The 57,671-nt window shown below is 43.2% G+C and carries 43 protein-coding genes, 1 tRNA gene and 1 CRISPR repeat array (1 of these 45 running past the window's edge); of the genes, 22 read left to right on the top strand and 22 right to left on the bottom strand.

Translation table 11 applies throughout. The features are described 5' to 3' along the window. From LGZ99_RS06905 to fucP, 5 genes are all read right to left on the bottom strand, one after another. Nucleotides 1–815: filamentous hemagglutinin N-terminal domain-containing protein (locus tag LGZ99_RS06905; protein WP_262978976.1), on the bottom strand; the 815-nt coding region annotated here is incomplete at its 3' end. 434 nt (nucleotides 816–1,249) lie between these two features. Next, the gene (gene fucR, locus LGZ99_RS06910; RefSeq protein WP_036840695.1) at nucleotides 1,250–1,951 is read right to left on the bottom strand and encodes an L-fucose operon activator; all 702 of its coding nucleotides are present in this window, start codon (nucleotides 1,949–1,951) and stop codon (nucleotides 1,250–1,252) included. A gap of 214 nt (nucleotides 1,952–2,165) precedes the next feature. Then, nucleotides 2,166–3,611 carry an L-fuculokinase gene (fucK, locus tag LGZ99_RS06915; protein WP_128575538.1) on the bottom strand — a complete coding sequence of 482 codons (1,446 nt, stop codon included), beginning with the start codon at nucleotides 3,609–3,611 and terminating at the stop codon, nucleotides 2,166–2,168. A gap of 52 nt (nucleotides 3,612–3,663) precedes the next feature. After that, nucleotides 3,664–5,442: an L-fucose isomerase gene (fucI, locus tag LGZ99_RS06920; protein WP_036840698.1), complete on the bottom strand. Its 1,779-nt coding sequence runs from the start codon at nucleotides 5,440–5,442 to the stop codon at nucleotides 3,664–3,666. A gap of 38 nt (nucleotides 5,443–5,480) precedes the next feature. Continuing rightward, the gene (gene fucP, locus LGZ99_RS06925; RefSeq protein ID WP_262978977.1) at nucleotides 5,481–6,791 is read right to left on the bottom strand and encodes an L-fucose:H+ symporter permease; all 1,311 of its coding nucleotides are present in this window, start codon (nucleotides 6,789–6,791) and stop codon (nucleotides 5,481–5,483) included. 464 nt (nucleotides 6,792–7,255) lie between these two features. Here fucP and fucA point away from each other — a divergent pair, with 464 nt between their 5' ends. The 4 genes from fucA (at nucleotide 7,256) to LGZ99_RS06945 (ending at nucleotide 11,519) form a co-directional block, all read left to right on the top strand. Then, nucleotides 7,256–7,903, top strand: a complete 648-nt coding sequence (fucA, locus tag LGZ99_RS06930; RefSeq protein WP_036840704.1) for an L-fuculose-phosphate aldolase — start codon at nucleotides 7,256–7,258, stop codon at nucleotides 7,901–7,903. Between the two features lie 602 nt (nucleotides 7,904–8,505). Continuing rightward, nucleotides 8,506–10,200 (top strand): L,D-transpeptidase, encoded by a 1,695-nt coding sequence (gene ldtD / locus LGZ99_RS06935; protein ID WP_262978978.1) that lies wholly within the window; start codon nucleotides 8,506–8,508, stop codon nucleotides 10,198–10,200. Between the two features lie 78 nt (nucleotides 10,201–10,278). Continuing rightward, nucleotides 10,279–10,827: a peptidoglycan L,D-endopeptidase MepK gene (locus LGZ99_RS06940; RefSeq protein ID WP_021324930.1), complete on the top strand. Its 549-nt coding sequence runs from the start codon at nucleotides 10,279–10,281 to the stop codon at nucleotides 10,825–10,827. Between the two features lie 44 nt (nucleotides 10,828–10,871). Continuing rightward, nucleotides 10,872–11,519 (top strand): MBL fold metallo-hydrolase, encoded by a 648-nt coding sequence (locus LGZ99_RS06945; protein ID WP_262978979.1) that lies wholly within the window; start codon nucleotides 10,872–10,874, stop codon nucleotides 11,517–11,519. Nucleotides 11,520–11,639: 120 nt separating this feature from the next. On the opposite strand, the gene LGZ99_RS06950 is transcribed toward LGZ99_RS06945, so the two are convergent. From LGZ99_RS06950 to pncB, 5 genes are all read right to left on the bottom strand, one after another. Beyond that, nucleotides 11,640–12,830, bottom strand: a complete 1,191-nt coding sequence (locus LGZ99_RS06950) for an amino acid aminotransferase (RefSeq protein ID WP_036840710.1) — start codon at nucleotides 12,828–12,830, stop codon at nucleotides 11,640–11,642. A 232-nt stretch (nucleotides 12,831–13,062) separates the two neighbouring features. After that, nucleotides 13,063–14,238: a porin OmpC gene (gene ompC / locus LGZ99_RS06955; protein WP_021324928.1), complete on the bottom strand. Its 1,176-nt coding sequence runs from the start codon at nucleotides 14,236–14,238 to the stop codon at nucleotides 13,063–13,065. Nucleotides 14,239–14,732: 494 nt separating this feature from the next. Beyond that, on the bottom strand, nucleotides 14,733–15,878 hold the full coding sequence (locus LGZ99_RS06960) for a porin (protein ID WP_036840713.1): 1,146 nt from the start codon (nucleotides 15,876–15,878) through the stop codon (nucleotides 14,733–14,735). Between the two features lie 335 nt (nucleotides 15,879–16,213). Continuing rightward, a complete protein-coding gene (gene asnS, locus LGZ99_RS06965) occupies nucleotides 16,214–17,614 on the bottom strand; it encodes an asparagine--tRNA ligase (protein ID WP_021324927.1) in 1,401 nt (466 codons plus the stop codon). Nucleotides 17,615–17,818: 204 nt separating this feature from the next. Beyond that, nucleotides 17,819–19,033 (bottom strand): nicotinate phosphoribosyltransferase, encoded by a 1,215-nt coding sequence (gene pncB, locus LGZ99_RS06970; protein ID WP_036840716.1) that lies wholly within the window; start codon nucleotides 19,031–19,033, stop codon nucleotides 17,819–17,821. 349 nt (nucleotides 19,034–19,382) lie between these two features. On the opposite strand from pncB, the gene pepN reads away from it, so the two are divergent. The 3 genes from pepN to LGZ99_RS06985 all read left to right on the top strand — a co-directional run bounded on the left by pepN (nucleotide 19,383) and on the right by LGZ99_RS06985 (nucleotide 23,924). Continuing rightward, nucleotides 19,383–21,995, top strand: a complete 2,613-nt coding sequence (gene pepN, locus LGZ99_RS06975) for an aminopeptidase N (RefSeq protein WP_021324925.1) — start codon at nucleotides 19,383–19,385, stop codon at nucleotides 21,993–21,995. A gap of 169 nt (nucleotides 21,996–22,164) precedes the next feature. Beyond that, on the top strand, nucleotides 22,165–23,175 hold the full coding sequence (pyrD, locus tag LGZ99_RS06980) for a quinone-dependent dihydroorotate dehydrogenase (RefSeq protein ID WP_021324924.1): 1,011 nt from the start codon (nucleotides 22,165–22,167) through the stop codon (nucleotides 23,173–23,175). A gap of 203 nt (nucleotides 23,176–23,378) precedes the next feature. Beyond that, nucleotides 23,379–23,924, top strand: coding sequence for a cell division protein ZapC (locus LGZ99_RS06985; protein ID WP_036840718.1), 546 nt, complete (start codon nucleotides 23,379–23,381; stop codon nucleotides 23,922–23,924). Nucleotides 23,925–24,388: 464 nt separating this feature from the next. Here the strand turns inward: LGZ99_RS06985 and LGZ99_RS06990 are convergent, their stop codons facing one another. From LGZ99_RS06990 to LGZ99_RS07010, 5 genes are all read right to left on the bottom strand, one after another. Next, nucleotides 24,389–25,351: a nucleotidyl transferase AbiEii/AbiGii toxin family protein gene (locus tag LGZ99_RS06990; RefSeq protein WP_036840721.1), complete on the bottom strand. Its 963-nt coding sequence runs from the start codon at nucleotides 25,349–25,351 to the stop codon at nucleotides 24,389–24,391. Further along, nucleotides 25,344–25,739, bottom strand: a complete 396-nt coding sequence (locus LGZ99_RS06995) for a DUF6088 family protein (RefSeq protein WP_021324919.1) — start codon at nucleotides 25,737–25,739, stop codon at nucleotides 25,344–25,346. The genes LGZ99_RS06990 and LGZ99_RS06995 overlap by 8 nt, the downstream gene beginning before the upstream one ends. A 244-nt stretch (nucleotides 25,740–25,983) precedes the next feature. Continuing rightward, entirely contained in the window at nucleotides 25,984–27,270 is a 1,287-nt protein-coding gene (locus LGZ99_RS07000) for a glycosyltransferase (RefSeq protein WP_023044621.1), read from the bottom strand. A 239-nt stretch (nucleotides 27,271–27,509) separates the two neighbouring features. Then, nucleotides 27,510–28,793, bottom strand: a complete 1,284-nt coding sequence (locus LGZ99_RS07005) for a glycosyltransferase (RefSeq protein WP_081858344.1) — start codon at nucleotides 28,791–28,793, stop codon at nucleotides 27,510–27,512. Between the two features lie 232 nt (nucleotides 28,794–29,025). Next, nucleotides 29,026–30,144, bottom strand: coding sequence for a YcbX family protein (locus LGZ99_RS07010; RefSeq protein WP_036840723.1), 1,119 nt, complete (start codon nucleotides 30,142–30,144; stop codon nucleotides 29,026–29,028). A gap of 99 nt (nucleotides 30,145–30,243) precedes the next feature. On the opposite strand from LGZ99_RS07010, the gene rlmKL reads away from it, so the two are divergent. The 6 genes from rlmKL to rmf all read left to right on the top strand — a co-directional run bounded on the left by rlmKL (nucleotide 30,244) and on the right by rmf (nucleotide 38,261). Further along, the gene (gene rlmKL, locus LGZ99_RS07015; protein ID WP_036840724.1) at nucleotides 30,244–32,361 is read left to right on the top strand and encodes a bifunctional 23S rRNA (guanine(2069)-N(7))-methyltransferase RlmK/23S rRNA (guanine(2445)-N(2))-methyltransferase RlmL; all 2,118 of its coding nucleotides are present in this window, start codon (nucleotides 30,244–30,246) and stop codon (nucleotides 32,359–32,361) included. 5 nt (nucleotides 32,362–32,366) lie between these two features. Further along, the gene (locus LGZ99_RS07020; RefSeq protein WP_023044623.1) at nucleotides 32,367–34,277 is read left to right on the top strand and encodes an ABC transporter ATP-binding protein; all 1,911 of its coding nucleotides are present in this window, start codon (nucleotides 32,367–32,369) and stop codon (nucleotides 34,275–34,277) included. Nucleotides 34,278–34,365: 88 nt separating this feature from the next. Further along, a complete protein-coding gene (pqiA, locus tag LGZ99_RS07025; protein ID WP_036840725.1) occupies nucleotides 34,366–35,613 on the top strand; it encodes a membrane integrity-associated transporter subunit PqiA in 1,248 nt (415 codons plus the stop codon). A 20-nt stretch (nucleotides 35,614–35,633) separates the two neighbouring features. Next, nucleotides 35,634–37,283, top strand: coding sequence for an intermembrane transport protein PqiB (gene pqiB / locus LGZ99_RS07030; RefSeq protein WP_021324915.1), 1,650 nt, complete (start codon nucleotides 35,634–35,636; stop codon nucleotides 37,281–37,283). Then, nucleotides 37,280–37,843, top strand: a complete 564-nt coding sequence (pqiC, locus tag LGZ99_RS07035) for a membrane integrity-associated transporter subunit PqiC (protein WP_023044627.1) — start codon at nucleotides 37,280–37,282, stop codon at nucleotides 37,841–37,843. Before pqiB ends, pqiC begins: the two co-directional genes overlap by 4 nt. 250 nt (nucleotides 37,844–38,093) lie before the next feature. After that, nucleotides 38,094–38,261: a ribosome modulation factor gene (gene rmf, locus LGZ99_RS07040; RefSeq protein WP_021324913.1), complete on the top strand. Its 168-nt coding sequence runs from the start codon at nucleotides 38,094–38,096 to the stop codon at nucleotides 38,259–38,261. Between the two features lie 1,265 nt (nucleotides 38,262–39,526). Here the strand turns inward: rmf and fabA are convergent. Together fabA and LGZ99_RS07050 are read right to left on the bottom strand one after the other, a co-directional pair. Beyond that, entirely contained in the window at nucleotides 39,527–40,045 is a 519-nt protein-coding gene (fabA, locus tag LGZ99_RS07045) for a bifunctional 3-hydroxydecanoyl-ACP dehydratase/trans-2-decenoyl-ACP isomerase (protein ID WP_021324911.1), read from the bottom strand. 83 nt (nucleotides 40,046–40,128) lie between these two features. Next, a complete protein-coding gene (locus tag LGZ99_RS07050; protein WP_036840734.1) occupies nucleotides 40,129–41,859 on the bottom strand; it encodes an AAA family ATPase in 1,731 nt (576 codons plus the stop codon). 208 nt (nucleotides 41,860–42,067) lie between these two features. On the opposite strand from LGZ99_RS07050, the gene matP reads away from it, so the two are divergent. Then, the gene (gene matP / locus LGZ99_RS07055) at nucleotides 42,068–42,523 is read left to right on the top strand and encodes a macrodomain Ter protein MatP (protein WP_023044629.1); all 456 of its coding nucleotides are present in this window, start codon (nucleotides 42,068–42,070) and stop codon (nucleotides 42,521–42,523) included. Between the two features lie 196 nt (nucleotides 42,524–42,719). Beyond that, nucleotides 42,720–43,889, top strand: a complete 1,170-nt coding sequence (locus LGZ99_RS07060; RefSeq protein ID WP_262978980.1) for an RNA-guided endonuclease InsQ/TnpB family protein — start codon at nucleotides 42,720–42,722, stop codon at nucleotides 43,887–43,889. A 141-nt stretch (nucleotides 43,890–44,030) separates the two neighbouring features. On the opposite strand, the gene ompA is transcribed toward LGZ99_RS07060, so the two are convergent. Together ompA and sulA are read right to left on the bottom strand one after the other, a co-directional pair. Then, nucleotides 44,031–45,134 carry a porin OmpA gene (ompA, locus tag LGZ99_RS07065; RefSeq protein ID WP_021326132.1) on the bottom strand — a complete coding sequence of 368 codons (1,104 nt, stop codon included), beginning with the start codon at nucleotides 45,132–45,134 and terminating at the stop codon, nucleotides 44,031–44,033. Between the two features lie 554 nt (nucleotides 45,135–45,688). Further along, nucleotides 45,689–46,213 carry an SOS-induced cell division inhibitor SulA gene (sulA, locus tag LGZ99_RS07070; protein WP_021326133.1) on the bottom strand — a complete coding sequence of 175 codons (525 nt, stop codon included), beginning with the start codon at nucleotides 46,211–46,213 and terminating at the stop codon, nucleotides 45,689–45,691. A 247-nt stretch (nucleotides 46,214–46,460) separates the two neighbouring features. Between sulA and LGZ99_RS07075 the strand changes: the two genes are divergently transcribed. Continuing rightward, nucleotides 46,461–47,063 (top strand): TfoX/Sxy family DNA transformation protein, encoded by a 603-nt coding sequence (locus LGZ99_RS07075; protein WP_023045547.1) that lies wholly within the window; start codon nucleotides 46,461–46,463, stop codon nucleotides 47,061–47,063. 60 nt (nucleotides 47,064–47,123) lie between these two features. Here the strand turns inward: LGZ99_RS07075 and yccS are convergent, their stop codons facing one another. Continuing rightward, complete coding sequence (gene yccS / locus LGZ99_RS07080) at nucleotides 47,124–49,262, bottom strand: YccS family putative transporter (RefSeq protein ID WP_262978981.1); 2,139 nt, start codon at nucleotides 49,260–49,262, stop codon at nucleotides 47,124–47,126. 119 nt (nucleotides 49,263–49,381) lie between these two features. Between yccS and helD the strand changes: the two genes are divergently transcribed. Then, a complete protein-coding gene (gene helD, locus LGZ99_RS07085; protein ID WP_036840425.1) occupies nucleotides 49,382–51,436 on the top strand; it encodes a DNA helicase IV in 2,055 nt (684 codons plus the stop codon). A gap of 59 nt (nucleotides 51,437–51,495) precedes the next feature. Next, complete coding sequence (locus LGZ99_RS07090) at nucleotides 51,496–51,909, top strand: CoA-binding protein (RefSeq protein WP_021326137.1); 414 nt, start codon at nucleotides 51,496–51,498, stop codon at nucleotides 51,907–51,909. A 287-nt stretch (nucleotides 51,910–52,196) separates the two neighbouring features. Further along, nucleotides 52,197–52,644: a CRISPR direct-repeat array (repeat unit 28 nt; unit sequence GTGCACTGCCGTACAGGCAGCTTAGAAA). A gap of 34 nt (nucleotides 52,645–52,678) precedes the next feature. Here LGZ99_RS07090 and hspQ read toward each other — a convergent pair. Next, nucleotides 52,679–52,999, bottom strand: coding sequence for a heat shock protein HspQ (gene hspQ, locus LGZ99_RS07095; RefSeq protein ID WP_021326539.1), 321 nt, complete (start codon nucleotides 52,997–52,999; stop codon nucleotides 52,679–52,681). A gap of 225 nt (nucleotides 53,000–53,224) precedes the next feature. Here hspQ and yccX point away from each other — a divergent pair, with 225 nt between their 5' ends. Next, nucleotides 53,225–53,503, top strand: a complete 279-nt coding sequence (yccX, locus tag LGZ99_RS07100) for an acylphosphatase (protein ID WP_262978982.1) — start codon at nucleotides 53,225–53,227, stop codon at nucleotides 53,501–53,503. 12 nt (nucleotides 53,504–53,515) lie between these two features. Here yccX and tusE read toward each other — a convergent pair whose 3' ends face one another. Beyond that, entirely contained in the window at nucleotides 53,516–53,845 is a 330-nt protein-coding gene (gene tusE, locus LGZ99_RS07105; RefSeq protein ID WP_021326537.1) for a sulfurtransferase TusE, read from the bottom strand. A 182-nt stretch (nucleotides 53,846–54,027) separates the two neighbouring features. Between tusE and LGZ99_RS07110 the strand changes: the two genes are divergently transcribed. The 3 genes from LGZ99_RS07110 to cas3f form a co-directional block, all read left to right on the top strand. Continuing rightward, a tRNA-Ser gene (locus tag LGZ99_RS07110) sits at nucleotides 54,028–54,115 on the top strand. 583 nt (nucleotides 54,116–54,698) lie between these two features. Continuing rightward, nucleotides 54,699–55,679 carry a type I-F CRISPR-associated endonuclease Cas1f gene (cas1f, locus tag LGZ99_RS07115; protein ID WP_021326535.1) on the top strand — a complete coding sequence of 327 codons (981 nt, stop codon included), beginning with the start codon at nucleotides 54,699–54,701 and terminating at the stop codon, nucleotides 55,677–55,679. Beyond that, a protein-coding gene (cas3f, locus tag LGZ99_RS07120; RefSeq protein WP_262978983.1) for a type I-F CRISPR-associated helicase Cas3f crosses the window boundary here: on the top strand, nucleotides 55,676–57,671 show its 5' portion. The gene runs 773 nt beyond the window's last position; the window shows 1,996 of its 2,769 coding nt (coding positions 1–1,996); its start codon is at nucleotides 55,676–55,678; its stop codon lies off the right edge, out of view. Before cas1f ends, cas3f begins: the two co-directional genes overlap by 4 nt.

Raw genomic sequence — 57,671 nt, forward strand, 5'->3', positions numbered from 1 at the left:
CTGGTTAACTCTTTCAAATTAACCCCAACGCCATCCTCAGTGGCAACCAGCCGGATTTTATTGGCATACATGCCGCCCAGCGCTTTGGTATCAATGGCTAGTTGTGGTTTAGCACCTTCTCCGGCGAGAGAGTTGACTGTGCCGTCTTTTAAGCTGATGCGGTTGGTTCCCTGCGTCAAAGAGAGATTGTTGGCCTGAATCTTGCCATTTAATTCCGTCGCCCGGCTGATGATATCGACATAATCTGTTGCCTTGCCATCCAGCCCTTTGCCGCCAATGGTGATCTGGCCTTGTTTAACTTCTAACGCTTCCAGCGCACCCTGTTTGTCAAACTGGGGTTTACCGGTGGTCAGGGTGGCACCGGCAGTATTGATAAAACCACAACCATCACAGGTAATGCCGTTGGGGTTGGCGATCATTACGTTGGCTTTATTGCCGATAATTTCCAACTGACCTTGCAGCTCAGAGCGCCCGTTGCCGGTGACTTCATTGATAATCAGTTCCGCTGCTTTGCCCTTTAAGTTAGGATTCGCGTTAAGTTGCCCGGCCAGCTGTGATTGGGCCGTCTGAGTGGCGTTATTGAGTACGGCACCTTGAGTGGCAACGTTAAACTCTTGGTAGGTGTTATGGGATACCCCGGCGTCATTCGATGTGGCGATATTGACAACCGGGACATTGCCCTGATTTTGTACCTGTGTTTGGCTATTATCCGGTGTTATCCCAGCCGCAATAGCCGGATGAAGGGGATAGACGGCGGTCAGGTAAATTAAAAGATAACTCGTGGCCCTAACCATCGAGTTGTTGCGTTGATCCATCGTACTCTCTCTTTTCTTAAGTTAATCTGGTTTTGGTGGTAAAACGGGAATCTTTCCATAGAAAATATTGATAATTTGATAGTGTCATAATTAAACTATTCTAATGCGGGATTATTTATCTGTCTGAATGGGTAGTATAAAATGTGATCAAGATCGAGTTATTTAATTCTGATAATGGGGAATGCGATGTATTAAATGCTGAAAAGCGGCGATAAGGCTGGAGATGTTAAATGCTTAACCGACGGTGATTTCCAGTGCCAATGGCGTGCCGCGAGTCAATATCCAGACCCCCAGTGCGGCTCTGTCTCTTAATCAGATCTCCTGATTAAGAGATTGAATAGGGTGATAACTATCAACCCTGTCCTGAAATTAAAACTCATTTTCCCTGTAGTTTATTTATATTTAAATATATTCATCGATATTAACAATTACACTTAATAATTCGATATTATATCAGTGATATTACTACGATTTCCTATTTTAATTTCACTTTTCCGGTTAACTTTACTCTTATCAATTAACAAAATTGATTGTAATGCCCGCTTGATAAGAATATCTTTGAATTGTGCATTGTCAATATTCGAATCCCATAAATCACCATCTGCATCAATACCATCACAGGAAAAAATAAATAGATCGACCTCTAAATTTTTTAATTGTGCAATAAGTGATGAACTAATATAACAAGCATACTTACGATGAAGTATTCCCCCTGAACTGATTAACTGAATATTTTTTTTCTTTGATAATTGATGACAAATACGAATGCTATTGGTAAAAATAGTGATATTAATATCAGGAAGTTGCTTTGCCAGATACCAACATGTTGAACTTGCATCAAGTGCGATTGTCATTCCTTCGCTTATCCAAGTTACAGCTCGTTGAGCGATAAGCGATTTACTCGAAAAATGTCTTTTAACCCGCATGTTAAAAGAGTCACCATTATCCTGTGTTTCCTTGTGTAAGCTTTTTGTTCTTCCATGTAAACGAAGAAGATGACCATATTCCTGAAGAAATCGCAGATCTCGGCGTATTGTTTCTTTACTGACTTGTAAAACTAAGGAAAGTTCAGTGGTTGTTAATGATTCATGGTGATGAAGAAGATCCATGATTTTTTGATGGCGTTCATTTCTCATAAAGGGATCCCTTTTATATTGTGACAGAATGGAATTATTCCGCCCAATATCAGAATTAAAAAATCATGCCTTCTTTGGCAATATCTTTTCACATTTCGTCGTTTTCTCTGTGACGATGATAGCAAAAGCGTTACCATTTCCTATTTTAGCCAGCATGTTTAAAAGGGATGGAGAGAAGAAATGAATAGGAAAATTATTCTCAACAGAAGATTATCTATTCCTGTATAAAATCTTGAGCTAATGAATTATAAGCTTCTTGGTGCTCACCAGGTGTATAAAGTTCATAGTGATAAGAAAACTGTTCACGCGCTTTTTCAGACGACTCATAGCAACCCACACCAAACCAGGCAAAGAAAGAAGCGCCTAATACAGTCGTCTCCGCTTCATTAAGTACTTTTATTGGCAGGTTTAAAATGTCTGCTTTTATTTGATTCCAGAGATAATTTCGGCTACCTCCTCCCACTAACACCAATTCTTTAGCATGAAATCCACTTATTTTTCCTAAAAGAGATAAGTTTTGTTTTAATTGATACCCCAACGCTTCTAATGCAGCACGATAGAAATGGCGTCGTTCAGTATTCAACGTTATTCCACACCATCCTGCTTCGGAGGTTAACAAACGACAATTCATTCTTAAATTATTAGCACCAGGAGGAACAGATAAAGCTTCATGAATCATTTGGATATAGGCCTCCGAAGGGGGAATATCTCGCCAGAAAAGCCGTCGGATCCATTCAAGTACTCCAGAAGCCAGCCATTGTAATCCCGGGTTAAAGATCCCTTTTCTTGCGTCCAATTCACATGTAGAACCCGCATAATGAGGTAAAATATGGGTATTCACATGAGGGGTGCGCACCATCAGAATTTCCCAGGTGCCGGAAGATAAGACGGGTTGATTCAGACCTGCGCCTGAGCCAAATAAAGCAAATTGTGTATCATGTCCAGACGAAATAACGGGAATTCCTGAAGGCAAGTTCAATTTTTTAGCTACCTCCGGGGTTAATATACCAATTTGTTCGCCAGCAGAAACGAGTTCAGGAAATAAATTCTCTGAAATAGAAATAGCATCTAATATTGCTTCACTAAACTGTTCATTATGAATATTGAGTAACTGACTGGTTCCAGCCATCGTTCTGTCAGTTGACATGACTCCTGTTAATCGATAATTGATTAAAGAAGAAATAAACAACCATACATGGGCTTTATCGAAAAGCGCAGGATGATTTTCTTTTAACCAGATTAATTTATAAAGCGTATTAAAATTAAATTTCCCAACACCGGATATCGTTTGTAATTTCTCAGCCGAGAAGTAACGCTCAATATTTTCAACAATAGGGATTGTTCGTGAACATTTCCAACTAATAATTGGATAAAGTAGGTCACCCTTTGCATCGACCAATGTTCCGTCAACACCAAAAGTCGTCACCGTTATTGCGCATATCTTATAACCTGATAATTTGGGGATAATCCCACGACAACAGCCCGCCAACCGTTCTAAAATGGCGTCCAGTGACCATATATGCCAGTGAGGATTGGCTTTATCAGGATCACTGGTATTCGGGGTTGACTCTTTTGCAATCACATTACCCTGAGAGTCAACTGCAATAGCCCGCAGATTCGTGGCCCCACAATCCAAAACTAAAACGACATTTTGCATTATATGCTCTCCTGTTATGGAATAGAGGCGGCACAATTTGTACCGCCGGCAGCCACTATTGCTTATAGAGAGGACCATAGTTTTGGCAGGCTCGGTAATCTGAACCTTCTAGATCCATGCCGTGTGCACGCCATGCAGAAGGACGATAAATGGCTTTCTCATCCACATTATGCATACAAACTGGGATCCTGAGCATAGAAGCTAACGTAATGAAATCGGCGCCAACATGACCAATAGAAAGCACACCATGATTAGCTCCCCAATTCGCCATAACCGAGTACACATCCTTAAAGACACCTTTACCGGTTAAACGTGGAACAAACCAAGTTGTTGGCCAGGTTTCATTGGTCCGTTTATCCAAAACGTCATGGATATCTTTAGGCAATTCTGCACTCCAGCCCTCAGCGATTTGCAGGACGGGACCCAGGCCCTTAATAATATTGACACGACTCATGGTGAAAGGAACGCCGCCTTTGGTTAAGAATTTGCAGGAGAAGCCGCCACCTCTGAAATATTCATGGAGCGCCGGGCGCCATTGCGTTGCAGCCAGGCAAGCATCCACTTCCTCTTCGGTAATTTCCCAGTGAGGCTTCATTGTAGGATGACCTTGAGCGTCTTTTTGGCAACAGGTACCATCCAGCGTTGCGGAGCCTGAATTAATCAGATGGATCACCCCATTTTCAGCTTGCCCCGTGAGTTTTTGGCCCGTGGCGCGCTCGACAGATTCTGGAGACCAGAAAGTTCGAACATCAGCAAAAATCTGTGCTGTCCCTGTCAGCATATGACCAAATAACATCGCAACGCCATTTAGACTGTCATTCTCTGTTGCAACCGTAAATGGCTGACGGATACCGTTCCAATCGAATGAGCTATTCAAAATCGCTTCCGCAGTATCGCCATTGGGGTATTGGTCTGTCCAATGACGTTGCCCCTGGAAACCCGCGACAATAGCGTTGTAGCCGAGAGCTTCTTCGCCATACCCTTTCTTTTTCAGTTTTGGATTGCCCTGCATCATGTCACGAATGCAAATAGCCATGAGTAAACTTTCGCGAAGAATTTGGCGACGACTTTCTGGTGAACGGTGATAGGGTTTAATATTCGGATCTTCACCATATTGGAAATACTTATCTGCCCAAGATAAGGCGAGCTCAAGTTCCTCTTCATCGTATATTTGCTTATCAATACGACGGCGTAATTCCGTCATATCAACAGACTGAATTTTCATACCAAGCCAGGATTCAAAAAAATGATGATCAACAATTGAACCGGCTATGCCCATTGATACGCCGCCAACAGAGAGGTAAGTTTTTCCTTTCATATTGGCAACCGCTAATCCAGCCCGGGCAAATCGTAGCAATTTTTCTTTAACATCATCAGGAATGCGAGTGTCATCACCATCTTGAACTTCATGTCCATATATAGAAAAAGCGGGGATACCTTTTTGCGAATGAGCGGCTAAAGCTGCCGCAAGGTAGACTGCGCCTGGACGTTCAGTCCCATTAAACCCCCAGATAGCTTTAGGTCTCGTTGGATCCATATCTAATGTCTCACCGCCATAACACCAACACGGCGTGACGGTAATTGTCAGGCCAATATTTAATGCACTGAATTTTTCATCACAAGCCGCAGACTCAGCAAGACCAGCAATACAGGTGTCTGCAATAATGCATTCAACAGGGGTACCACAGGCATGGTAAATATGCCCAGTCAATAAATTAGCTGTCGCTTTTGCCATATTCATGGTTTGCTCTTCGAGTGATTCACGTACTCCCATACGACGGCCATCAATAACTGGGCGAATACCAATCTTGGGTAAGTTCATATTCTTTTTCATGCGATTTCCTCATACAAATAAAGTTGTTATTTGCTTTTTTAATTAAACAGATTACTGGGTAACGCATTCGCACGGAATTTTGCGAAAATAAAGATCACAGCAAAACAGAAAGCAGGCACGAGCTCAGCAGTTGGAACGTGACCCACCGCATCACTAACAAATCCCATAATAGGCGTCACGATACCACCCCCAACAATCGTCATGACAATAAGTGAAGAACCATATTTGGTATCCTGACCTAATCCTTTAATGCCTAATGAAAAGATGGTTGGGTATTGAATAGACATAAACATGCTACAAAGGGTCAATGCAATTAAGCCGACATATCCCCCCACGAACGCGGAAATAATGCAAAGGCTCATGGATATCAAGGCATAACAAGCTAATACTTTTTCCGGAGCAAATCGCTTAACTAACCAAGTCCCGCTTGATCGACCAATAAAGAAAAATACCATTGTTGCTGTCAGATAATTAGCGGCATATCCCGGCGTCATACTCGGAATTTCATCAATGGCATAACGGATCAGGTAGCTCCAGCAAGCGGTTTGCGCACCGACATAGCAAAATTGTGCTAACACCGCCCAGCGCCAGTGCGTGATTTTAATAAGGCGTCTTAAAGACTTAAAGAATGAGAGGTTATTGTCGTGTGCATCACTTTGCATGACTGGAAATTTGGTCAATAAAATCAAGAATGTAATCACTAAAACCGCAGCAACGATAATCATATAAGGGGACTGTACCACTAGAACGAGGCTGTGGTTATAGGCATCAAGCTGCTCAACAGTCATTTTATCAAGTGTTTCTTGAGGTAAATGAGGAACATTAGATAAAATTAAACTTTGCCCAAAAATAACGGCGATAATTGCCCCAAATGAGTTAAATGTTTGTGCCAGATTAATGCGAAAATGCCCCGTTTTTTCAGGCCCTAATACTGTGACGAAAGGGTTAGCCGCTGTTTCTAAGCAACCTAATCCGGCAGCGATAATAAAAAGCCCCACAAGGAATAGTGTATAATTCATTGTTTCTGCGGCAGGCCAAAAAAGAGCAGCACCAACAACATAAAATAATAATCCAGTAATTATTCCTGCTTTATAATTTAACTTGTTCATCAATATGCCAGCAGGGATAGGAATAATAAAATAACCAAAATAAAATGCCGACTGAATTAATCCCGCTTGAAAATTTGTTAAGGAGAAAGCTTTTTGAAATTGAGGCAGCAATATGTCATTTAAATTATTTGCCACAGCCCACAAAAAAAAGAGAGAACACAAAAGAGTAAAAGGTATTAAATAATCTCTGTTTTTTTTACTATCCCGCGCTATATTTGATTGCATCGATACATTATCCATAGCACCCTCTCTATCGCAGCTAATACTGTAAGTTTTCCAGAGTCAGTCTTATTTTTAGTCATCTATAAGATAAGAAAATGATCTCAATCACATTTATCTATTCATGCCGATAAATTGTGAACTTAATCACTGAAATAAACCTGTCACACATGCCCGTTTGTATTTTTTTTATTTAATTCGGTCATAAAAATGACCGTATAATATTTTTTATGAAAAAACGGTCAATAAAACCCATAAATGACCGTTTGAGTTAGAAATGAAAAATACGGAATAAAAAAATAAATACAGGTGCTGATAAAACCCAAAAAGTGGTAAAAACATTTGAGCTTAATCACAAAAATCAACTTAAATATTTATTTAAAAACAATAAGGTACTACAACAAAAATAAAGATCAGGCTTCATTTTTTTATTTTTCATTGACTAGCATAAAAGCATAATTCGAATTTAAACAAGGTAAATAATCATGAAAAGAAATACATTGTCTCGTGAAATTATTCATACATGCTTAGAAATGACCCGACTAGGATTAAATCAAGGCACTGCGGGTAATGTCAGTGTCCGTTATAACAATGGAATGTTAATTACGCCGACAGGAATCCCTTATGAACAATTGACTGAAACCCATATTGTTTATGTAGATGAAATGGGTCAACCTGAGGATAATAAGATCCCCTCTAGTGAATGGCGCTTTCATCAGGCGGTCTATCATGCCAGACCTGATGCAAATGCAGTCGTCCATAATCATGCAATTCATTGCACAGCAGTTTCTATTTTAAATCAATCAATCCCAGCCATTCATTACATGATCGCAGCAGCGGGAGGAGATTCAATTCCTTGTGTACCTTACGCAACATTTGGTACCAAACAACTCTCTGACTATGTATTTAATGGTTTTAAAAACAGAAAAGCCATTCTATTACAGCATCATGGGATGATTGTTTGTGAGGTTAATCTACAAAAAGCACTATGGCTCGCGCATGAAGTTGAAGTGCTCGCTCATCTATATTTACAGACCCTAGCGATCCAAAATCCAGTTCCTATCCTGAGTCCAGAAGAAATAGCAATTGTGCTTGAGAAATTTAAGACATATGGTTTAAAAATTGAAGAATAAGATCACTTTGTCAGGTGGTCATTATGGCTCATTGCATGGTTATTAATGAAACAAGTTGGTTTGCGCCAGGTGCAATTAATGGTGATGGGTTTCCCTATGGTAAATCTCCGCGCAGCCAGACCATTGAATAATCCGAGCGGTTTACCAACCCCAGAGGAGAAATCTCAGAGAATTGTGATCGCAGTTTGGTCGTTTATCGCTGTATTATAATATCTCTTCAACAATAGTTGCGCCATAATGGAAGCTATTGGGAGGAATTGAATAAGGACCTGCCTGTTATCCGGGTAGGGAGCTTCTATACCGTCGAATAAAGACAAGAGATCATGCGTAAAGTCACTTTAACTCTGGCCGCAGTAAAACCAAGACTGAAAATGTCACGCATTATTTGTAGGAGGGGTTGAATATTCGGGGTATCCGTATCCTGCGTGCTGCAAATTTAATACCGGCATTGATCATGTTGGTTGAGTCAGGAATAAGGTTTAAATCTGTTGAAAAGGACGTTTTGGCGTCTTTCGGTTCTTATTGCTTTCCTTTTATTAGACGCTGGATCTGCCATAGTTATAATTAATTTATGAGAATGTTCTGAAGGTGGGTATGTTGATATGGTAAAAAAAGCGATAAAGCCGCTGTGTATTTCGGTTATTTGCAGTACATTAATGGTAGCTGGTTATGCTTTAGCCAATCAGCAGAGCAGGCTGATGGAAAGTGATATGCAGACTGAAAAGGTATCTGAGACAGCAATACCTAAACAAGTACAAATTCAAACTTATGCGGCTGCACAGGAAGAGAATCGCAGAGTGCTTCAAAGCTGGTTACCGAAGCAGGTTAAGCCCATTTTCTTTGACCGATTGGTCAGTCTGTATTCATCTAACCAGATGCAACCTTTATGGCAGGACAAAACTGCCGTTCAGCGTTTTGAACAACAACTTTTAGAACTGGCATTGGCTGGATTTCAACCGCAATTCGGCCAATGGCTGATTGAACTCAATGATCCTCAATTGAGCGATATGGGGCGCGATCTCATTTTATCTGATGCTATGCTGGGTTATTTGCAATTTGTCTCCGATGTCAGTCATCAGGGCGAAAACTGGCTCTATCGCACGACGCCATACAAAATTGTTTTACCTTCATCTGCGATCATCGACCGGTGGCAGCAAGCTATCACAGATCGCAATGTGGCCGCTTATGTTGCAGCATGGGTGCCGCAGCATCCTCAATATGAAAATATGCATAAGGAGATGATGAAGCTATTGGCTGAGAGTAAACCGTGGCCACAGGTTTCTGATAAAAGCGCATTAAAACCGGGGCAGAGTAGTCCTGATATCACGGCTTTAAGAGAAATACTTATCCGTACCGGTATGCTGAATGATGCGACAACTGAATCAGGTAATATCTATGACCCTGAATTGGTTGCTGCGGTGAAAAATTTCCAGCAATGGCAGGGATTGGCGCCCGATGGCGTGATTGGTAAACGTACCAGAGATTGGTTGAATACGTCACCTCAAATCAGAGCTGGATTAATGGCGCTTAATATTCAGCGTTTGCGGATTGTCCCAGGGCATGTTTCCAGCGGAATTATGGTCAATATTCCTGATTATTCGTTGCATTATTATCTTAATGATCAGGAAGTGCTGAACTCGAAGGTGATCGTTGGTCGTCCAAGCCGTAAAACGCCAATTATGAGTAATGTGTTGAATAATGTCGTGATTAATCCCCCCTGGAGTGTGCCAACCAGTCTGGCAAGAAAAGATATTGCGCCGCGGGCGGTGAATGATCCCGGATATTTCCAGCGCCGGGGGTATATTATCTTTTCAAACTGGCGTGCTGATGCCAGCGTGATCGATCCTTACACTATTGATTGGAATGTGATTACGCCGGCTAATTTTCCTTATCGGGTATGGCAGGCTCCAGGGCCGGCTAATTCATTAGGCCGCTATAAATTCAATATGCCAAATTCTGATGCCATCTATTTGCACGATACGCCGAATCATAATCTGTTTAACAAAGATATCAGGGCGATCAGTTCTGGTTGTGTCAGGGTTAATAAGGCGTCAGAATTGGCAAGTATGTTACTGGGAGAGGCTGGCTGGACCCAAAGTAAGGTGGATAATACCCTGAAACAGGGCAATACCGCTTATGTCAATATCCCACAGCGTGTTCCGGTTTATTTGTATTATTTGACTGCTTGGGTAGATGAGCAGGGTGTGCCTCAGTATCGCACTGATATTTATGACTATGATAACAGTGCGAGACAAGGTTCCCAGTTTTTGTCAAAGTTGTTGCATTTACAAAACTAAAAATGCAACTAATTTTCATTATTAGTTGTTATAGTGACCAGTGACTTATTTTTTCATAATCTGGGTAGATGTTTCTCCATGGATATAATCGATCATAATCGCCGCAAGTGGCTTGGTGTGGGGGCTGCCGCTTTAGGCTTGTGTTTGTTGCCGGGACACGCTTTTGCGACTCTGGCGACTCCCCGCCCACGAATTTTACGTGTTGACAACTTACATACGGGTGAAACTATTAAAGCCGAATTCTTCGATGGCCGTCGTTACAACAAAGATGAGCTGGCTCGTCTGAATCATCTGTTTCGGGATTACCGGCAAAATAAAGTTAAAACTATCGATCCTCAATTATTTGATCAGATCTATTTGCTGCAAATGATGATGGGCATTAATAAGCCTGTACAACTTATTTCTGGTTACCGCTCACTGGTGACCAACAATCAGTTGCGCAAGAAAAGTAAAGGCGTGGCTAAACAGAGTTACCATACTCGCGGGCGGGCGATGGATTTCCATATTGAAGGTATTGATCTTAAACATATCTGTAAAGCCGCTCTGAAAATGAAGGCGGGCGGTGTGGGATATTATCCACACAGTAATTTCGTTCATATTGATACAGGTCCCGTCAGGACGTGGTAATCGGTGAGTAACTATTTTGTTTTGATGATGGAGTAAATGAAATAATGAAATACCAAATTATTCCTGTGACTGCTTTTATGCAAAATTGCACCCTTATTTGGAATGAAGAGAGTAAGGAAGCGGCAATTGTTGATCCAGGTGGTGAAGCGGCAAAGCTGATCGCTGAAATCGAAGGCCGTGGTTTGAAATTGACCCAGATTTTATTGACTCATGGTCATTTTGACCATGTTGGTGCAACAGCAGAAGTCGCTGAACATTTTAATGTGCCGATTTACGGACCACAGCAGGAAGATGCTTTTTGGATCGAAGGTTTGCCGGCTCAGAGCCGGATGTTTGGCATTGAGGAGTGTGCATCATTTGAACCTGACCGCTGGCTGAATGAAGGTGATGAGTTACATGTTGGCGGGGTCGATTTGTCGGTGTTGCACTGTCCGGGCCATACACCGGGGCATGTCGTATTTGTGAATCATACAGATAAATTGATCTATATGGGGGATGTACTGTTTAAAGGGGGAGTTGGGCGTAGCGACTTTCCGCGTGGTAATCACCAGCAGTTAATTAATTCAATTAAAGATAAACTTCTGCCACTTGGTGATGATTATACATTTATTCCAGGGCACGGGCCAATGTCTACACTGGGTTATGAACGGCAAACTAATCCATTTTTACAGGATGAAGTTCCAAGTTGGTGATGTGGAATTGAATAAGAGCCGGTTTGGGTTCTGGGGATAATAGTTGTCCGATTGGCAACTATATCAGACGATAAAAGCCGCTGAAATTGAGCGGCTTTTCGTAATAAGGTGAATGTTGACTTAGAGTACCGCAACAATGGCTTCACACAGTGGGGCCATATTTTCCAGCGTCAGGCCAGCGACATTAATACGACCGGAACTGACAGCGTATATACCAAATTCCACACGCAGGCGCTCAACTTGTTCTTTTGTCAGGCCACTGAATGAAAACATACCATTCTGGTTAATAATGAAGCTGAAATCTTGTTTTGCACCTTTTTCTTGTAAGGTGTTTACAAACAGTTGACGCATACGCTGGATACGTTCGCGCATGGTGGTCAGCTCTTGTTCCCAGGCGGTTTTTAGTTCTTCATTTGACAAAATAGTGGCGACAACAGATGCGCCATGAGAGGGTGGGTTGGAATAGTTGGCTCGGATAATGGCTTTAGCCTGGCTGAATGCTTTTTCTGCTGTATCGCTGTCACCGGCAACAATAGTACAGGCACCCACGCGTTCATTGTACAAGCCAAAGTTTTTGGAATAAGAGCTGGCGACGATCAGTTCATTATGATTTTTCGCAAAAATACGCAGGCCTTCCGCGTCTTCGTTCAGACCTTTGGCAAATCCTTGGTAAGCGAAGTCAAAAATGGGCAGCCAGCCTTTTTCCGCAGACATTTCTGCCAGTTTGGCCCACTGGGCTGGGGTTGGATCGATACCCGTCGGATTGTGGCAGCAGCCGTGGAACAGAACAACATCACCCGCTTGAGCGTCAGACAGGCTTGCCAGCATGTCTTCGAAATTCAGGGCGTGTTTTTCAGCGTCATAGTATTTATATTCGCGGACTTCCAGGCCAGCGGCAGAAAAGACGTTTTTATGATTTGGCCAGGTTGGATTGCTGATCCAGACTTGTTTAGCGTTAGTCTGTTTAGTAATAAAATCCGCAGCAATACGTAAAGCACCTGTACCACCTGGGCTTTGCGCTGTACGGGCGCGTTTGTCTGTTACCACAGGGTGATCTTTACCAAACAGCAATTCTTGCGTCACATTGCCAAATTCAACCAGGCCGCTAATCGGCAGGTAATTCTTTGTTGTTTCGTTTTCCAGCAGATATTGTTCCGCTTTTTTGACACTAGTGAGAACAGGGGTTTTTCCTGTTTCATCTTTATAGACACCGATGCCAAGGTTGATTTTATTTGTACGAGGATCAGAACGGAAAGTATCGGCTAAGCCAAGAATAGGGTCGGCAGGCGCTGCTATGATTTTCTCAAACATGTTTGTGATTCCAAAGCTCAGGGTTAAGTCTAAAAAGGTAGTCAGGTTAACGCCGCAGAAACAGTTTGCCAACTATTTGTAGCAAAAAGAATATAATCTTGTGAGGCAGTTTGCGGAGTGAGAAAAAGTTTAGATAACAGCAAGAAAAGATAGAATAAAAAAGCAGCGCCTGAGCGCTGCTTTCGTTTAAATATGCTTAACTTATTCAGCTAAATATATTTATCAATGGTAATTAGAACTGGTAAACCATACCTACACCAACAACATTGTCAGTGCTGATGCCAAATGCTTTGGTGAATTCGTTCTCATCCAGCAGGTTGATTTTGTAATCAATATAGGTGGTCATGTTTTTGTTGAGGCTATAGAAAGTACCAACAGAGACATATTTAACTAGATCGTGGTTGCCAGATTCTTTCTCTTCCCCTTTAATGTCACCGAACAGGCTTTTACCTTTAGACTGTACGTATGCCAGAGATGGACGCAGGCCGAAATCGAACTGATATTGAGCTGTTAATTCGATGTTCTGGGTTTTGTTGGCGGTATTTTGCCAGTTTACACCATCAACTTTTCCACCGAAGCGAGTCATATTACGGGTTTCACCGTACATTGCCGCCAGGTAGATGTTGTTGGCATCGTATTTAGCACCGATGTTCCAAGCTTCAGCGCGGTCACCTAGAGCAGCAGAACCATAAGGTTTGTCTTTTTCACCTTCTTTTTCAACAACGCCAAAAGCGGTTTTTTGTGCAGAAGTACGGGCAGAGTTAGAGTATGAGCCACCGACGCTGATACCGTAACCTGCGTCATAAATCGCAGCGAAACCGTAACCATCACCGTTGTCTTTACGGTTGGCACGACCATTTGAGGTGTTGTTACTGTTCTCACCCTGATATTGCAGGGCAAAGTTCAGACCATCAACCAGGCCGAAGAAATCGCTATTACGGTAAGTTAACAGACCTGTAGAACGGCCAGTCATGAAGTTGTCAGTTTGAGCCATGGAGTCACCACCAAATACTGGCAACACGTCGGTCCAGGAGTTGACATCATAAACAACACCGTAGTTACGACCATAGTTCAGTGAACCGTAGTCGGAAAGTTTCAGGCCAGCGAAAGCCAGACGAGTTTTGGTTTCTTCGTCAACGGCTTCTGCACGGTTGCCTTTGATGTTGTATTCCCAACGACCAAAACCGGTCAGTTGGTCATTGACTTGAGTTTCGCCTTTGAAACCCAGACGGGCGAAAGTTTCATCACCATCTTCGCCGCTGCTGTTGTTAGCGAATTGGTGACGTGCTTCAACTTTACCATACAGGTCCAGTTTGTGACCGTCTTTGTTATAAACTTCAGCTGCATTTGCTGCGCCAGCAGCCAACAGAGCTGGGATTACCACTGCAAGAACATTGCACTTCGTCATTATTATTACCCTCATTGGTGTTATATCGGACACCTGCCACTGCCAAAAATAATTCTTTAAAAATCTATGGAACTATTTGTGAGAGTTTAGTGTCGTCTGTTTCTCTGTCAAGTGTTTCATTGGTTGTTATTTTTATCCACTCACAAAGTGCTATAAAAAAGAAAATTTAGTAAGAATTTGCAACAAAGTGTTTCAAAATGTAAATGAAAGATTGTTTTTTGAACTCTGGTCAGTCCAGTTGGTCAAAAAAGTGGAAATGAATTGCTGTCAGTGAAGAGGAGGAATTATCTATTGAACTTAGTAAAAAGAGTAAAATACGGTGTTCGTTTTATCATCAGATTTTTTATAGGTAACTTGCTGATGTTATTGTCTGTATGTCATATACTATTTTTCAACAGACGACTGATGATTATTCTTCTTGAAAAAAGAATAGCGCTCGCTTAAGTGAGCGCTATCACATATTAATTGAGTCTTTTATATTTATTTCAGCTAAATTAGAACTGATATACCAGACCTACACCAACCGCGTTCTTGGTGTTAACTTCAAAATATTGGGTAAATATGTTGTCTTTTACCAAATTGATTTTGTAATCAACATAGGCAGATAAATTTTTGTTGAAGTTATAATAAGAGCCAATGGCGATATATTTTACCCAGTCCTGTTTGGAGAAAAAATTTGTCCCTTTGGATTGAACATATGCCAGCGATGGGCGCAGGCCAGAATCGAACTGATATTGAGCCGTTAATTCGAGATTTTGGGTTTTTGCCGAGACAACATCTTGGTAGCCGAAGGACGTCATATTGTGAGTTTCACCGTACATTGCTGCCAGATAGACGTTGTTTGCATCGTATTTAGCACCAATATTCCATGCTTCAGCTCTTTCACCGCGAGCGACAGAGGTAACGAGTCTTTCGTGAATAATAGGACGGTCAGCGTTGGAGTAGGCTCCTCCCACGCTGATACCGTACCCAATATCATAGGTAGCAGAGATGCCAAAACCATCACCATTACTGCCACCATTCGGTTTGATGATGTCGCCTCGCTTACGAAGTGAATTACGACCATTTTTGTTGCTGTCGTCGTTCTTACCTTGGTATTGCAGGGCAAAGTTCAGGCCATCAACCAGGCCGAAGAAATCAGTGTTACGGTAAGTCAGGACTCCTGTGGCGCGGCCTGTCATGTAGGTGTCAGCCTGAGACATGGAATCAGCACCGAATACTGGCAGTACGTCGGTCCAGACGTTAATATCATAGAGAACACCGTAGTTACGGCCGTAGTCCAAAGAACCGTACTGAGCAAATTTCAGGCCAGCGAAACCCAGGCGGGTTTTGTTGCCTTCAGCGCCGTTTGATTCAGCGTTGCTAGCCTGAATATTGTACTCCCAGCGCCCATAACCCGTTAGTTGGCTATTGATTTGGGTTTCACCTCTGAAACCCAGACGAACATAGCTTGCATCACCATCTTCACTACGGATAGGATCATCCTCTGATTTTTCGGTGGCTTTAGAGAATTGATGACGTGCATCAACTTTGCCATACAGATCGAGTTTGTTACTGTCTTTGTTATAAATCTCAGCGGCGTTTGCTGCTCCAGCGGCTAATAATGCTGGGATGACCACTGCAAAAATACTACCTTTCATTAATTGTTACCTTACATTGCTTCATTAATTACCATCATTGGTGTTATCCGGACTTTTGTTACTTACAGAAATAATTCCTTTAAGAAAATCTTTGAAACTATTTATGAGAGCGCCGTAATTGTCCGTGTCGGGGCACAGTCTTTCATTGGTAGTGAGCTTGATCCACCATTAAATTGATACAAAGTGACGTATTTTGTAACAAAGTGAAAATAATGTGTGTGAAAATGTAAATACAAGCAGATTTTTGATCGAAAATTGGATTAAGGAAATAAAAAAGCCAGCTTTCGCTGGCTTTATATACATAATGATTTTTTAATATTTACTTTATGGAAGTATTAGAAATTGGCGCTTCTTGGAGTACGTGGGAATGGGATAACATCACGCACATTTGCGACACCGGTCACATAAGCGACCAAACGCTCAAAGCCTAATCCGAATCCGGAATGAGGAACAGTGCCATAGCGACGCAGGTCACGGTACCACCAGTAATCTTCTTTATTAAGGCCCATCTCTTCCATACGTTTATCCAGCCTATCTAAACGCTCTTCACGCTGTGAGCCGCCGATAATCTCACCAATGCCCGGTGCGAGAACATCCATTGCTGCAACGGTTTTACCGTCGTCGTTCATGCGCATATAGAAGGCTTTAATATCTTTTGGATAGTTTTTCACTACCACCGGTGCCTGGAAATGTTTTTCTGCCAGATAGCGCTCATGTTCTGATGAGAGGTCAACACCCCAGAATACCGGGTTTTCGAATTCCTGGCCGCAATTTTGCAGGATTTCAACGGCATCGGTGTAATCAATTTGAGCAAAGTCAGAATGGATAAATTTCTCCAGACGGGTGATAACGTCTTTATCTACACGTTCAGCAAAGAATTGCAGATCATCAGCACGTTCTTCTAATGCGGCTTTGAAAACATATTTCAGCATATTCTCAGCCAGTGCAGCGGCATCGTTGAGGTTAGCGAAGGCAATTTCCGGCTCAAGCATCCAGAATTCTGCCAGATGGCGGCTGGTATTAGAGTTTTCAGCACGGAAAGTCGGGCCGAATGTGTAAACTTTGCTTAATGCACAGGCATAGGCTTCGCCGTTCAATTGGCCGGATACGGTCAGGAAAGCTTCACGGCCGAAGAAATCCTGGTTGAAATCCACTTCACCTTTATCAGTTAGCGGCAGATTTTGCAGATCCAGCGTGGAGACACGGAACATTTCACCGGCGCCTTCTGTATCAGCCGCAGTGATCAGCGGGGTTGAAACCCAGAAGTAGCCGTTTTCATGGAAGAAACGGTGCAGAGCTTGCGCAAGAGTATGGCGCATACGGGCAACTGCGCCAATCAGGTTGGTGCGTGGCCGCAGATGAGCCACTTCGCGCAGATATTCAATGCTGTGGCGTTTGGCGGCCATCGGATAGGTATCAGGATCTTCAACTATGCCGATCACCACCACTTTCGTCGCTTGCAGTTCAAAACTCTGTCCCTGACCAGGGGAAGCAACAACTGTCCCTGTGACTTCGACAGAACAGCCGGTGGTTAAAGACAGAATTTCATTCTGATAATTGGGCAAATTATTATTAACGACGGCCTGTAATGGATTAAAGCAGGAACCGTCATAGACGGCGAGGAAAGAGATACCAGCTTTAGAATCTCTCCTTGTACGGATCCAGCCGCGAACGGTGATTTCACTATCAACCGCAACCCGGCCTTGCAGTACGTCGACTACAGGCGCTACGCTCATAAATTTCTCTCTTCTTTTATCAATTCAAGTTGGTGAAAATGAATGCCCCTACACAAGGGGCAGCTTGTTCTATGTTACTTGCCATATTCCAGGAAACAAGTGGAAATCACTAATTTGCATGGTGAATGAGAGGGAAGCGGTTTTTTTCAGATGTGCCGCTGCTTTATTTGCCAGCGACACAGTCGTGTTTTAAACAAAATGGTGTTAACAAGCTTGTTTGACCTGGGGTATATCAAAAGCGGCACGTAGCCGGTTAACAAACTCATTATCTTCACAAATGGTTTTGCCGGGGCTGTCTGACAGTTTTGCTACCGGTTTGCCATTACATTCGACAAGTTTGATAACGATGTTCAGCGGCTTAACGCCTGGAATGTTGCAGGTCAGCCGTGTGCCGATACCGAAAATCAGGTTTATTCTGTTGTGGAAATGGCGATAAAGCGCTAGCGCTTTCTGGAAATCCAGGCTGTCAGAAAATACCAAGGTCTTCGTCAGCGGATCGATGCCCAGTTTTTGATAGTGGGCGATCGCTTTTTCACCCCATTCAACCGGATCGCCTGAATCATGGCGTAAGCCCTGGTATCTGTTGGCAAACTGGGCATCAAAGTCCCGCAGGAAAGCATCCATTGTGATGCAGTCAGTCAGGGCGATACCTAATTGGTTAGGATATTCATTTAACCAACTTTGTAATGCCTCCCGTTGACTGCTTGCCAGTTCCGGGCTGATTTGCTGGTGAGCTTGAAACCATTCATGCGCCTGCGTACCAACAGGGGAGATCCCAAGTTGTTGTGCAAGTTGATAGTTGCTGGTGCCAATCAGGTAAGGGAAATTCTGTTGCAGTTCACTGACAATGGCATGTTGAACACTGTGTGAGAAACGGCGGCGTGTGCCGAAATCCATCAGTTTGAAACCGGAGAGATCGATTCCTTCATTTTCCGCGTCTTGATAGAACAGTTTAATTAATTTGCGAAGCTGGTTGACGGCATTTTCAGCCGCGTTATCCAGCGAGTGATAGCGGTGAACCAGCTCACTGAGCAGCGCCAATAATGGTACTTCCCACATAATGACTTCGTGCCATAATCCTGAAATACGGATAGCCAACTGACCACTATCGGTTACAGAAATATTGACTTGCTGTGGATTGAAACGAAAGGTTTTGAACCAGTCCAGGTAATCAGCCTTGAAAAAAGGCAGGCTGGAAAGATAATTAAACTCAGCATCGGTTAATGCCAGATCAGCCATCATATTAACCTGATGGCGTAATTCTTTGGCATATTCACCCAGCAGTTCATCACCGCGGCAGCGAAACTCTGCAACAACAGGCATGTGGCTGTAGTGGTGGTACACTGCTTGTTGCATATGAAGTTTATAAGCGTCAGTATCAAGCAGTGATTTAATAATCGGGGTAGCGTCTAGGGTCATAGCGCGTTATGCATCCTCACGGAGCCTATTCGTGTCAGCTAAATCGATAAAGTTGGAAGAGTATACCGGGATTATTTTGTTATTGAAGTCACATAACATCATATCATTCACCATGAAGATCGAAATTAAAAAGGTCTTTGGTTAAATGTTATCATGTTATTTGATCATTAAGTGATAACAAGCACCAAATTAGCAAACTATTCTTTACATAACATCATACGTGTTCTTAATGCATGTTTAATGCCAGAAGGTGCGTTATTTCACTCTTGAGCTTTAACCTCTTTCTGTGGCAGCGTAAGATTTGGTATTGAATTAATTCCATAAGTACGAAACGACAAAAAGGTTTCTTATGACACAACAGCGACAAGCTAAATACCGCCGGGATTATCGCGCTCCGGACTATACGATTTCTGATATTGAACTTGATTTTAATCTTGATGCTGATAGCACAGAAGTTACCGCCGTTAGCCAGATAAAACGTCTGAGTCATGAAATAACGCCGTTGGTGCTGAATGGTGAAGACTTAACATTGAAAAGTCTTCATGTAGATGGTCAACCGTGGGAACATTACCGTGAACAGGATGAAACTCTGGTCATTGAGCAGTTGCCGGCTCAGTTCACTTTGAAGATTGTTAATGAGATCCACCCAGCGAAAAACACCGCTCTGGAAGGTTTGTATGTCTCTGGCGATGCACTTTGTACCCAGTGTGAAGCCGAGGGTTTTCGCCACATTACCTACTATTTTGATCGTCCCGATGTACTGGCTCGTTTTACAACCCGCATTACAGCTGATAAAGCCAAATATCCGTATCTGCTTTCAAATGGTAACCGGGTTGAACAAGGGGAAACGGATGATGGGCGTCATTGGGTGAAATGGCAGGATCCATTCCCAAAACCAAGTTATCTGTTCGCGCTGGTTGCGGGTGATTTCGATGTTTTGCGCGATACTTTTACCACCCGTAGTGGCCGTGAAGTTGCACTGGAGCTGTTTGTTGACCGTGGTAATCTCGACCGGGCTGATTGGGCAATGACTTCCCTGAAAAATGCCATGAAATGGGATGAAACCCGTTTTGGTCTTGAGTATGACCTTGATATTTATATGATTGTCGCGGTGGATTTCTTCAATATGGGCGCAATGGAGAATAAGGGCCTGAACGTTTTTAACTCCAAATATGTGCTGGCAAAATCTGAAACGGCGACGGATAAAGATTATCTTGGTATAGAAGCCGTGATCGGCCATGAATATTTCCATAACTGGACCGGTAACCGTATCACTTGCCGCGATTGGTTTCAGCTGAGTCTGAAAGAGGGATTGACGGTATTCCGTGACCATGAGTTTAGCTCTGATCTTGGCTCCCGTTCTGTTAATCGTATCAATAACGTGCGCGTTATGCGTGCGGCCCAGTTTGCTGAAGATGCCAGCCCAATGGCGCATCCAATTCGCCCTGATAAAGTGATTGAGATGAATAACTTCTATACAGTGACTGTGTATGAGAAGGGCGCGGAAGTTATCCGTATGATTCATACCCTGCTGGGTGAAGAACAATTTCAGGCAGGGATGCAGCTTTATGTTCATCGTCATGATGGCAGTGCTGCAACATGTGATGATTTTGTTCAGGCAATGGAAGATGCATCAAATGTGGATCTGTCTCTTTTTCGTCGCTGGTATAGCCAATCCGGTACACCGGTGCTGACAGTTCGTGATGAATATAATGCGGAAAAGCGGCAGTATAAGTTGCATGTCAGCCAGATGACGCCCCCTACCGCCGACCAAAAAGAGAAACAACCTCTGCATATTCCACTGAATATTGAGCTCTATGACAGCGAAGGCCATGTGATTCCGTTGCGTTATGATGGTCAGCCGGTTCACCATGTGTTGAACGTAACCAATGCAGAGCAGACATTTGTATTTGATGATGTGCCGTCATTGCCGGTTCCTTCTTTATTACGGGAGTTCTCGGCGCCAGTGAAATTGGATTACCCGTTCAGCGATCAGCAATTGGCATTTTTGATGAAACATGCCCGTAATGCGTTTTCCCGCTGGGATGCGGCTCAGTCACTGATGGCAAACCATATCAAGTTGAATGTTACCCGTTACCAGCAGAAACAACCGATCGAACTGCCAATGCATGTGGTAGATGCTTTCCGCTCGGTGTTACTGGATAGTGACATTGATCCGGCTCTGGCTGCTCATATCCTGGCTTTGCCGTCAGAAGGTGAGATGGCGGAATTATTTACGATTATCGACCCAAAAGCGATTCATGAAGTTCTGCATGCAATCACCCATACTTTGGCGCAGGAAATGGCGGATGAGTTTGCTGCGGTTTATAACTCTATCAATATAGGCGCATACCGCGTCGATCATCAGGATATTGCCAAACGTTCTCTGCGTAATATCTGTCTATACTATCTGGCCTTTGGCTCTCAAGAGCAGGCCGATAAACTGATATCAAATCAATATCGTCAATCTGACAATATGACTGATGCATTGGCGGCGTTATCTGGCGCGGTGATAGCGGAACTGCCTTGCTGTGATCAACTGATGGCGGAATTTGATGAGAGATGGCATCAGGATGGCTTGGTGATGGATAAATGGTTTAGCTTACAGGCAAGTAGCCCGGCGGCAGATGTTCTCGCTAGTGTGCGTAATCTATTGAATCATCGTTCATTTAGTATGAGTAACCCAAACAGAGTGCGTGCTCTGGTTGGTGCATTTGTTAACAACCCGATGGCATTCCATGCTGAAGATGGCAGTGGTTATCAGTTCCTGTTGGAAATTTTGACTGATCTTAACAGCCGTAACCCACAGGTTGCTTCCCGTTTGATTGAACCGTTGATTCGTCTGAAACGTTATGATGGAAAACGCCAAAGCATGATGTGTAATGTGCTGGAGCAATTGAAAGGATTGGAAAATCTGTCTGGTGATCTGTTTGAGAAAATCACTAAGGCGTTAGAAAGCTGATAACCATTTATCGGGCTAATGGTTATTTAGCCCGATATTCTTTTTGACTTGTTGTCCAGAATAATAAATTTATTCTTGCCATCGTTTACTTTCGGATCAGATCTTATTAAGATGCCCGGCGCTTAATTTACGGCAGTCACTCCCTGTTATCTTGATCTCAGGAGATCGCATGTATTACTCTCTCATCAGGAAGGCGTTGTTCCAGCTTGATCCGGAACGGGCGCACGAGTTAACTTTCCGCCAGCTCAAGCGCATTAGCGGTAGTCCTTTCGAATTTCTTATCCATCAATCAGTTGCTACGAAACCCGTCACTTGTATGGGCCTGTCATTTAAAAATCCCCTTGGTCTGGCCGCAGGTCTTGATAAAGATGGCGATTGTATTGATGCATTTGGTGCAATGGGATTTGGTTTTATTGAAATTGGTACTGTAACCCCACGAGCTCAGACAGGAAACGATAAACCCAGATTATTCCGTATTGTTGAAGCTGAAGGGCTAATTAATCGTATGGGCTTCAATAATCTTGGTGTCGATAACCTGGTGGAAAATGTCAAAAAGGCAAAATATGGTGGAGTTATTGGGATCAATATTGGTAAAAATAAAGATACGCCTGTAGAGCATGGGAAAGATGATTATTTAATCTGCATGGAGAAAATTTATCCTTATGCCGGCTATATTGCGATTAATATTTCTTCACCAAACACGCCAGGTTTAAGAACACTGCAATATGGCGAAGCGCTGGATGATTTATTGTCTGCGATTAAAGATAAGCAGGGTGAGCTTCAGCAAAAATATCAAAAATATGTTCCTGTTGCGGTAAAAATCGCACCAGATCTTTCTGAAGAAGAGTTGATCCAAATTGCAGATAGTTTAATTCGTCATAATATCGATGGTGCTATTGCAACTAATACAACATTAGACAGGAAATTAGTTGAGGGTCTTAACTATTGCCAACAAGCTGGTGGATTAAGTGGCCGACCGATTCAGTTACGTAGTACAGACGTTATTCGCCAGCTCTCTCAAGAACTAAGAGGTGAAATTCCTATTATCGGTGTTGGAGGAATAGATTCACTGACCGCGGCCAGAGAAAAAATAGCCGCAGGGGCCTCTTTAATACAGATTTTCTCCGGATTTATCTATCATGGTCCAAAATTAGTCAAAGATATCGTCAATCATATCTAAATTTTGTTGTTAATTTATCATTGGGGGTTTATTTTTACCCCCAACTCGTCTATATTTGCTCTGATCGTCTAAATTTTTATCAGTCCTTCATATACCTAGCTATATGGCAAGGCTTATTTCACTGAATAGCGGACAAGTTATTTACAATCTGTTGAGTGCATCTATTTAGCGATGTCAGTTTTTTTGCATAATAAGGATAACCCATGAAACTCAAACCTGATGACCAATGGCGCTGGTATTTTGATACTGACCATGACCGCGTAATGCTCGATTTGTCTAAGGGTATGGTTTTTCGTTCCTGTTTTCCTGCAAAGATGCTGACGCCTTATGCAATGGGAGAGACTTCATTTTCTGTAGAAGATGCGGCGCTTTATTATTGTTTTGAAGAACAGACACGTCGGATTAATATTTCAGATGAGTTCAGAGCTGAATTAATTCTTAATGCGTTAGTTGCTTTTCGCTTTATAAAGCCGCAAATGCCAAGAAGCTGGTATTTTTCCCGGTTTGCTATGATAGAAAAGCCTGTACAAGGAGAGTTAATTCAGGTACGGCTTCAGGATTGCGGAACAGAGGCTATATTTCTGGTGGCGGAGGCTGGAGATAGTGCGAGTCTTTGTTTGCTGGCTCAACCGAAATTAACGTTATCTGATCGCGTAATGAGCTTTTGCGATCCAATCAAAATTATGAATGATCGATTGATGCCATTTGTGGAACCTGTTCGTATGCCAATTTATGGCACTGCGGTTTGATTTGAGTTTAAGATCTATTTGCTCTGCGATTCCTGGAAGTAAAACCACTTTTTGGAATACAACGACAAGCCAGAGTATAATTACCGTTGTTAATTGAGAAAATGGTTCTTTATCATCTGAGGAAATTTTACTATATTTACACCTTCCTGCCGGATATCTGTAAAGCACTTTTATTCCTTGTTGTTCTCGCTGTTTGAAAATGATCGGTTCACTATTACAGTGGAAACCTACCCATGATATGTAATAGTTACAGATCACCCATTGCAATATTTTCCATTGTTTCAGAACAATGATAATAGAGTGGAGTAGGGGATATGGCCGGCTTGGGAAATAAAGAAGCGCTTTAAGTTAATTTCCTCCACTCCTTGGAGTATGTATCATCTGTTCCCTTTCCTGACTCTTTTCTGTCTTCCTATTCTTTAACAGAATTGAGTAAGTAGTGTAAGAAGTTATTGGTTAGGTAGTTAATGTAGTACGTCCAGGATAGATAAAGCCGTTTGCCGAAAACAATCATAAGCTTCTGCCCAAGGGACTCTGCTATTTTCAAAGACCATCGGTATCACGAATTGCTGGTAGCGTTGCTGGTATACGGGGTTATTTTCCAGTTCCTCCAGCCCAGCCCTGATTTCATCAACAGGTGAAATCTGAAACTGGGGATACTGGCGGCCATAGCGCTGAATATCTTGTTTAATGGCCTGTTGTACAAAACGGGCAAGCTGGTGGGTATTCGTTCTCTGCGCATTCACAATACAGTAGTTATCATGCAGATGGCGCACTAGTGATTCGTCATCTTTTCTGTCGATATTACGCATAAATGCGGCAGTCCGCCTCAACATAGCTACCAATTTTTCGGCCTGTGTGCTGATAATTGTCACGCAAGGAAACCCTGCAACTACTCGCCCTTTATCTGTCAGTTCCGCGACAAATGAGCGGATATCACGTTGTTCCGCTGTTTCCAGAAGATCAGACTCCATCAACTCCAGTTTGATAAATGGCTTCAAACAAGGAGCCTGTACAACGTGCTGGGGATAGAGAATCGGAATATCATTGTAGCGGTATTCATCCCGTGTAATCTTTGGATTGCTATCGTCAAACCCAAAAAGACCAGATGTTGTAATGGCCTCTGATATCGTCTGGAGAATAGCCTTTCTGATATTTTTGCGTTGTGTCCGCGAATAATGGGTATCTGCTAAGAAGTTAGATTGTGGAACCAGTTTGATATCCACATCTTCAGACATCCGATTGAGCGTAATCCCGGCTTTTGCCAGGGCTGTCCCGCCAGCAAACACCAGCTTATGAGTATCAAACACTAAAGGCTGGAGAAGACGAAGCAGTTCAACGACGTAGTAATCTTTTTCCACAATAGAAACTGATCCGATACCTAGCGCATCGGCAACATCCGAAAATAAACCAAGTAAATCATCCATTTAACCGACTATTCCCTACGGATAACACACGTTTAAACCGAGGTGTGATTTTGATTTGAGTATAAGCAGGAACCTGTGTTGATTTACCGTTTGTATAAGCAGCAGAAGCACCATCCAGGCAGTATCTCACTTTTAAACGTTCCAGCGCTTCAAGAATGACAGCATCAGAGCCTCCGGGCGAAGCAGGCATAATTTTCCCGGTAATGGCGTTTTTCCGTGCTTTTGTGTAAATACCATATCCCACTTTAAGCAGTTGGCCTTCTTTGACCAGAGTGCGTAGTACCCTTCCTACCTGATCGTAACCGGCAATATCCTTAAAGTCATTGCGGGTGAAGACATATCGTTTTGATCGTTTCAAGCGTACCTGAATTCGGGCCTTGATAGTCATGGGATATCTCCAGAAAATATTATCAATAAGAGTAGCAAAAATACGACACTTTCACCAGCAAACGTGCGTATACGACACTTGATTATATATCCGCTTGGCACATTGATTCAGGCTGTATATCCGCCAAATCTTTTGTATTTGAACATATTGAACACTCCATAACAAAGCACACGCCTGCCGGAGTGGTAGGCGTGTGATGCGGTCAGTTGGAGGATTGGAAAGGAGAAACAAAGCATTAATGGTTTTATTGTTCAAGAATTAATTGTTCTACGTGCTTAGAAATCTCTGCCAGCGCATCGTGGCTTGCGTAATCTTTTTGGACGATTTGTGCGCGTTGTTTAAACAAGTTTGTACGCAGCATGTTTTCTACTGTTTGCTTAAGCTGAGATTCAGTTGGTTGTGCTGTATCCAGATTAATACCACATCCAGCCCATACGACGCGAAATGCTGTTTCCTGTTTGCCTTCTCCTGTATCGGCAATGAGCACCGGTGTACCGTGGTTGAGGGCGTAATTAATGGTTCCATAACCCCCATTGGATATTAGCAATGAAGCTTTTGTTAGCCAGTGCTCAAATGAGATAAATTCTTCAATACGTGCGTTGTCAGGTATGTTCTCCTGCCGTATTTCTACCGATCTACCACCGGTGGTTGCCAATACACGTACCGGTAATGTAGCCAGTGCACGCAATGTGGGGAAAATTAACTGGTTTAGATCGGTATTCGACATGGTGCCTTGAGTGACTATAACCAATGGTCGTGGATCATCTTCTTCCCATAATTGAGGTGGTGGTGCTGTCGGTGCGGGGTTGGGGAGTGGGCCAATAAAATGGACTGTATCAGGCAATCCTTCTCGTGGGTATTCAAATGCCAGGGTTGAAAGTTGCAAAAAGCGATCAGAGCCCAAAATGACTTCATCGTTGAAAAATCGGGTTAACGTCGCGCATCCTGACTGAGCTAATGCGTCATTGAAGCTATCTTGTACTTCGGTTTTTAGTTGTCGGGTCTCCTCATCCACGAGTTGTTCATGTGTCAATTCTGATGGTAATAATGCGGGTGGGATACGTGGCCCCCAGAAAATTGAATCTTTTGAAGAGTAAGCCAGAGGCGTTATGCCAATTATGATCACTGGAAGGCGATGAGCTTTTTCTTTTTGCAGCAGTGGCAATACGCCATAAAAGCAGTTCTCGGCTATAAGTAATTCTGCTTTCTGTTCATGGATGATTTGTTGTAGCTGGCGGTCGAGGAATGGGATTGGACTACAGAAGAAATCTTTAAATGCTAGTGCCATTTGCAGATTTCCTGGTGGAAGGTGAGCTCGGTCAGGAAAACGTTGCTTTAAGTGGCGGTAATCAAAGTCTATCTGATCATCAAAAGGGATAAATTTTGCGTTTAAATCTTCTACCTGTTGGCGAAATAACGCGCCAGTGAATACAGTTACTTGATGTCCTTGTGTTATCAGTGATTGAGCTACCTTTAACATCGGATAGACATGCCCGGGTGTTGCAACCGCTGTAATGACAATACGTGCCATAACTTACTCCTTCATACTGTTTTGATTTAATTACGCTAGCTCCTGACTAAGAGGGTGATCACCTTATGACTACTGTCATGAATTCATTGTAGTAATAATAATTTATTATAACAATAATCACTATGATTTATTTTTTCATGCAGTTATGAAATATGCCGATTTCCTCCCCCCTTTTAGTCTGTGTTAGCACCAAAATGGAGAGGAAAGATGACGGTATCTAGGGCTTAGTTAATGCGGCTTTATTCAAGAATTAATTGTTCTACGTGACGGGATATTGCTGCTAATGCATCATGTCTTGCGTAATCTCTTTGGACGATTTGCGAACGTTGTTTAAACAAGTCTGTACTCAGCATATTTTCCACGGTTTGCTTAAGTTGAGATGCAGTAGGATGTGCTGTATCCAGATTAATACCGCATCCAGCCCATACAACACGAAAAGCAGCTTCTTGCTTGCCTTCTCCTGCGTCGGCAATGAGCAACGGCGTACCGTGGCTGAGGGCGTAGTTAATTGTGCCATAACCCCCGTTGGATACTAGCAGTGAAGCTTTCGGCAGCCAGTGCTCAAAGGAGATAAATTCTTCGATGCGGGCGTTTTCAGGTATATTCTCACGCAATGTTTCTACCGATCTGCCACCAGTGGTTGCCAATACACGTACAGGTAATTCAGCCAGCGCATGTAAGGTGGGGAAAATCAACTGATTGAGATCTGTATTGGAAATGGTACCCTGAGTGACTATAACCAATGGCCGTGGATCATCTTCTTCCCATAATTGAGGCGATTCTGCTGTCTGTGCAGGGTTGGGGAGTGGGCCAATAAAATGGACTGTATCAGGCAATCCTTTTCGTGGGTATTCAAAAGCCAGGGTTGATAGTTGCAAAAAGCGATCGGAGCCGAAAATGACTTCATCGTTGAAAGATCGGGTTAACGTAGAGCAGCCGGACTGAACTAATGCGGCATTGAAGCTATCCTGCACTTCGGTTATCAGCTGTCGGTTTTCTTCATCCACTAATTGTTCATGTGTTAATTCTGGCGGTAGTACTGCGGGTGGGATACGTGGTCCCCAGAAAATTGAATCTTTCGAAGAGTAAGCCAGAGGTGTTATGCCAATGGTGATCACTGGAATACGATGGGCTTTTTTTTCTTGCAGCAGTGGCAATATGCCGTAAAAGCAGTTCTCGGCTATAAGCAGATCTGCCTGTTGTTCACGGATAATCTGGCGTAGTTGGCGGTCGAGAAGTGGGATTGGGGCGGAGAAGAAATTTTTAAATGCCAGTGCCATTTGTACATTTCCTGGTGGAAGTTGTGCACGGTCGGGGAAATGTTGTTCTAAATGACGGTAATCAAAGTCCACTTGCTCATCAAAAGGGATAAATTGTGCACTTAAAGCTTCTGTTTGTTGGCGAAATAATGCACCGGTGAATACTGTTACCTGATGTCCTTGTGCTATCAGTGATTGAGCGATCTTTAACATCGGATAGACATGTCCGGGTGTTGCGACCGCTGCAATGACAATACGTGCCATAACTTGCTCCTTCATACGGTTTTGATTGAGTTGCGTTAGCTCCTGTTAGAGTGTAATCATTTTATGACAGTAGTTATAAATTCATTATGGTAATAATTAATTCATTATAGTAATAATCATCGTGCTCGATTTTTTCAGGGAATTATGTATGTAGTTTATGCAATTCAGGACGTTTTATCGAGTCAGCCCGCGTGCCGGCTTACGACACGGCGGTCTGATTTGGGATTAAGATCTATTTTCCGTCGCTGCTTCCAAGAATGAGATCATTCTTTGGAATACAGCAGCAAGCGAGGATATAGCCATCATTCTTAATTGCTGTGGCTTTTAATGGGGAAACCTCTCCTTTTACTAAAGAAATTTTACAGCATCCACACAGGCCCGCCCGACATGAATAGGATATTCTTATTCCTTGTTGTTCCAGTTGCTCTAAAATGATTTGTTGATTGTTACCTGTAAAAGTTTGTCCGTTATATTCAATAGTGATAGATTGTTCATCTGTTTTTGGCGCATCAATGTCTTCAGCTTTTTCTCCGCTGCGATATTTACGGGGATCTTTTTTAGCTAATATTGTGACATTGTCCCCAATCCGAATAATACCGCTGGAGCGGGCAATTAAATTCTGACCAAAATCGACATCATCATTTTCTGCTGTACGGAATGATTGCAATGTCGCTAATGGTTCTCCGTTTGGATTTTTAATTCCTTTGTCAATGCTGACGGTTGTCAGAATACAGCGGCTGCATGGTTTGGGTAAATCAAAGATAACATCCCCAATTTGGATTGATTGCCAACTGTCTTCGGCAAATGCTTCTGCACCCGTAATAACGATATTTGGGCGAAATTGCTCTAATCTAATACTGGCTGGGCAACGTTGTTGCAATGAATGAAATGAAGCTTCATTAATAAGTAAAAATGGATAACCATCCGCAAATGATAATGGAATGTCAGGATGTTTTTTTACTCTTCGGGTTAATTCATGGCTTAACCAACGCAATTGTACCGGAATGTCGAAAAAACCGCTTAACCACTGATTAACTGTTTCTGGCGCAATGAGAGCGGTGAAATGATTACCCCATACTTCCGTGGGTTGCTGTTCAGGCAGGAAATCACTGTAAAGTACAGAGGCGTTTTCTCCGTTAGGCGCACGCAGATAAATACCATTATTTAACATAGCAGGGGTGAACAGCAGCATTTGAGGATACTTACGTGCGGTAATAAAAGTCCCGTCTGTCGTGGTGAGCATAAAATTGCGGTCAAATATAAGGCCGCTTTCACTGACTAATGCATGGGAAAGCTGCAAACCACGCATAGATTTTACCGGGTGGGTGTACAGGCGAGACAGTGTGATCATCCATTAATCTCCATGAAACATTTTTACATGCGCAACTTTATGACATGTCACCCGGATTAGCTATAATGCGTAACAATTTTCTTTTTGGTGATATGCAATATGAACTCTCTGTTTGCCAGCACGGCGCGCGGATTAGAAGAACTTTTAAAGAACGAACTGGAAATGCTGGGTGCGCAATCATGCAAAATTGTGCAGGGCGGAGTTCATTTTCACGGTGATGACAGCGTGATGTATAAAAGTCTGATGTGGAGCAGGCTGGCGTCACGCATTTTATTACCGCTAAACGAATTTAATATTTACAGCGATTTAGATCTTTATCTTGGGGTTCAGTCTATTGATTGGAGCCAGGTTTTCTCTGTAGACAGCACTTTCTCTGTGCATTTCAGTGGTACAAATGAAGAGATACGGAATACCCAATATGGCGCGCTCAGAGTTAAAGACGCCATTGTTGATAGCTTTATCCGTAAGCTGGATCAGCGTCCAAATGTGGCAAAGCAGCAGCCGGATATCCGTATTAATGTTTTCCTGAATAAAGAAAAAGCCAGTGTTGCGCTGGATTTGAGTGGTGAAGGTCTGCATATCCGCGGTTACCGCGATCTTGCCGGTCAGGCTCCGCTGAAAGAAAATCTGGCGGCGGCGATTATTCTGCGTTCAGGTTGGCAGGTTGATACTCCAATGGTCGATCCCATGTGTGGTTCAGGCACATTATTGATTGAAGCGGCAATGATGGCGACTGATCGGGCGCCAGGGTTGCATCGTGATCATTGGGGTTTTACCGCTTGGTTGAAACATGATGAAGAAATATGGCGTGAAGTCACTGCGGAAGCACAGATCCGTTTCCGTAAAGGCCTTCAAGAGACAAATACCCGTTTTGTTGGTTCTGATATTGATCGCAGAGTGCTGGATATGGCGCGATCCAATGCCCGCAGAGCAGGTGTTGCACAGTTGATAACTTTCCAGCAAGGTGATGCAAGCCGTTTGGAAAACCCGTTACCGGAAGGACCGGTGGGAACAGTATTAAGTAATCCACCCTATGGTGAGCGTCTGGAAAGTGAGCCGGCATTGGTTGCACTGCACAGTTTATTTGGCCGGGTGATGAAAAGCCGCTTCCCGGGTTGGCGCCTCTCTCTATTCAGTGCGTCGCCTGAATTGTTAAGTTGCTTGCAATTACGGGCTGAACGTGAATTTAAAGCCAAAAATGGCCCACTGGATTGCGTACAGAAAAACTATCAACTGTCAGATAAACCTCACTCATCAGAGATGGATATGGCGGAAGATTATGCCAACCGTCTTCGCAAAAATGAAAAGAAATTCACTAAATGGGCGAAACAGCAGGGCATTGATTGCTATCGTCTGTATGATGCCGATTTACCGGAATATAACGTTGCTGTTGACCGTTACGCGGATAAAGTGGTTATCCAGGAGTATGCTCCACCGAAAAGTGTTGATGCCAATAAAGCACGTCAGCGTTTATTCGATGTTATCAGTGCAACAATGCAGGTTCTTGGGCTTTCATCAAATCAGTTAGTGCTTAAAACCCGTCAGCGCCAGAAGGGCAAAAGCCAGTATGAGAAAATAGCCGAGAAACAAGAATTCTTTCTGGTAAATGAGTATGGCGCAAAATTTTGGGTCAACCTGGCTGATTATTTGGACACGGGCCTGTTCCTTGATCATCGTATTGCCCGGAAAATGCTGGGTGAAATGAGTGAAGGAAAAGATTTTTTGAATCTGTTCGCTTATACCGGATCAGCAACGGTGCATACTGGGCTGGGAGGCGCGCGTTCAACGACGACAGTAGATATGTCCCGTACTTATCTTGAGTGGGCTGAACGGAACTTACAGGCTAATGGGTTGAGCGGACGCCAACACCGTTTGATTCAGGCTGATTGCCTCGCTTGGTTGGCACAGACCCATGAACAATTTGATTTGATTTTTATCGATCCGCCAACTTTCTCCAACTCTAAACGGATGGAAGATACATTTGATGTACAACGCGACCATATCATGCTGATGAAGCAGCTTAAGCGCCTGTTGCGTCGTGGTGGAACTCTGATGTTCTCCAACAATAAACGCGGTTTTAAAATGGATTTTTCTGAGCTGGAAAAAATTGGCCTGGTGGCAGAAGAGATCACCAGCAAAACCCAGTCGCAGGATTTTGCCCGTAACCGTCAGATTCATAACTGCTGGCTATTACGTCATGCTGGTGAGGAAAAATAATTACTATGTCATTAATCAATTTATCCGGTGCATGGTTGTCGTTCAGTGATGCGCCGTTACTTGATAATGCAGAATTGCATATAGAAGAAAATGAAAGGGTTTGTCTGGTTGGTCGTAACGGCGCCGGAAAATCGACTTTGTTGCGAGTATTAGCAAAAGAACAACCGCTGGATGACGGTCAGGTTATTTATGAACAGGATCTGATCGTTTCCCGGTTACAACAGGACCCTCCCCGTGATGTGGAAGGGACTGTTTTTGATTTTGTTGCCGAAGGTGTTCAGGAACAGGCGGAATACATTAAATCTTTCCATCAGGTTTCCCGTTTGGTGGAACATGATCCAAGTGAGAAGAACCTCAACCGTTTGGCGGAATTGCAAGAAGTGCTGGATATCCGTGGATTATGGTCACTGGATAGTCGTATTAATGACGTGTTGAAACAGCTCTCTTTACCTGCTGAAGAGAAACTCTCTGCGCTTTCTGGTGGCTGGTTGCGTAAGGCGGCATTGGGAAGGGCGCTGGTCAGTTCACCAAAAGTCTTGTTTCTTGATGAGCCAACCAACCACCTGGATATTGATACCATTGAATGGCTGGAAAATTTCCTGAAAGATTTTCAAGGCAGTATTGTTTTTATCTCCCATGACCGTTCGTTTATTCGCAATATGGCAACCCGTATTGTTGATTTGGATCGCGGTAAATTGGTTTCATGGCCGGGTAATTACGACAATTTTCTTGAAGGCAAAGAAGAAGCGTTGCGTGTGGAAGAAATGCAGAACGCCGAATTTGATCGCAGATTGGCGCAGGAAGAAGTGTGGATTCGCCAGGGGATTAAAGCGCGCCGGACCCGCAATGAAGGGCGTGTCAGGGCGTTGAAAGCATTACGTGTTGAGCGTTCCCAACGTCGTGAGGTGATGGGAACAGCTAAAGTACAGATGGAAGAAGCAAGTCGTTCCGGTAAGATTGTATTTGAACTGGAAAATGTTAATTATCAGATTGATGACAGGAAACTGGTCAGTCATTTCAGTGCTCAGATTCAGCGTGGGGATAAAATTGCACTGGTGGGGCCAAATGGCTGCGGTAAAACAACTTTACTGAAATTGATGCAGGGCGATCTGCAACCCGATAGCGGCCGCGTTCATTGTGGTACTAAGCTGGAGATTGCTTATTTTGATCAGCATCGTGCAGCGCTTGATCCTGAAAAAACGGTGATGGACAACCTGGCTGAAGGTAAGCAGGAAGTGATGGTTAACGGCCGTTCTCGTCATATTCTGGGTTATTTGCAGGATTTTCTGTTTCACCCTAAACGGGCGATGACGCCGGTTAAAGCGCTTTCCGGTGGTGAGAGGAACCGCTTGTTACTGGCGCGTCTGTTCCTGAAACCCAGTAATCTGCTGGTGCTTGATGAACCAACCAACGATTTGGATGTGGAAACACTGGAATTGCTGGAAGAGCTGGTGGATAGTTATAAAGGTACAGTATTGCTGGTCAGCCATGATCGTCAGTTTGTTGATAACTCAGTGACTGAATGCTGGATTTTTGAAGGCAATGGCGTGATTAAAAACTATGTTGGTGGTTATTACGATGCTCAGCAACAGCGTGAGCAGACTGTATCACTGCGCCAGCAGAGTGAGAAAAAACTTCAGGCTGAAGTTAAAGCAGAGAAGGTTAAAGCGTCACCAAAACGTACTGGTAACAAAATGAGTCACCATTTGTTGCGTGAATTAGAGCAATTACCGTCATTGTTGGAGAAACTGGAAGAAGAGATTGGTCAATTACAATCTCAAGTGAGTGATACTGAGTTTTTTAATCAACCTCATGCAGTGACCAAAAAAATATTGACAAAATTGTCTGAAAGAGAGCAAGCATTAGAAGCTGCTTTTGATCGCTGGCAGGAATTGGAAACATTGAAAAACGGCTAATAATCATCATACTTAGCGGAATTATTCCGTAGGATCACTCTGAGTATGATTCTGCGGATATTCCCGGCTTCCTTACAGGAGAAAGACCTTGTGTTCCAATAACCATCATCATGACATGGTATTGTGCCCTCAATGTGATTTGCTGGTGGTATTGCCAGAATGGGTTCAGGGAACGAAGGCGATTTGTCCTCGTTGTAAAACAACGTTAGTCACATGGTGGAAGGAACCTAAACATCAACCAACGGGTTATGCAATCAGTGCATTATTTATGCTGTTGATTGCTTGCTTATTTCCGTTTGTTCGCATGAATGTGGCAGGAATTGGCAGCGAAATTACCTTATCTCAAATCCCACAGGTACTGTTCAACGAAGATTACGCCAGTATAGGAGCATTTTTTCTGCTCTGTGTTCAACTGGTGCCTGCATTTTGTATGGTAGCGGTTATCCTGTTGTGCCAGGGCGTTGTTATTTCTCAGAAGATGAGAGTTTGGCTGGCCCGGGTGCTATTTCAGATGAAAAACTGGTGTATGGTTGAAATCTTTCTGGCAGGGGTATTAGTCAGCTTCGTCAAATTAATGGCTTATGGTGATATTGGATTAGGTGTAAGTTTTCTGCCATATTGCCTGTTTTGTCTTCTCCAGGTGAGGGCATTTCAGTGCCTGGATCGCCACTGGTTATGGAACCAGATTGTGCCCGCGTCTAAAGTAGATATACCGTTACAGGCTGGGAAATCGGGTTTGGTGCAGGGCGTCCGGTTATGTCAGTGTTGTACGGCTATTTTACCGGTGGACCAGCTGGTGTGTTCACGCTGTCATACCCAGGGACATGCCCGTCGCCGTAACAGTTTGCAATGGACAATGGCGCTGCTGGTTACGGCTTTAATGCTTTATATTCCCGCTAATGTCATGCCAATGATGGTGACAGAATCGCTCGGCAATCAGAGTGATTCCACGATTATTGCTGGGGTGATATTACTGTGGAGTGTCGGTTCATATCCGGTAGCTTTAATCATTTTTATCGCCAGTATTATGGTGCCATCATTGAAAATGCTGGCGATTGGCTGGTTGTGTTGGGATGCCAAAGGCCACGGTAAACGGGATTCCGCACAGATGCATTTTATTTATGAAATTGTGGAATTTGTTGGCCGCTGGTCAATGATTGATGTATTTGTTATTGCAATATTGTCATCACTGGTGCGTATGGGGAAATTGATGAGTGTCTACCCTGCTATGGGGGCGGTTATTTTTGCTTTAGTTGTGATCTTAACTATGTTTGCGGCAATTACATTTGATCCTCGTTTAATTTGGGATAGAGCCAACGTTAAACATTCGTTATAAGGCAATAAAGGAGTGTCAAAGTGACGGATAAAGTTGAAGACCAGAGTCAGGCCAGAATCGATAAAATTAAAAGTTGGTCGCCAGTCTGGATTGTGCCGATTGTGACGGTGCTTATTGGTGCCTGGATATTATTTTACCATTTCAGCCACCAAGGGCCGGAAGTGACGTTGATTACTTCCAACGCAGAAGGAATTGAAGCAGGTAAAACTAAAATTAAGAGCCGCAGTGTGGATGTTGGCGTGGTTGAGAGGGTCATGCTGAGTGATAATCTTAGTCAGGTTATTATCAAGGCCCGGCTGCATGATGGTATGGAAACCCTATTACACAGTGATAGTGCCTTTTGGGTGGTGAAACCGCAGATTGGCCGTGATGGCATATCTGGTCTTGGTACTCTTCTGTCCGGGGCTTTTATTGAACTGCAACCGGGAGCACTGGGTGATGAAGAAGATGAATTTAATTTGTTGGATTCACCGCCATTGGCTTCACCTGACGCAAAAGGTATCCGTGTAATACTGAACAGTGATAAAGCCGGTCAGCTCAATCCGGGCGATCCAGTGCTGTTTCGGGGCTATCGGGTTGGCTCTGTTGAAATCAGCGAGTTTGAACCAAAATCCCACCTGATGCGATACCAATTGTTTATTAATGCACCTTATGATGGATTGCTGACAACTAACGTCCGTTTTTGGAAAGAAAGTGGTATCACGGTTGATCTGTCTTCCCAAGGGGTGCGTGTTGACATGGCTTCGCTATCAACTCTGTTTGGTGGTGGTGTGAGCTTTGATGTACCTAAAGGTTGGGAACTGGGGGGGCCGGTTAAAGAAAAGACCACTTACAAACTCTTCGATAATAAAAAAAGCATTCAGGATTCTTTATATACCGAACATAAAGATTATCTGTTGCTCTTCTCTGATTCCGTTCGTGGTTTACAACCGGGGGCGCCAGTGGAGTTTCGCGGGATTCGTCTGGGGACGGTGGCAAAGGTACCGTTCTATTCGGAAGGGATGATACAGCGTATGGATAACGATTTTCGTATTCCGGTACTTATCTCTATTGAACCAGGACGCTTTGAGAAAAAGTTGGGAAAAGGGTTTGATGTTGAGAAAGAGCTGAATAGCATAACTAGACGTGGCCTGCGGGCTTCTCTCAAATCAGGTAACTTGTTGACTGGCGCTCTGTTTATTGATTTGGATTTTTATCCGAATGAAAAAGGGTGGGCCGGACCGTATGAGATCGCAGGTTATCCGTTATTACCGACAATCAGTGGCGGTCTTGCTCAGATTCAGCATAAAGTCATTTCAGCGCTGGACAAAATTAATAATATGCCGGTTGAACCGATGTTTAATCAGGCTATCCGTACTCTGGAAGAGAGCCAGAAGGCGATCAGAAAAGCGCAAAAGACCCTTGATGAATTGAATAAAGTGCTGGCAAATCCTGAAACGAAAGAGCTGCCGAAAGATATACAGAAGACATTGCAGGAGTTTAACCGCAGTATGCAAGGTTTCCAGCCTGGCTCACCGGCTTATAACAAGATGCTGGATAATATGCAGAGACTGGATCAAGTATTGAGTGAGCTGCGTCCCGTGCTGAAGACACTGAATAATAAGAGTAATGCGTTAGTTTTTGAGGCTAAACCAATTGAAGATCCAGAACCGAAGAAGGCTAAAAAATGATGAGAATATCGGCGTTAATCTTAGTGATTCTTATTTCTGCTTGTAGTAGTCAGCCGGAAAAAACGTATTACCAATTGCCGGTAGTAGAAGTAACGCCACAAAAGAGTGCTGCTGTACAGCATGATCGTCAGTTATGGGTACAACGGGTTATGTTATCCGATTATCTGTCATCCTCCGGTGTGGTATATCAAAGCAGTGATGTCAGTTATATAAGTGCAGTGAATCATTTATGGGCCAGTCCACTGGAACAGCAATTACAACAAGTGCTGGTAGCTGAATTAACCGTGGCGTTGCCTCGACGTTTGGTTTCTGCCCAACCATTGGTTAATAAGCCGGATTCTTTGAATGTGACAGTTACCCGTTTTCATGGTCGTTATGATGGTAAGGTGATTCTGCAAGGTTACTGGACATTAACCCATCAGGGGAGCGTTGTTAAACAGCCTTTTAATCTGGAGCTAAAACAGGAAGAAGATGGTTACGATGATTTAGTGCGCACATTAGCAAAAGGATGGAGCCAATTAGCGCAGGCTATTGCCAATCAACTCATCTCCCAATCTTAACCTCTGTCATTCTCCGGGTGTTAAAGCCTTTTTCGCCCGGAGAAGATAAATAATTATTATTAGCAAGATAAAAATTTCTCTTTATTATTAGCCTGTTATCGATTCTTTTGTACGGATATAACAAATATTACATTAATATGAACTTCTTGACTTGATTTTCAAAACTTATAGGGGTATTTCTAAATTGTGGTTGGATAAATGACGACCACTGTTTTCTTTCTACTGATATAGCTTATGAGGTAAATAAGGCATGAAGAGACAGAAACGAGATCGTTTAGCGCGTGCGTTGTCGAAAGGGTATCAGGCTGGCATTTTAGGACGTCCAAGGGAGCATTGCCCCTATTGTTCACTAGATGCCCGTTCTCATTGGTTAGGAGGGTGGCGTCAGGCTATGGAAGACAGGGTAACAATGGCTTAGTCTGGCAAGCTAAGGCCACAAATTAAGTAATAGTGAGCAAAATCTCTACTTTTTATAAATGTATATTAACCTAAATTTGATCTGACAGTGACTGATTAATACAGATATCTGTCAGATTAAGTCTTGTTGATATTTTTTCTGCTTAGATTTCCCTTTGTGGTGATTAAAGTAAAAATGGTCATATCGCATAAAATAAGTTTATCCCGGCACTAATAATTCTATTTTAAGATATTGTACGATAAAGGTCTTGATGCACGGTGTGTAATAAATCGGTAAATATTAGTAATGTCAGGATTCCAATTTTTTCATGTTGTTGTGCTCCTTCGAGATTTTATTTGCGAATTCGATAAAATGTGAATCAATGGCCGCCAGGTGACATATCCTATTTAACCTGTTCAACATGGCTGATGTTACGGCCATTAAATAATCTACTTACTAATGTGAAGGATAAAGTAATTCAATAATTGCAGTAAGCTGGGTTTGATAAACATTTATGATGTAATTCAACCCAAAAGAGACGGCTATATTCCTCAATCCCAGCGATTGATATGGTTACAATTTCATGACTTGTATAGGCTGTTTGAAGCAATGATAATAACGTCGACCCACCATTAATAGTACATACCCACCTAAATCCTTGTGTGTGAGTAGGAGTCGCTATTTTTCCATAGCAATCTCCATTAGTGTTAGGTGCTTTTAGCATTTCGACGGTACCGTCAATCCTATCTAGTTTTTTTGCTATAGCAGTTGGTGTAAGAGTCAACGCTACGGTTATGAGCACTATCTTTCTGATGTTCATATCAATCACCCTTGGTTGTGTTTGTTAATAATAATCACTAATCATAAATTTTATTAATATTTTTACTTGTTATCAGTATGCTCTTGTGAGCTTATTTGATATGCCAAGTCAATTTGAGCATAGCACAATTTGCCAATTGCATACTAATCAGCCAAAGAGAATAAGTGCCCATGATGCAGATTGATCAGGTCTGGTTTTACGTCTAAATATGTGCAGGCAGGTCAAAATTTAGAGATTAACTTAATTTTTACGTTCTATTACCATTACTGGGTATCAAACCCCGGATTTTGAGGTGTCGCTGGAATGGTCTTTGCGGGAAGAATATGTTAGCAAAAACAGCCGTAAATCCTCGACAGGGCGGGGAGCGTCACTCCAGATATAGACACGGTGGGTGTTACTTGATAATAAAAAGGTGAAAAGCAATTAGCCAGTCACCTTTCTTTTTAATATTTCACTGATTAGTTTGTCAGAAAGTGCTGGTATCTTTAAACAGCCCCACTTTCAGATCTGTTGCAGTATAGATAATTTTGCCATCTACCAGTACTTCACCATCAGCCAGACCCATAATCAATTTACGGTTAATAACACGTTTGAAATTAATGCGGTAAGTGATTTTTTTCGCTGTTGGTAATACCTGACCAGTAAATTTAACTTCGCCAACACCAAGCGCGCGGCCTTTGCCTTCGCCACCTACCCAGCCAAGGAAGAATCCCACTAATTGCCACATTGCATCAAGGCCAAGACAGCCCGGCATTACCGGATCGTTAGTAAAATGGCAGCCGAAAAACCACAAATCAGGATTAATGTCCAGTTCAGCTTCTACATAGCCTTTACCGTGGGTGCCACCGTTTTCTGTCATCTCAATGATGCGGTCCATCATCAGCATATTGCCTGATGGTAATGGCGGCCCATTTTCTCCGAACAATTCACCTCGTCCAGATGCCATAAGATCTTCTTTTGTGTAGGATTTGCGTTTATCAACCATATTCTAAAATAGCCTTATATTTAATGTAGGGTAAATAATAGTGTACACTTGTACGCTGAACAACTCCGATCAGACATTCTGAATTAACCTAACCAGCGAAGAAACCACGGAAATTTAGACTGTTCCTGATTATTCGCTTGGGTTATACGTTCTTGTATCATAGCTAACAAGTGTTCTTCTTGTTGATCATAATAAGGGACACCTGTTAATAAAGGTAGTGCTTCAGAAACATGCTCTACTGACCATAAATGAAATTTTTGTTCTTTTACCGCGTCTACAACCGCTTGATTAAGACATAAATGGCGGATATTCGCTGTTGGCAGGATAACGCCTTGCTGGCCGGTGAGTCCTCTGCGGTGGCATATTTCAAAAAAACCTTCTATTTTTTCGTTAATACCACCAATGGGTTGAACATAACCAAATTGATCCACCGCACCTGTGACTGCCAGTTGTTGATCGATGGGTTGCTGGGAAAGCGCACTTACCAGTGCACATAATTCAGCAAGTGAAGCGCTATCGCCATCAACTTCACCATAGGACTGTTCAAATACAATAGAGGCAGAGAAAGGTTGTGGTTGATCCAGCTTTAGCTCGGAAATCAGAAAGGCTTGCATAATCATCATACCTTTCGCATGGATATTACCGCCTAACTCGACTTTACGTTCAACATCAATAAATTCCCCATCTCCCATATGAGCCACACAAGTAATACGGGATGGCTCGCCGACGGGATCTGGGTGGCCGGGATATTCCAGTACAGATAATCCGTTAATCTGACCGATGACCATGCCTTGGGTGCGGATAAGAATCTGACCTTGATGAATATCGTCTAAGCCACGTTTGGGCAGATAGTTGTGGCGCCAGCGACGATTTTCTTCTGCTTGTTTAATTGATAGCGCTGTAATCTGATTTTCTTGCTGATAGAGTGACGCAGCGGTCAGTTGCCGTTGCAGCCAGAGAATATCCAAAGGCAAGCTGTGTTGATCTTCGGCATAGCGAATTGCTTGTTGGATAAAATCAGGCCAGGCATTACCGCTCAATGGTGGCAATTGCCACTGTTGAATAAGCCCATTGATATAACTGCACCACAGACTTAAATCTTGCTCATTATGCAGTGGCATATCCAGCTCAAATTCACCATATAGCGCATTTTTCACTAATTCAGGCTCTGTAACCTGAAACTCTTCGAGGCTCAGACGATCCCCAACCAGAATCAGACGCAGATTTAATGGCATGGAGGGGATTGGTAATGGCAAAGGTTTATTATTATCCTGAGATAACCATTCAAAACGTTGCTGAATAATCATCTGTTTCAGGCGAACCCACATTAATGGCTGAGATAACAGGGTACGTAATGGCAGGATAAGTACACCGCCATTTACCTGATGGACCAGACCGGGTTGCAGGTGAATTTCTCCGTGGTGAGAATGGACGCAGCCAAATAATTGCTCTGCTTCTATCCATTCACGATAGGCTACTCGCAACTCAGGTGTGAAATGGCCCTCTGTTGAGGGTTGCCAGCTGATTTTTTGTTGTTCTATTTGATAATTGCCACCAATTTGGGGAATGTCTTTAGGGAGTAATGGATGGATAGATTCAGCCAATGCTGACAAATAAGTATCACATTCTTCGGCTTTCAACAGCATAAAAGGCTGGCGGGAATCCATCCGGCAGAAAAGCTGCAAGCCACTATGCAGCCGTAATTGAACGGCTTCCATACTGGCAGGCGTCTGTTGGGAAGCAGAATGAAAAAGCGCTTCATAGGGTGCGCAATTCGGCAGTAATGCCTGCCAGTCTAGTTTGTTATTGGTCAAAGTGATCGCTATATATTGTAAAGTAGGAAAGCGTCGATTATACAAGATTAAGATATAAACCAACATGCTTGAATGTTTGCTATTTTAGACGCTTTATGTAAGGCATTATTTTGAGTAAAAAATAGGCATTCATCAGTTTGGCTATAAGCAATTTACTTAAATAGTTGCTATGCTTATTTTTAAGTTACGCTGTCACCGGGAAAGTAAGATGAAATATCAACAACTGGAAAATCTGGAATGTGGCTGGAAATGGGCTTATCTGATGAGAAAACATCAGGAAGGTGAGCCAATTACTAAATATATAGAAAACAGCGCAGCTCATGCAGCGGTTGATAAGCTCATTAAACTTGAGAGTGAACCGGTAAGGGTACTTGAATGGATTGAGCAGCATATGAATCCTGATTTGTTCAACCGAATGAAACAAACTATCCGTGCCCGGCGTAAACGGCATTTTAATGCGGAGCATCAGCATACGCGCAAGAAATCTATCGATTTAGATTTTCCTGTATGGCATCGCTTATCTGCACTTTCTCAGAGACGGGGTAACACGCTGTCTGAAACTATCGTACAGTTAATTGAAGATGCTGAACGTAAAGAAAAATATGCCAACCAAATGTCCAGTTTGAAGCATGACTTGGAAGTTATTCTGGGTAAGAACGAGTAACCTCAGTTGTTGTGGGTTGGTATTACAATGAGATTTTTAGCAAAAACCGCCGTAAACCCTTGCCCAGTGCGGGCGGGGATATAAGGCGAAAAGTCCAAAGGGCTTTAAGGCGGGCTACTGCGACGTATCCTGACTGAATGGATATCTGCCGGTAAAACAGGCTAAAATGAATGCACTTTATCAATGAGCGCTGAATATGTTAAGAGCGACCAAAGTCCGCCTCTACCCCACACCCGAACAGGCCGAGTATCTTAATGGCCAGTTCGGTGCGGTCCGTTTTGCGTACAACAAGGCGCTGCACATTAAAAAGCAGGCTTACAAACGTCACGGCGTGAGTTTAAATCCGCGCAAAGACCTCAAACCGCTCCTGGCGGTCGCGAAGAAATCCCGCAAGTACGCCTGGCTCAAGGCATATGATGCTATCGCGTTACAGCAGGCGGTGCTCAATCTGCATACTGCGTTTGATAATTTCTTCAATCCGAAGTTGTGCGCCCAATTTCCCACGTTCAAACGCAAACAGGGCAAGCAATCCAGCTATCACTGTGTTGGGGTGAAAGTGCTGGAGGGTGCGGTGAAGCTCCCGAAATTGTCACCGATAAAGGCGTGTATACACCGAGAAATTGAAGGGGAAGTGAAGAGCATTACGCTGTCCCGAACCGCCACGGGAAAATATTTCGCCGCTATCCTGTGTGACGATGGAAAAGAGGCGCGGGAAAAGCCGGGCGTTATCACCCGCGTGACCGGTTGCGATATGGGTTTGTCCCACTATCTTATCGAGTCGAACGGGGAGAAGGTCAATAACCCGCGTCACCTAATCAACGCCACCCGTAACCTGCGTCGAAAGCAGAAATCGCTGTCCCGCAAACAAAAGGGCAGTGCTAACCGCGGGAAGGCCCGATTACGTTTGGCGGCAGTCCATGAGCGGGTAGCCAATGCCCGCGCCGATTTTCAACACAAACTCTCTCGGACAATGGTTGACGAAAACCAAGCGATAATTGTTGAGACGCTGAAATCGGCCAACATGATGAAGAATCACCACCTTGCCCGCGCTATCGGGGATGCGGGCTGGCATGGCTTCATCAAGAAACTGGAATACAAAGCCGCAGCGGCGGGCGTCCATCTGGTCAAACTGGATCAGTGGTTCGCGAGTTCGAAAACTTGTTATTGCTGCGGTCACAAAATGCCGGAAATGCCGCTGGATAAGCGGCTCTGGCAATGCCCTTTCTGTCGAGTCGAACATGATCGCGATATCAATGCGGCGCTCAACATCCAGCGCAAGGGCATAACAGCATTACAGGCGGCGGGACTCGTCGTTTCTGCCCACGGAGGCCAGTGTAAATCCGTCATAAAGACGGTTGCGGCCTGAGAAGTGGGAAGCCTCGCCGTTTTTTACGGCGGGGAGCAGTCACTGAGTTGAAATAAGATTTTAATAAACAGCTAAAAGAAAACCCCATCTGAAAATGGGGCTTTCTGCGCTTTTAATGACTAATGTAATCAATAAAGGCGATTAATGAGCAGCTTTTTGCGCTTGAGTAACAACTTCTTTAATGCCTTGGATTTCGATCTCTACACGACGATCTGGAGCCAGACAGTTGATTAGGTTCGGCTTTTTGATTTTGTCGCAAGTAGAACCGGTTACTGGATTTGTTTTACCACGGCCTTCTGCGCTGATGCTACCGGCAGGGATGCCTTTAGCTACCAGATAGTCAACTACGCTTTGAGCGCGTTTTTGAGACAATGGCTGGTTGTGTTCGTTTTTACCGATACGGTCAGTGTAGCCCAGAACCAACACTTTACCCTGAGTTGGGTCAATGTTTGCCAATTCAGCATACAGTTGATCCAGAGTATGCTTGCCTTCTGCTTTCAGCTCAGCGCTGGCGAAAGCGAACAGAACGTCAGAACGCAGAGTAAAACGTTTGTTCTCAACAACTGGCGCTGGAGTTGGCGTTGGAGCGACAACCGGAGCTGGGGCAACAACGGGAGCGGCTGCTTCATCTTGACCGAAGCGATAAGAAACACCTACGCTCAACAGGCCGTTATCAGGACGTGCGCCTACTGTGCCTGCGTCACCGATATTGTTAACCCATTGGTAATCCAGACGGGTAGCCCAATCTTTAGTCAGAGCATACTCAACACCAATAGCGGCCAGTGGGGAAACGCCTGTATCATGATTTTTCAGATGAGTGTTGGTGGCGCCGTAATTTGCTTTGGAATCTGCACGCCAAACCATACCACCCAGACGAGTATAGATGTCCAGATCATCCATAATTGGATAACTCAATTTAGTCGCCAGTTGGAAACCATGAGCTTTGAAGGCACCGGTGTTTACGTTACCTTTGTAAGGCATACGGCCTAACCAGTCATAACCTATTTCAAAACCAAGATACGGGTTGGCTTGGTAGCCTAAGAAGGCACCAGCACCCAGTTGGTTTTTGTGAGTAGGACCATTACCGATTTCATTGGTATAACCGTTGCCGTAGAAGTTTACGTCATGGTATTGGGACCAACCCAATTTACCACCGGTATACCAAGTGTTGTCTTTTGGAGCTGCTTGCGCTGCAGTTGTGAAAGCGGCCACTGCCACTGCTACCGCGATAGCTGTCTTTTTCATTTTAACGCCTCGTTATTATCATCATCCAATAGGCAATTGGCTTCGGGAGCCTTTTTACTTACTGCCTATCCCATTAGGTTATTTCATTTGCCATTCTTTAGTAATAATAGCGATCACTGAGCAGGGCCCAAATTCTTCATGTACTGTTACTGCATGTACGTTTTGAATTTTGTACGCTATCTGTGTTCACTATTTATCCATAAGAATGGCCTGCACTAAATTATATCTACTGAGATAGGCTATTAGCCATTATTGATTAAAAAACTCAGTTAGGAATACTGCACTTTCATCAAATCAAATGGACCAAACAATACATAAGGAACCAAGGGCAGTAACCTTTAGTGGTGTAAAGTCTACAACGAAGTTAAAAAGTTACAAGTGGCCCTTGATTAATAGAGCAAAAAATTTAAAAGATAATGTATGATTTTAAAAAAAACTTTACTATTCTTTACAACTAATCCCATCTTAATTAATTGATTTTAGTTGTGATTAGTGATTTTGAGCCTAAATTGGTTATTTTGTGTCATGAATATCGAGATAATTCCTAATTTTGGTCAATGATAGTAAATGGAATGAATTTTTAGTAAATTTGATTGCAATTCAGTGCCATTGGCTCCTTTATTTACATCTTGTGGGCGCATAATAAAGGCCAATGCATTACCTTTTTGTGCCGCAGACTGTAATCTTACCGTATCTCTTGCTAATAACGTTGGCAGCCAGCCAAGTACCACGCTGTAATTACCACTTGCTAACGCTCTTTCCATTGCGTCTACCGTTGTAATGGAGTTGATGCGATTTAATTGCACAATCTTATCTAAAGGTAATCCGGAGCGAATTAGCCATTGGCGGCTCAGTTTTTTATGAGGGCTAACCCATAGCAACCAGCGGGCTTCATTTCCTGACTGGCGTAACAAAGGTAGCAATATATGATTAATGACAGCTTGGTTATCACTATAAATCAATTCACTCACTATACCACCACGTCCGGCTGAATTATCTTGCGCAGGTGAAGAGAGTGATAGTCGCTTTTCTGTTAACTGATGTTTAGGAAGGTAAACCCAAGATGATTGAATGCCCATAATGAACCCCGCCACAAGTAACTGTATTAATATACAGTATCTTCATGTCAGGCTAAGATCAAGTCTATTTTTTCAAAGAGCTTCGCAAATATTTACGATAAATGGCTTGAAACTCATTTAACCATTGGCAGGGAAAATTGAATTGCGTATGTTTTCAATTGTTTGTTCCTGTTATTTATTTTTCTAATAGCTGGGACAAATCTATGGACAAAAGATTTATTTGCACAAAACTCATGGAGTGATCTGTATGTTGTTGTCTGAGGTGCGTTTTACTCAACTCAAAAATGGTTTTTTTTCATTTGGAAGATTGACAAGGAAGCCACAGTTCGGCGGTTACAGCCTGCTGGCTGACGGGATTATGTTTGCGATTATTGCTGATGGGGAACTATATTTACGGGGAAATGGCCATGCTGAAGTACTATTTAAAGCCAGAGGGATGAAAAATTATATTTACTCGAAAAAGGGAGTGCCGGTAACTTTGCGTTATTACCAGGTTGTTGAATCTCTTTGGCAAGATCAAGAGTTACTATCTCAATATGCATATTTAGCTTATCACTACTCACTAATTGAAATGACGGGTAAAAAGAAGATGCCGACACGTTTGAAAGATTTGCCTAATCTTGGAATGTCTCTTGAACGCCAGTTATGGAAGGTAGGAATATGTAAAGTTGAAGATTTACGGCTGTTAGGTGCGAAAGCCAGTTATTTAAAACTGCATCAATATAAAAGAAAATCTAATGTTAGTTTATTACTTGCTTTGGCTGGTGCAATTGAAGGATGCCATTCAGCCGTTTTACCGGTACAGATTCGTAATGACTTATTACGCTGGCATAAGGAGCTGGCTTGTTAGATCTTTATCGTGAATAGCTAAATAAAAGGGGCAGTCAACTGCCCCAGTATATCAATCTGGCTATAATTGATTAATTTGTTTAATAAGAATGACAATTTCAGGCAACAATCCTATTAATAAACCTGTTTGTTGCAATACCAGCTGTTCTTTACTGTCTCTTTTTGCTGGGGTTTGCTCAATTCTTTTCGCTATATTGACAGATATTTGCTCAATTCTATCATCATCTATTAATGCCGGTTTTAATATTGCATCGACATAACAAATCGCATCATTAAGAATATCCAGAATAACTTTGTTATCCAATTTATCCCGGTGTGCCCCCAGCGCGGAGATGTAACTCAGCATGGTGTGATTCAGGCACAGTAGCCGGAATGCTTCTTCTTGGGAAGTTTGATAACTTTTCGGCTCGGCAGACATGTTTGAAATAACTGATGCCAGCTCTGCGTCACTATTGTGAGCATCACGGCGGGCAACTCGGTAGTTCAGGCCATTATCTTTTCCCTGATAATATTGAACTAAAATGGCATCGAGGTAGCGGCAATTGGTGTCCATCGTCCGGCTTATCACTTGTGGTAACTGGCGAAATTTCCAGTCTGGCCAAATGAAATTTACTGCTAACCAGGCGATACCACAGCCAATTAATGTGTCAACAATCCTTGGTAATGCGACTTCAAAGCCTTCACCCAGCAAATTGAAGCATAGTAATACCAATAGTGTGATAAACAGGGTCGCGTGTGCATACTGAATATTACGGAAAGCGAAAAACAATACCCCAGAGATAACAATCAGTACCAATTGCCCCTCAATAGATGGCACAAAGTAGAGGATTGGCAAGCCGATTAATACTCCGGCAACGGTGCCTATTATTCTCAGTGCCAAACGGCGGCGGGTAGCGCTGTAGTTGGGTTGGCAAACGAACAGACTGGTGAGTAAAATCCAGTACCCGCGTTGTAGATCCAGCAATTGGATCATGGCGTAGCCACTGCACAACAGAACAGACATACGGATCGCATGGCGGAATAAAGCTGATTGTGGCGCCAGATGACGACTGATCCTTAGGCGGATATCGCGCCAGCCAGTTAAATGTTCATTAGATAGTTGGGTCTCATCTTTTCTTTCTTTGGAAAGATTGGACTGCCCAGAACTGATGCCTGATAATTGCGCATCAATCGCCCGCAGGTTTTTCAGCAGGTTATATAATGCAGTAATTTTGAGATTATGTTTCTGTTGTTCATTGAGTTGTTGCAGGGAACTTTCCAAATAGTTAAATGCACGTTCAATGCGCGGATTGTGTTGATATTGCTTGTGCCAAATTATTGACTGAGCAACTTGTTCACAAGCACGGGCTTGCATGGCGAGAAGACGTTGAAACCGGAACAGAACATCGCTATAGCGGAAAATACTCCGCAGGTTTTGGTATTGCACATGAGATGAACTTGCCCGTTCATGAATATCTTGTGCGATAAAGTAATAATGCAGAGTTTGGCGGGTTCCACGCTGGCCGCGATCGCCTTTCAGACGGGTTAGCAAGGAGGCTTTGGCTTGATTCAGTGTGTTCACTAAATCACCGTTTGCCATTGCCACATTAACGACAGATTGCTGGTATCCTTCTTCTATATCAGGATCAAACAAGTTAGCTTTGGCATCAAGATAAGCTGAAAGTTGCTGATAACAACGCGCTAGATTGTCCTGTAACGGGCGGATAGGGAACAGTAAATGGCCGGTGAGTGTGAGCAGGTTATACCAGATTGCCCCTGTCAGTAGTAATAGCGGTTGCTGATACCATAGTGGGAAAATAGACGCGCCCAGCATGGTATAAATCGCAATCAGCAACGCGCCAAACGCAATAGTTGCATAGTGCTGCCCAAGGGCGCCCAGTAAGATAAAGCTACAGGTGGATAATGCGAGCCCGATGGTAAAAAGCCAGGGATAAGGGAACAGTAATTCAATAGAGGCCGAAGCGACAAAGAAAGAAATCAGCGTGATCACCAGATTGCGTAAACGGCCAATCAGACGATCATCAAGATCAGCCAGTGCTGCGGCAACAACGCCCAAGGTTAATGGTATGGTTATTTTAGGTTCTTTATCCAGAAACCAAGGCACTAACGTTGTTCCAGCCAGGGCGATCAGGATGCGGACATAATAGAGAAGATGACTGTTATAAAGAAAACGGCGCGGACCGGGGGAAACAGTTAGCACAAAATACCTCTGAGGCAATGATAACGGTCATAAATAACCATTATGATAAAAGGTTTATTAGTGATAAAAAACCCTTATAAGACATAGTTCAACTATTTTTCAGGTATGGCGCTACGATAATGGAACTTAAAGCAACACGAATTGGCCAACGCCTTGCTCAACATCCTTATAACCGGGTGCGTCTGCTGAATGCGGGTATCGAAGTCAGTGGTGAGAAGCATCAATACCTTATTCCATTTAACCAGCTAATTGATATTCAGTGCAAACGGGGCATTGTCTGGGGTGAGCTGGAGTTTGAACTGCCCGGTGGACAAGCTATTCGCCTTCATGGCACTGAATGGCAGCAAACCCAGCGTTTTTACCATTATCTGCTTGATGAATGGCAGAAATGGAGCCAGGAAATGAGTGATGTCAGTGCTGATGTACTGGCGGCTCAGGTTAATGAAATCAATAAAATTGAGCAGCGGGATCACTGGTTTAAAAAAGCGGATTTATTTCAGTTACAGCAGCGGATTCAGGCAGCATTTCAGGCTTTACCGTTGCCATTACCGCGTCTGGAGCAATTTGATAATTGCCGGGACGGGTATCGAATTTGTTTGCGCTGGCTTGAGAATGGTGAAAAGTCTGTTGAAAAGATAAATCTGCAATGGACAGAACGTATGTTGGAACAACACCGTGACTTTTTTCAGCGGGTAGAAACATCTCCTTTAAATCTTTTTCAGAGCCTGGCGGTTGTTAATGGTGAAAGTTCAGTGCTGGTTCTTGCTGGTGCGGGTAGTGGAAAAACATCCGTGCTGGTGGCGAGAGCGGGGTGGCTATTGCTTCGTCAACAGGCGATTTCTGAACAGATATTACTGTTAGCGTTTGGTAATCAGGCAGCCGATGAAATGAACGAACGGATTCAGATTCGTCTTGGTGTGAAAGATATCAAAGCGAAAACGTTTCATGCATTGGCGCTGTATATCATTCAACAAGGAAGTAATAAAGCGCCTAAAATCAGCACACTAGAAACTGACGAGCAAAAAAGAAGAGATTTTCTGATTAAACACTGGCAGCAGCAATGTAGTGAGAAAAAAGCACAAGCTAAAGGGTGGCGGGAATGGCTGACCGAGGGACTGAAATGGCAAGTGCCGGAAGGTGAGTTTTGGCGTGATGAACAGCTTGCTAACCGTTTGTCAGGCAGGCTTGAGCGCTGGCTGAGTTTAATGCGTATGCACGGTGGCAGTCAGAAGGCGATGACAGAGCAGGCTCAGGAAGAGTATCTGGATCAGTTTCAAAAATGCATTCGCTTGATGGGGCCTTTACTAAAAGCGTGGAAATCTGAATTGAAAACAGAAGGTGCTGTTGATTACTCAGGGTTGATTCATCAGGCAGTGAATATTTTGGAGAAAGGACGGTTTATCAGCCCGTGGAAGCATATTTTGGTTGATGAATTTCAGGATATTTCACCATTAAGGGCTAAATTGCTCGCTGCATTGCGGGCGCAAAACAGCCAAAGTTGCTTGTTTGCCGTAGGGGACGACTGGCAGGCAATTTATCGTTTCAATGGTGCTGAGTTAATGTTGACTACTGCATTTGCTGATTATTTTGGCAAAGGTTCTGAATGTGTACTGGATACCTCTTATCGGTTTAATGATCGGATTGGTGAGGTAGCTAACACGTTTGTGCAGCAAAATCCGAATCAATTGAGGAAGCAACTAAACAGTTTGACTAAAGGTAACAAAAAGTCTGTTGTCATCCTGCCAGAAGATCAGCTTGAACCTTTGTTGAATAAAATGAGTGGCTATGTCACCGAGCAGGAAACAATTTTATTGCTGGCACGTTATCACCACTTGCAACCTGAACTATTGAGAAAAGCAACGACTCGCTGGCCTAAGCTTAAAATAGAGTTCATGACTATTCATGCTTCGAAAGGGCAACAAGCGGATTATGTGATTATTCTTGGATTGCATCAGGGGAAAGATAGTTTTCCTGCACTGGCAAGGGAATCGGTGATGGAGCTGGTTTTATTGCCACAACCGGAGGAATTTCCTGATGCGGAAGAACGCCGTCTTTTATATGTTGCATTAACCCGGGCGAAGAAGCAGGTCTGGTTGATGCGGGACAAGAAAAATCCATCTGTGTTTGTGCATCAACTAGAGCGGTTAAATGTACCTGTTCAGCGTAAGCCTTAAGGTATTGCTTTAGCTGAATAAACAAAGTGAAAATATTGGATTTTGTTAAGGAGTAATAAATGAGTGACCAGCAAATTGCGGACATATTGAGACGAGTGAGAACTATTGCGTTAGTAGGGGCTAGTGAGAAAATTGATCGTCCAAGTTATAAAGTTATGGCTTATTTATTGGAACAAGGCTATCAGGTTATTCCTGTCAACTTGAAACTTGCTGGGCAAACATTGCTTGGGCAACACGTTTATGGGCAATTAGCCGATATTCCCCAGCCTGTTGATATGGTAGATGTATTTCGCAACGCGGAAGCTGCATATAGAGTCGCTCAAGAAGCTATCGATATCAAAGCAAAAGTGCTCTGGTTGCAACTTGGTGTTATTAACGAACAAGCAAAAAGGTTGGCGGAGGAAGCGGGTCTGGAAATTGTTATGGATCACTGTCCGAAAATTGAAATCCCAAGATTAGGGCTGGAAAAGTAATATCTTTCAGTTTACTTCTGTTCTGTTGTTCATCAATAAGTGAAAGGAGCCTGGCGCTGATGTCTAAGTTGCACGAATTTAAGGAGCTAGATGGCAAAATGCGCTTGGGTTTCAAATATTGCCATAAGATACCCTGTTTCTACGGACCCCAATTTTGACCCTTTTTTATCGCTAATCAATAACGTTCTGATTTTAAAGTAAAATAAATTAGCCCTTATAAAAAGGGTTTTTTCACTTTTTATAACTATACTCTTTGATAGTCAGCAAGTTAGAGGTAATATGCAACAGTGCACTGCCGTACAGGCAGCTTAGAAACCTATTCTCTATTCTTTTTTTGAAAAAACACAGTGCACTGCCGTACAGGCAGCTTAGAAAACAACGATAGGCTTCCACTCGCCACCGTTCTGGTGCACTGCCGTACAGGCAGCTTAGAAATGGAGGTAGAGTACCTGATCTAAGGGGAGAATGTGCACTGCCGTACAGGCAGCTTAGAAAGCACGAAATGGAAATGATTCATGACAGATCGTGTGCACTGCCGTACAGGCAGCTTAGAAAATCACTTAAGATATCGGCGTCAAATTTAATGCGTGCACTGCCGTACAGGCAGCTTAGAAACAGTGATGACGCGGCTTTAGAGCGAAGTCAGGGTGCACTGCCGTACAGGCAGCTTAGAAAATCACTTTCTACTGCATTATTCTCGACAATATGTGCACTGCCGTACAGGCAGTTTAAAAATCCAGTAACTGCCTTTCGAGGAATATAATATGGGTTAATTGCGCAGTCGTGGAGCCAGTAACTGATTACGGATGGATTCTGCTAACTCATCCAGGGAAGGTTGTTCTGGATGGTCATCGGATGCTTCATAGGATAATTGCGCTTCGGCTAAATAAGTATGTACAGGCTGGCCGTCGTCATCTTCCATCACAACATGATACCAGGGAGCAGAACGCAAGGCTGCATTGGATGCAATGTCATCTTCTTGGGGTTGTTCCAGAGAATATTCCACATCAATATCTACGATAACGCCCAAATAACCCAGAAGCTTGTGACGTACTTGTTGGCCGAGACCGAATTTGCTGGCAATAATCATAGCCACCTCCAAAAAAACCTTGCATTGATACGAATATGAGGGCAGTAAGGTGAATTACAAGAGCATACCCGGTAGTTGAAGTCATTTTCTTGCTTTAATAATTGCGAGAGTGACTTCACTTAATTTCAGGTTAGCTGGAGTAAATATAAAACACAACCGAGAATGGCGTGCTTAACTATATATGTGAGCGATACCGCAGGGTGACTAGGTAGATAGGGGGTCATTATGATGAAATCTGGGTTAACCATTTATGTTTATGGTCGGGTCCAAGGGGTTGGATTTCGCTATCAAACTTTTCGTTGGGCGAAATCTAATAAGCTGACAGGTTACGTCTGTAATTTGCATGATGGTAGTGTCAAAATTGTCGCTTATGGTGAAAGTGAGCAACTGGATAAATTAACCCATTGGTTGGAACAGGGTGGGCCACCGGGGGCGCGGATCGATAGTTTTTCGTCTCAGTCCTGCGCAGTGGAGAATGTGGCAGACTTTAACGTCCGCCACTGAGCCAGATTGTTATCAGATACATTTTACTGGTTTTGGTAGCCCGGCAATTTTAGTTGCCTGCTTTGCTGGCCCTTTGGGAAACAGGCGATAAAGATAGCGGCTGTTGCCTTTTTCTTCGCCATACTTTTGTGCGATTGCCTTTACCAGCATACGGATAGCCGGGGATGTATTAAATTCTTCATAAAATCCCCGGACAAAACGAATGACTTCCCAATGTTGCTCACTTAAATCGATATTTTCTTGTTCAGCGAGTAATGAAGCCATTGCTTCCTGCCAATCACTGCTGTTTTTCAGATAACCTTGTGCATCGGTTTCGATCTCACGACCTTCGAATACCAACATAATCGTTTAACCATCAAAAAAAGATGATAGTAATTTAGCAAAAAACACTTTTATACCCAAGGATAGTCTGTATATATGCGGAGAAAATAAGCCAATAACAGTGAAAAAGAGTAAATTTACGGCAATCGAACAAGAGAGGGCTTTACATCTGTCTTAGTGCTGTTTATAGTGCACGCCATTGCGGAGGGGTGGCCGAGCGGCTTAAGGCAGCGGTCTTGAAAACCGCCGATGGGAAACCATCCGAGAGTTCGAATCTCTCCTCCTCCGCCACTTCTTTCTAACCTTATGTTTCTAAATAATTTTCCTAAGATTCGCACCTTATTGTTACACATGAGTGTACCACGTCGTTTGGAGAATTCATTCGTATGTGTACTCATCTTTATCATAAATGATGATGTTTTCGCAGTACCCTAATTTATACCCTTTTTTTGCATATAATCTTAATATATTGATTTTAAAGAAAAATAAAATGTCTCTCATAAAAAGGGTTTTATCACTTTCTAACCATTATGTTCTTTGATAATCAATAGATTAGAGTTAATATGTAACAGTGCACTGCCGTACAGGCAGCTTAGAAATGATGCTCCCGAACTTCCACAATCTCATGATAGTGCACTGCCGTACAGGCAGCTTAGAAACAACGCGAAATATATCGCTTACTCACCGATTTGTGCACTGCCGTACAGGCAGTTATAGGAAACTCGGAGCTATCCCTGTTTTTGCAAAGTGTTATGTAATAATTTAGCAAAGAATTGTAAATTTTTTTGATTTTCATTTGCGATATTTTACTTGTGTAAAATTTATGCATAATTTTTCCATAAATGAAATTAATTATTTAGGTAATTTTTAAATTATGGATAACAACTTCTCTCCGAGTGACCTAAAAACGATTTTGCATTCCAAGCGATCGAATATTTATTACCTGCAATATTGTCGGGTATTAGTGAATGGTGGCCGTGTTGAATATGTCACTGATGAGGGAAAGCAATCACTGTATTGGAATATCCCAATTGCAAATACCACCGTTATTATGTTGGGAACGGGGACTTCTATTACTCAGGCTGCAATGCGTGAATTCGCCAGAGCGGGTGTTCTGGTTGGTTTTTGTGGCGGCGGTGGAACACCGCTGTTCGCAGCTAATGATGTTGAAGTTGATGTGTCTTGGCTAACGCCACAAAGTGAATATCGCCCTACTGAGTATTTACAAGCTTGGGTGAGTTTCTGGTTTGATGATGAAAAACGATTAGCAGCAGCGATTGCTTTTCAGAAAGTTCGCATTGCACAAATCCGTGAACATTGGCTGAGTAGTCGAATGCTTCGGGATAGCTCTTTTATGCTTAATCGTGAGCGTTTATTGTCATTACTCACCCGTTATGAACAGAACCTTGAAAATTGCCGCAATAATCAGGATTTAATGACGCAAGAAGCTGTGATGACTAAGGCATTATACAAGCTGGCAGCGGAGGCAGTGAGTTATGGCGATTTTATCCGGGCAAAACGAGGTGGTGGTGTAGATTTAGCAAACCGTTTTCTTGATCATGGTAATTATCTGGCTTACGGATTAGCGGCTGTGGCGACTTGGGTAATTGGTTTACCGCACGGTCTGGCTGTGTTACATGGAAAAACCCGTCGTGGAGGTTTGGTCTTCGATGTTGCTGATCTGATTAAAGATGCGTTGGTATTGCCGCAAGCATTTATCGCTGCAATGGCTGGAGAAGATGAACAGGAGTTTCGCCAACGTTGCATCAGTGGATTTCAAAAATCTGATGCATTGGACACTATGATTGATGCACTGCAAACAACCGCCCAGCAATTGAGTCAAGTAGCACGATGAATATTCTTTTAGTATCCCAATGCAATAAACGAGCGTTAACGGAAACCCGCCGAATATTGGATCAATTTGCTGAACGAAAAGGTGATCGAACCTGGCAGACGGCTATTACATTGGAAGGTGTAAACACTTTACGTAAGTTATTGCGTAAAACAGCACGCCGTAATACCGCAGTTGCCTGTCATTGGATAAAGAGTGGAAACCAAACTGAATTGTTATGGATCGTGGGAAATTTACGGCGCTTTAACCAGCAAGGAATTGTACCTACCAATACGACACAACGTGATGTCTGGACATTCCTAAATGGTACACCTATCCGTAGTCAGACTTGGCGCCAGAAAGCACAGAAATTTGCGAACAGAGCGCTGCAATCAACATCATTATTGCAATATGGCGATTTGAACCAGCGTTTCACCAGCCATATGTCCCGATTAGTCTTAATGCTGGCCGATCATCATTATTCATCATTACCTGCAACCCTTGGTTGGCAAGATATTAACTATGGCGCATTTGCCAATACCGATAGAACCACCGGGAAGTGTAAACAACGGTTAGATGAGCACAATATTGGTGTTGGGCAGAATGCTTTGCTACTGGGGCGAAGCTTGCCACATCTTCGTAAAACGCTACCCGCGATTACCCGTCATAAAGGATTTAAGCAACGCAGCAAAGATGAAAAATACCGCTGGCAGGATCAGGCGTTCGATGCCGCATGTGCTTTACGCGAACGTTCAGCAGAACAGGGCTTTTTTGGCATTAACATGGCTTCCACGGGTTGCGGTAAAACCTTTGCTAATGCACGGATTATGTATGGGCTAGCTGATGAAAAACAGGGATGCCGTTTTTCTGTCGCTTTAGGATTACGGACGTTAACGCTGCAAACCGGTGATGCGTTACGTAAAAAACTGCATCTGGAAGAAGATGACTTGGCGGTACTTATTGGTTCGCAGGCAGTAAAAGCGTTACATCAGCTTCGTCATAAAGGGCTTGAGCTTGATACCGGCAGTGTATCCGCTGAAGCACTGTTTGCTGAACACCAGTATGTCAGTTATGACGGTAGCTTGGATGATGGTCGCCTAAGCCATTGGCTGAGTAAAGACAATAAACTGAATAAACTGCTCAGTGCCCCTGTGCTGGTGGCGACCATCGATCATTTAATTCCGGCTACTGAAGGTATTCGTGGCGGGAAGCAAATTGCACCTATGTTGAGATTACTCACTGCTGATCTGGTGTTGGATGAGCCGGATGATTTTGATATCAACGACTTACCGGCTTTATGCCGATTGGTGAACTGGGCAGGGTTGCTTGGTTCGCGGGTATTGCTTTCATCGGCCACATTGCCGCCAGCGTTAATTCAGGCATTGTTCAATGCTTATCGGGCTGGACGTCAGGATTACCAATTAGCATGTGGTCGGCCAGGCGTACCGGTGAATATCTGTTGTGCCTGGTTTGATGAATATAACGTGGTGCAACTGGATGTTACCAATGCGCAACAGTTTAAAGATCAGCATGATGCTTTTATCGTTAAGCGCGTTGGTTGTTTAGAAAAAAAGGTGCCATTACGTAAAGCTGAATTAGTGCCGATAACGGCTGAAAAGCATAAAGACGAGGTTGTGATCCAAGCCATGGCAAAGGTGATGCATCACTCCATGTTGAGACTACGTAAGGAACACCATCAAATCCACCCATCGGGCAAAACCGTTTCTATCGGTTTAATTCGTATGGCAAACATCGATCCACTCGTTGCCGTAACACAGCGGTTATTGCAGATACCGTCTTCTAAAAATGTACATATCCATTATTGTGTTTATCACAGTCAGCATCCACTGGCGATACGTTCCCATCTTGAACATCGGTTGGATTCCACATTAACGCGTTACAATGAAAAGGCGTTGTGGCAGGTGGCAGAAATCCGTAAGGCATTGGAGGAGATGCCGGAAAAGCATCATATTTTCGTCGTGGTAGCAACGTCTGTTGCAGAGGTTGGTAGGGATC

This window comes from Photorhabdus temperata (genome assembly GCF_025384845.1).
GTDB classification, from domain to species: domain Bacteria; phylum Pseudomonadota; class Gammaproteobacteria; order Enterobacterales; family Enterobacteriaceae; genus Photorhabdus; species Photorhabdus temperata.

Bases quoted from the DNA above. Each gene is read 5' to 3' on its own strand.
- fucI (WP_036840698.1), bottom strand. From the start codon at position 5,442: ATGAAAAAGAATATGAACTTACCCAAGATTGGTATTCGCCCAGTTATT.
- rlmKL (WP_036840724.1), top strand. From the start codon at position 30,244: ATGAACTCTCTGTTTGCCAGCACGGCGCGCGGATTAGAAGAACTTTTA.
- fabA (WP_021324911.1), bottom strand. From the start codon at position 40,045: ATGGTTGATAAACGCAAATCCTACACAAAAGAAGATCTTATGGCATCT.
- fucR (WP_036840695.1), bottom strand. From the start codon at position 1,951: ATGAGAAATGAACGCCATCAAAAAATCATGGATCTTCTTCATCACCAT.
- LGZ99_RS06985 (WP_036840718.1), top strand. From the start codon at position 23,379: ATGAAACTCAAACCTGATGACCAATGGCGCTGGTATTTTGATACTGAC.
- ompA (WP_021326132.1), bottom strand. From the start codon at position 45,134: ATGAAAAAGACAGCTATCGCGGTAGCAGTGGCAGTGGCCGCTTTCACA.
- fucA (WP_036840704.1), top strand. From the start codon at position 7,256: ATGAAAAGAAATACATTGTCTCGTGAAATTATTCATACATGCTTAGAA.
- yccX (WP_262978982.1), top strand. From the start codon at position 53,225: ATGATGAAATCTGGGTTAACCATTTATGTTTATGGTCGGGTCCAAGGG.
- LGZ99_RS07005 (WP_081858344.1), bottom strand. From the start codon at position 28,793: ATGGCACGTATTGTCATTGCAGCGGTCGCAACACCCGGACATGTCTAT.
- LGZ99_RS06940 (WP_021324930.1), top strand. From the start codon at position 10,279: ATGGATATAATCGATCATAATCGCCGCAAGTGGCTTGGTGTGGGGGCT.
- LGZ99_RS06990 (WP_036840721.1), bottom strand. From the start codon at position 25,351: ATGGATGATTTACTTGGTTTATTTTCGGATGTTGCCGATGCGCTAGGT.
- LGZ99_RS07010 (WP_036840723.1), bottom strand. From the start codon at position 30,144: ATGATCACACTGTCTCGCCTGTACACCCACCCGGTAAAATCTATGCGT.
- pyrD (WP_021324924.1), top strand. From the start codon at position 22,165: ATGTATTACTCTCTCATCAGGAAGGCGTTGTTCCAGCTTGATCCGGAA.
- LGZ99_RS07020 (WP_023044623.1), top strand. From the start codon at position 32,367: ATGTCATTAATCAATTTATCCGGTGCATGGTTGTCGTTCAGTGATGCG.
- LGZ99_RS06950 (WP_036840710.1), bottom strand. From the start codon at position 12,830: ATGTTTGAGAAAATCATAGCAGCGCCTGCCGACCCTATTCTTGGCTTA.
- sulA (WP_021326133.1), bottom strand. From the start codon at position 46,213: ATGGGCATTCAATCATCTTGGGTTTACCTTCCTAAACATCAGTTAACA.
- ldtD (WP_262978978.1), top strand. From the start codon at position 8,506: ATGGTAAAAAAAGCGATAAAGCCGCTGTGTATTTCGGTTATTTGCAGT.
- LGZ99_RS06995 (WP_021324919.1), bottom strand. From the start codon at position 25,739: ATGACTATCAAGGCCCGAATTCAGGTACGCTTGAAACGATCAAAACGA.
- asnS (WP_021324927.1), bottom strand. From the start codon at position 17,614: ATGAGCGTAGCGCCTGTAGTCGACGTACTGCAAGGCCGGGTTGCGGTT.
- LGZ99_RS06960 (WP_036840713.1), bottom strand. From the start codon at position 15,878: ATGAAAGGTAGTATTTTTGCAGTGGTCATCCCAGCATTATTAGCCGCT.
- fucP (WP_262978977.1), bottom strand. From the start codon at position 6,791: ATGGATAATGTATCGATGCAATCAAATATAGCGCGGGATAGTAAAAAA.
- pepN (WP_021324925.1), top strand. From the start codon at position 19,383: ATGACACAACAGCGACAAGCTAAATACCGCCGGGATTATCGCGCTCCG.
- ompC (WP_021324928.1), bottom strand. From the start codon at position 14,238: ATGACGAAGTGCAATGTTCTTGCAGTGGTAATCCCAGCTCTGTTGGCT.
- LGZ99_RS06945 (WP_262978979.1), top strand. From the start codon at position 10,872: ATGAAATACCAAATTATTCCTGTGACTGCTTTTATGCAAAATTGCACC.
- helD (WP_036840425.1), top strand. From the start codon at position 49,382: ATGGAACTTAAAGCAACACGAATTGGCCAACGCCTTGCTCAACATCCT.
- pncB (WP_036840716.1), bottom strand. From the start codon at position 19,033: ATGACCCTAGACGCTACCCCGATTATTAAATCACTGCTTGATACTGAC.
- LGZ99_RS07000 (WP_023044621.1), bottom strand. From the start codon at position 27,270: ATGGCACGTATTGTCATTACAGCGGTTGCAACACCCGGGCATGTCTAT.
- cas1f (WP_021326535.1), top strand. From the start codon at position 54,699: ATGGATAACAACTTCTCTCCGAGTGACCTAAAAACGATTTTGCATTCC.
- LGZ99_RS07060 (WP_262978980.1), top strand. From the start codon at position 42,720: ATGTTAAGAGCGACCAAAGTCCGCCTCTACCCCACACCCGAACAGGCC.
- matP (WP_023044629.1), top strand. From the start codon at position 42,068: ATGAAATATCAACAACTGGAAAATCTGGAATGTGGCTGGAAATGGGCT.
- tusE (WP_021326537.1), bottom strand. From the start codon at position 53,845: ATGTTGGTATTCGAAGGTCGTGAGATCGAAACCGATGCACAAGGTTAT.
- hspQ (WP_021326539.1), bottom strand. From the start codon at position 52,999: ATGATTATTGCCAGCAAATTCGGTCTCGGCCAACAAGTACGTCACAAG.
- rmf (WP_021324913.1), top strand. From the start codon at position 38,094: ATGAAGAGACAGAAACGAGATCGTTTAGCGCGTGCGTTGTCGAAAGGG.
- pqiC (WP_023044627.1), top strand. From the start codon at position 37,280: ATGATGAGAATATCGGCGTTAATCTTAGTGATTCTTATTTCTGCTTGT.
- LGZ99_RS07075 (WP_023045547.1), top strand. From the start codon at position 46,461: ATGTTGTTGTCTGAGGTGCGTTTTACTCAACTCAAAAATGGTTTTTTT.
- LGZ99_RS07090 (WP_021326137.1), top strand. From the start codon at position 51,496: ATGAGTGACCAGCAAATTGCGGACATATTGAGACGAGTGAGAACTATT.